Consider the following 53,124-nt stretch of genomic DNA (forward strand, 5'->3'; position numbering starts at 1 on the left):
GGAATCGACCACAACGTCTCCCCCCCTCTCTGCCGCGTTCCCCCCCCACGCTGGAACCTCGCACCTACCCGCTCAACCGCCCCACGCCGGCCAAGCTGGCGGCGCTGCGGCAGTCGGCCAGCCACCTGGACAAGCCTTTCCAGCGGGTGCCGATCAATGTCACGTTCGAAGATCGGGTCAACCCCTTTGGCGTGACCCAGCCCGCCTGCAACGATTGCGGCGACTGCACCAGCGGCTGCAACGTGGGGGCCAAGAACACGGTGCAGATGAATTACCTGCCCGACGCCGAACGCCACGGCGCCAGCCTGTTCACCGGTGTGAGCGTGAGCCATGTCAGCCGCGAGGGCTCCCGGTGGCGCGTGCACTACCGCGCCACCGCCCAGCCGGAGAGCCCGCTGTCCAGCGTGCTGGCCGACGTGGTGGTGCTGGGGGCCGGCAGCCTGGGCTCGACCGAGATCCTGCTGCGCTCGCGCGAACAGGGCCTGCCCCTGTCGGGCCGGTTGGGGGCCTCGTTTTCAGGCAACGGCGATGTGCTGGGCCTGGCCTATGACGCGGGCTGGTCGCCCCAGGCCGCCGAGGCGGCGCAGGCCAATGCCCTGGCAGACGGCCAGCCGAGCACCGACGAGGACACCCCGCCTGAACCTGCCGTGGCCGATGTGCCCGGCCTCCACGGCGTGGGCCTGGGCCTGCGCAAGCCGGTCGAAGGCGCGCTGCCCGGCCCCTGCATCACCGGCGTGATCGACCTGCGCCAGGAGCCCGATCCCAAAGACCGGCTGGTCATCGAAGAAGGTGTAATCCCCGGCGCCCTGGCCCTGGCGCTGGCGCCAGCACTGTTCTTTGCCTCGGCCCAACTCAATACTGCGTTTGAGTACGGGGCGGAGGATGGCAAACGCAAGCTGCTCGATGCCAAGGCCATCGGCGATGCCGTCCAGCAAGACCCCGGCCAACTCGCTGACATGGCCTACCGCGGCGCGGTGGACCGTACCCAGACCTTTCTGGTGATGAGCCTGGACGATGCCCAAGGCCAGCTGCAGCTCAGCAACGACCGGCTTCGCATCGACTGGCCCCATGCCGGGCGCTCGGCCGTGATCGAGCGCGACAACCAGTGGCTGCGCCGCGCCAGCGAAGGCATTCAGGGCCAATTCATCGCCAACCCCTTGTGGACCGAGGGCATGGGCCAGAAGCTGGTCACGGTGCACCCCCTGGGCGGCTGTGCCATGGGCGACGACGCAGCCCACGGCGTGGTCAACCACCAATGCCAGGTCTTTGCCGGGCCGCACGGTGACGCCGTGCACGAGGGGCTGTATGTGTGCGATGGCGCGGTGATCCCGGCCGCCGTGGGCGTCAACCCCCTGCTGACCATCACTGCCGTGGCCGAACGCGCCTGCCAACGCCTGGCCGATCAGCGGGGCTGGAGCATCCAGTGGGGAGAGCCCCCAGCCGCCTCTGCTCCAGCCAGCCCGACGGCCAGCCACACGGCAGCGACGCCCGACAGCCTCTGGGGGCGCCTGAAAGCCGCCTGGGAAGAAGAGCTCCAAGCCGCCGAGCACGCACTGCAGCAAGCCGGCCAGAGCCTGATCCACGAGCTGATCCAGCCGCTGGAAGACGGGGTGCTGGACTGGGCCAAGGCCGAAGGCGCGGCCGTGTTGAAAACCGCGATCGCGCGCTATCCGCAACTGCTGAGCCCCGCCTTCTCGTTCTCCGAACGCATGGCCGGATGGGTCAGCACCGAAGCCCTGACACAAAGCGCCCCGGGGGGCCAGCGTCACGACTTCGAAAATGCCCACGCCTGGGGGCGCCGCCGCGGACAGGCCCTGAGCCTGGATCTGCGGGTGCACACACAGGACTTGCATCGGCTCAACAGCCACCCAGATCACCCCGCCGACCTGGACGGCCTGGTGCATTGCGCCGCCCTCGACCCGGAGCCCATGGCGATCCGCCAGGGGCGCTTTGAACTGCTTCGCACCGATGCACAGCAGGTGGAGACCTGGCTCATGGTGTACGACATGACGCTGGAGCGCACGCAAGGACGCGGCCCACTCCACCTGCGCGGCCACAAGCGACTGCACCAGAGCGCCACCTCATCGAGCTGGCAAGACCTGACCACGCTGTATGTGGAGGTGCATGACCAGCAGGGTGGCCCCCTGTTGGCCCAGGGCATCGCCACGCTGGCGCTGGACGACCTGCTCAAACAGCTCACCACCTTGAAACTGGAGGCCGTCACGCCCCTGGCTCGACAGATGCAGGCCCACCAGCCGGGGCTGCTGGACACCATCCACCTGCTCTACCTGGAGCAGTTCGCGGGCTTCTTCGGCATGACCGTGTTCCAGGCCTATGGGGGCCTGCTGGCCTGCCTCAACGACTTTCCGGGCAAGGCCCTGCCTCAATGGGCCGGCCGGCCCCTCAAGGCACCGGCCCCGGTGACCCGCAGCGTGCCGCTGGACGACGGCTTTTCGATCCGGCTCACCCGTTACCCCGGCCGCAAGGGCCCGGTGATCCTGGCGCCGGGCTTCTCGATCCGGGCCTCGTCATTTGCCACCGACACGGTGGACGAGAACCTGGTCGAGGCCCTGTGCCGTGACGGATTTGACGTGTGGCTGCTCGACTACCGGGGCAGCATCGACTCGGGCAGCCCGCTCAAGCCCTACACCATCAGTGACATCGCCCGCCATGACTGGCCTGCCGCCGTGCGCCATGTATTGGCCCAGACAGGGCAGCCCGACCTGCAGGTGATCGCGCACTGCGTGGGCTCGATGACCTTGCTGATGGCCTTGCTGCAGGGCATGCCCGGGGTTCGGTCGGTGATCGCCTCGCAGCTCACGCTGCACCCGATCACCAACTGGCTCAACGACCTGAAAAGCGAGCTCGGCGTGTCGCGTCTACTGCAGCAAATGCCCGAGTTCAACGGCCATGTGGACTTCGTGCCGGGCGACAGCGACTTTGATCGGCAGCTGGACGCCGTGCTCTGGGGCGTGCCCGTGCCCGAAGGCGAGGCCTGCAAGAACCCGGTGTGCCGCCGTCTGTTTGCCATCATGGGCCCTTCGTACCGGCACGATCAGCTCAACCACGCCACCCACACCGCCATGGCCCGCATGGTGGGGCCGGTGTCGCTGCGGCCCTTTGACCAATTGAGCCTGATCATGCAAAAAGGCCACGTCGTGGACCCGCTGGGCCACGAGCACGACCTGAGCCCCGAGCGGGCCCGCCACCTCGCCCTGCCCATCCACTTCATCGCAGGGGCGCGCAACCAGTTGTTCCTGCCAGAGACCAGCCTGCGCACCCTGGCCTGGCTGAGGCAGCACAACGACCCAGGCCTTTACAGCCGCCAGCTCTTCAAGGACTACGCCCACATGGACCTGTTCATCGGCAAGAACGCCGCCACCGAGGTTTACCCGCAACTGATCGAGGTGCTGAACCGGCACGCCTGAAACCCGCTGAGAACATGTACGCCGGTCACTTCGCCATCGGCCTGGCCCTGCAAAGCCAAGCCCCGCGCCAGCCCGCCTGGCCCATTGTGCTGGGCGTGGGCCTGCTGGACCTGATCAACGGCCTGTTCATCGTGCTGGGTTGGGATCGGGTCAGCCCCAACCCGGGCGCCGGCCCTTACCTGTACTTTGACCTGCGCTTCATCGACTGGGACCATTCGCTGCTGGCCGCCGGACTCTGGTCCGCGGGCTGGGGCTTGCTGTGTTGGCGCCAAAGCCGGGCCCTGGCCGCCTGGGGCGTGCTGGCGGCGCTGTCGCACCTGGTGGCCGACTGGCCCGTGCACAACCACGACCTGGCCTGGTACCCATTCTCAGCCCAGCACGTGGGGGCATCGCTTTGGGCACGCCTGGGCACCGGGGCTTGGTGGCTTGAGGGCGCACTGGTGCTGGGCCTGCTGGGGCTGGCCTGGCAACAAGCCCGCCGGCGCGGCGCCGACTGGCGCTGGCCCTGTGCCGTGGTGGCCGCGCTGTGGCTGGGCTTGAACCCCTGGCTGTCCCCGATGCGATGGATGACCGCGTGGCCTGAGCCCTGGGCGCACATCGGCCATGGCACGCTGGTGGCGCTGGGCTTTCTGCTGCCCGGCCTGCTGACGATCCGCTTGCTGGCCCGCGCCCCTGGGCGGCCCGGCCAGCACCTGGAAAAATTCACTTGATTTGCATTTAATGACACTTTAGCCATGCTTCAATCGAGCGCTTTGGCTTTGTAGTTTCCGTGCATTTCATGTCTCCGATGGCGCCTTGGCTGCGCCGCTTTGTCGCTTGCGCCGCCGTCAGTACCGCGTTCCTTGCCCCTCATAGCCCCGCCTGGAGCGCCATTCCGGGTCAGGCCCTGCCCACTCGCTTTGCCGAGTGTCCCCAGTTTTTTGCCGGTGGCCACCCGCCACAGGTTCCTGCTGCCCCAGGCTTGAGAGAGCTTTGTTACGAGGCATTTGCCGTTCTGCACAGCGGCGAATCCCGCACCCCGGTGTTTGTGGCCGAGCGCCTGAACCGCAAGCGCATCGAAGATGCCGATGAAAAGCGGGCCGACAAGTTTTTTGCCGATGCCCGCCTGCCACGCAGCGAGCGTGCGGAACTGGAAGACTACAAAGGCTCGGGCTATTCGCGCGGGCACATGGCCCCGGCGGGTGACATGCCCACGCCCACCGCCATGGCACAGAGTTTTTCTCTGGCCAACATGGTGCCGCAGAACAGCCAGAACAACAGCGGCCCCTGGGCCAAGATCGAGAAAGACACCCGCCGCTACGCCTTGCGTGCCCAAGGCGATGTGTTCGTGATCACCGGCCCCGTGTTCGAACGTGGCAGTGAACGCATCGGCCCACATGGCGTGCGGGTCCCCACCTACCTGTACAAGCTGGTGTATGACGCCCATACCGGCAAGGCCTGGGCCCATTGGCAGCGCAACCAGGCAGGCGAACGCGTTTCGGCCCCCATCAGCTACGCTGAACTGGTGCGCCGCACCGGCATTGAGTTTCTGGGTTCGCCCCAGTAAAAAACAGGCAGCAAAGCACGCCCAGCGTCGTGCAACCGCTCGCCCTGCCCCAAATGACCTGCGCCGATCATGGCGCCGTCGCATCCAACCGCCCTTGCATGGCGCACTGAAAGTCGGGCTGCAGCACTCATTGCAGGTCTGCGAGCTGCACCCTGGCCCCGCCGATGGCGCAGGTCGGAGACGGGCTGGGCTGGCGGGGCACCTTCGACAGCGGCTTGCCCCCGGCCCCGCCACGCGCCGACTGCCACGGCAAATCCGCTCGGCAGACAAAATCGCCGCTCAGCGAGGTGTTCAGAATCAAGGCTTGGTCGTCCTTGAAAATCATTCACGCATGACCGCCGAACACCCAGATTGACTCATCAATATTCACATGCCTGCCTTCACAGGCACAGGCCCCTTTCCAGCCGAATTTCACAAAACCTCATGGAATAATTCAAATGAGCCCCCACGGACATGATTCAAACAATAGGTGATTGACATTCTGAATCAGGCGGTTTAATCAGGCTCGCCAACCCCAAAAACCGGTTCTGGTGCAGACAGTCAAACGTCTTTGTTCGTCTCAGAAAATTCTCTTCGATGGCCACACCGGTGGTGGCCCTTGTTCATATTTATTTCATGAAGCCAGGTGCAGCACAACGCACTGCGCAGCCCAACTTCTGGAGCCTGAATTGAAAAACAAGCCTGTGAAGCATTTGTTGATGATGACTTTTGTTCTTGTCACTTCAGTCGGTCATGTGAACGCTGGCGTCATGATGTCACCTCAAGCCAGCACGCGGACCCATGAACAAAACTACAAAGACATGGTGCTGGCAAACTGCATAGCAACCGCCTACACCAACGAAAATAATGCGGCAATGGATGCCGGGAGCACTGTCAGCGCATTGAAAGACTGGACCTCGTACGATTTGGGGAAAAGCCCAACCGCAGTCAGTTCTCTTATCAAGTCTTATTTGGCACGGGATTATCAAAACCCCCTGGCGGAATCAGAACTCAAGGGTGTCCGATTCGACCTGCTGAAATGCCTGGATCTGTACCACAGCAAAGAATTGGAATCACTGGTCAAGCGGGTGGTGATTGACCCATGGCGCAGCGATCGTCAAGCGGATCCAACGCCGCCAAAGGTCCGATGAGCGATGAAACGCGTCAAAAAACACCGTGCCGGACCTTGTCAGGCGCCCGAAGCTGACAACGACGTCCGCCAGCTCAAAGCGCAGCGCCACCGGCCACCAGGCGCTCGCGCAAGGCCTGCCGCACCTGCGGCCACTCGTCATCGATGATGCTGAAGCGCACCGAGTTGCGCTTGCGCCCGTCGGGCATGATGCGCTCGTGCCGCACGATGCCCTCCTGCACCGCGCCCAGCCGCAGGATGGCGGCGCGCGAGCGCTGGTTGATCTCGTCGGTGGTCAGTTGCACACGCACGCATTGCATCACCTCGAAGGCGTGGCGCAGCAGCAGGTACTTGGCCTCGGTGTTGGCGAAGCTGCGCTGCCAGCGTGCCGCCAGCCAGGTGGCGCCGATCTCCAGCTTGCGGTGGCGTCGGTGAATCTTCCAGAAGCGCGTGGTGCCGATCAGCTCGCCGGTGTCGACCAACTCAGTGGCAAACGGCATCACGGTGCCGGCCTCGCGTCCGGCCAGGGCCTCGCCCAGGTAGGTGTGCACTGTGCTGGCTGAAGGCACCACGGTGAAGGGCAATTGCCACAGCTCGCCATCGGCCGCGGCCTTCAGCAGTGCTGGGGCATCGTCAGCCTGCAAAGGCCGCAGGCGGATGCGTGGCCCCTGCAGGGTGGCCAGCAGGTCGAAGGGGTCGGGCGCCCGCAGCGGCGCTGCCGGACCTGTTGAAGTCGAAGTCGGCGTGGGGTTCATGGCCGCTGATTCTGCCCTGTCTGCCTTTGGTGCCGAGCCCCCGACGCCTGGCCCGCTAAGATGGGCGCCCTTCCGGGCCATGCCCCGGCCCCGTCTTTCCCTGGCCACGGCCAACCCCCATCCCATGCAAGCCCTGCTCGACACCATCGCCACCCTGGACATGCCCTCAGACGCCCAACGCCTGTTCCATGGCCGGGGTGGCCGCTACCCAGGCTGCGAGCAATGGACGCTGGATGCCTACCCGCCGGTGTGGGTGGTGACCAGCTTTCTGCCGGTGTCAGAGGATGAGCTGGACGCCTTGCAGGCCGCGTTGCAGGCGCGTTGGGAGCAGATTGCCCCTGGCCAAGCGCTGAACTGGGTGTTTCAGCAACGCCTGGAGGGCCGGGCCGAGACCCGATTGATGGCGGGCAGCGTGCCCGAACCGCATGTAGTGACCGAGAGCGGCGCGCAGTACCGGGTGCATGTGCTCAAGGGCCAAAACCACGGGCTGTTTCTGGACATGGCTGAAGGTCGGCGCTGGGTACGCGAACACCTGCTGGCCCACCCGCACCCCAATGGCTTGCGTGCGCCCAAGGTGTTGAACCTGTTTGCCTACACCTGCGCGTTTTCGGTGGTGGCCCTGCAGGCAGGCGCGCGCCAGGTGGTGAACGTGGACATGAGTGCCGGGGCGATCGCCATCGGCCAGCAAAACCACCGCCTCAACGGGCTGGACACCGGGGCCAGTTTTTTGGCCCACGACATCTTCAGCACCTGGGGCAAGATCAACCGGGCGGGGCCGTATGACCTGATCATCGTCGACCCGCCCACCCACCAGAAGGGCAGCTTCGTGGCCACCAAGGATTACGCCCGCTTGATGCGCCGGTTGCCCGATCTGCTGGCCCCCGAGGGCCGAGCCCTGCTGTGCCTGAACTCACCTACCCTGGGCTTGAGTTTTCTGCAGGACCCGATGCGCGAACTGGCACCCAGCCTGGTCTTTGAACAGCGGGTGCCGAACCCGGCCGTGTTTGCCGACTGCAATGAAGACCGCTCGCTGAAAGTGCTGGTGTACCGGGTCGCGGCGGCAGGAGCCCCTGAAGATGCCCCGGTCTCTACCGCGCCCGCAGCCGTCACGCAGCCGGGGTAAAGGCGCACCGAAAGTGGGTCGGAACGCGTCGAGCCCCTTGGAAAATGGAAAACCCCAGGCCAAACGAACTCAGGTGGTGCTAAATTGCAGACAAGGTCGTCGAAATTAGCGACTGCCGGTCTATCCAAAGCCCCTCATCCAGAGCTTCCATGCCGCATTCCCCGGAACTGCACACCGACACTCTGGACGCCCTGCCCACCCCCGCCGTGGTAGCGGTGTCAGGCCAGATTGTTCATGCCAACCCTGCCTGCCTGGCCTTGCTGGAGGCCGAACAGGCCGATCAGGTGCTGGGGCGTACCTACAGCGACTTCACCCACCCAGTGGATCGGGTACGGGCCAGGCGCCGCGTCCAGGCCTTGAGCCAGGGCCAACCCCTGGGCCAGCGCAACCTCAGCACCCACTACCGCATGCAAACCTGCTGCGGCAACACCCGCATGGTGTTGCTGGCCAGCGCCAAGGTGCTGTGGCAGGGCCAACCGGCACTGCTGGTCAGCGGCATCGATATGACCCACCTGGACCGCCTGCAGCACGAGATGCAGGAGAGCGAACGCAACTACCGGCGGTTGTTCGAGAAAATGCAAGACGTGTACTACCGCACCGATGCCCTGGGGGTGGTACAGCACGTGGGCCCGGGGGTGCGCCGCGTGCTGGGCTATGAACCGCATGAGATCGAAGGCCGCACCGCCGAGTCCTACTACCCCCAGAGCAAGGACCGGGACGCCTTCAAGGTCGCCATCCAGGCCCATGGCGAGGTGTCGGATTTTCCGGGCCAGATGGTGCGCCGCGATGGGCAGGTGATCGACATTTCGATCAGCAGCCACGCCCTTTACGACCAGCACGGGGCCTTTGCCGGTGTCGAGGGCATCTACCGCGACGTGACCCAACGCAAGAACCTGGAGCGCGAACTGCACCGGCTGGCCAGCACCGACATGCTGACCGGCCTGAGCAACCGCCGGGTGCTGCTGGAAGCCGCCGAATCGCTGTTCCTGGCCAGCGCCAGGCAGGACGGCCCAGGCGCCCCCCTGCCACCCGCTTTGCTGATCCTCGATCTGGATCACTTCAAGGCCATCAATGACCGGCATGGCCACCTGGAGGGCGACCGTGCACTGATCGAATTTGCCGCGGTGGTGCGCGCCGAATTGCGCAGCAGCGATGTCGTCGGACGCATGGGCGGCGAAGAATTTGCCGTGTTGCTGCCCGACACCCGGGGCGCCGAAGCCGAGGCCATCGCCCAACGCATTCTTCAGCAATTGCGCCGCCGGCAGCTCTGGAGCGACGGCGACCCGTCGCGGCGCGGCATGACCGCCAGCATCGGCGTGGCCACCCGCCTGCCCAGCGACCGCCACCTGCGCGACTGGCTGGACCGTGCCGACAAGGCGCTGTACCAGGCCAAGCACCAGGGGCGCGACCGGGTGGTGAGGGCCGCCTGAGGCGCAGGGGCTCGCCATCGGCAGGCCAGTGGGGCCGAAAAGGCCGGCACGCGCCCCCGTGCCCTCAAGAACTTGTTTTTTTGCTGGCCTGCATCCAAAAAGGAAGGGCTTGCGTATCAGCGTGGGAGCCTGGTGCTGCCTGCAGGCCAAAGACTCGGCTTGACAACATAAAGCTTGACCGGATGGTCCTATTTCAGGCACCTGGGCAAGCACCCTCGTGTGCCTGGGCAGCACACGGGTCAGAGAAAACGCGCCATGAAGACCCTGGGCGGGGGAAGCTTTAGCTGCAATGGAATTTCCTGAAAACGATCCGGAAGAGGACGATTCGGTGCTGGAGGTGCTGGACGAGGCGGTGAACCCCACGCGGGCACCGCAGGCAGACCCAGCCCGCACCGATGAGGCCCATGAATCAAACCTGATGGCCGCGCTGGTGACGCGGGTCATGCGGCAGGACGAAGCGGCCTTGGCCGAGCTTTACAAGCGCCTGGTGAGCCGCGTCTACTCCACTGCGCTTCACCTGACGCGCAACCCGGCCTTGGCCGAGGAGGTGACAGAAACCGCTTTCTGGCAGGTCTGGCGCCAGGCGCCGCGCTTCGACCCCGCGCGCGGCACTGTGACGGCCTGGGTGCTCAACATCACCCGATCACGCGCCCTGGATGCCTTGCGCGCCCTGCGCAGAACAGCCGGCCATGAAGGACATCAGGACCCGCAGGACGAGTCTCGCGCCCTGGCCAGCGACGCCCGGGACGATCCCCTGGACCTGCTGGCGCTGGCCCAGGACGGCACGCGCCTGCATGAAGCCTTGCTGCAACTCGACCCCATGCGACGCCAGTTGATCGCGCTCGCGTATTTCCGTGACATGACCCAGGAGCAGATCGCGGCCCATGTCCAGATGCCCCTGGGCACGGTCAAATCCCACATGAGACGCACCCTGTCCATCCTGAGAGTGGCGCTGGACCCAACACCAAAACGGAGGCCCCTGCGATGAAGCCGCGCGACAATCCAGCCTCTGAGAACCATCGCATCGACAGAACCATGCCCTCCAAGCCCTTGCCATGGCCCGGTGAGTTCGCCGCCCAACTGCGCGAACAGCCCCCCCCTCCAGCGTTGAGGGAGGCCATCGCGGCGCGCCTGAGCGCCCGAGCCCTGGCCAGTGCCCAGGCACACAAGGCATTCAAGGTGACGCGGCGCGAAGAGGGTTGCTGGCAGGCGCGGGGCCCGGGCGCCAAAGCACGCACCCTCTACGAAAGCACCCAGTTCTGCGTTGAGTTCGTGCAATTGGCCAGCGGCGCCGAGATGCCCTGGAACGACCATGACCACGGGCAGGAAATACTGCTGCTGCAAGGCGAGCTGCTGTGGCAAGGCACGCCCATGCCCCCCATGGCCTACGGTGTGCGAGGCCTGTCCGTCACGCCGGTCGTGGCCGGACCGGACGGCGCCCACGCCTATGTGCGCCGATTGCGGGTTGATCCCACAGCGCTGGCTCATGCCGAATCGCGCTGGTGGCAGCAAGCCATGGGCCAACGCGTCAACGATGCCCTGGCGGGCGCCTGGACGGGCCATGCCCAAGGCATGCAGGTGCGCCCCCTGGCACAGAGCGGGGACGTGGCGTCGATGCTGATCCGCCTGGCCCCCGGCGGCGTGGCCCCCGATCACGACCACCCCATTCCCGAAGACTGCATGATGATCGAAGGTGAGCTGTTCCTGGGCGACATCCTGCTGCGCGCCCTGGACTACCAACTGGCCCCCACCGAGGCACCCCATTGCAGCATCAGCAGTGACACGGGCGCCCTCTTCTTTGTGCACGGCACCCTGTCGGCCTGAAGCCCCCCTTCTCAGCCGGCGGGCTCAAGGGCGCGGCAGGCGCAACACAGGGTCCAGCGCGCCATGGAAGAAGAACAGGGCCCCAACATCGCTGAGCTCACCAAAATGACCGCCGCCGGCCGGAGCCAGTTGGTAGTCACCCGCACGCAACAGGATGTCCCCAAGGAACATCTCGCCCTCCAGCACCAGGCAGTCCTCATCCAACGCATGCAGATGGTCCTGGACGCCGGCACCCGGTTCAAAGCGAACCAGCATCGAGACCACCTGGGCATCCCCGCTGAGCAGGCAGACCGTCACCCCTGGGCCGCTGCTGATCCAGGCGCTCAAGCCGGGCTCCACCTGAGTCTGGGGCGCCAGCGCCCGCTGCCACCAACGGGCTTCCAGGGCCGGCAATTGCCCGACCGGCACACGCAAATGCCGCACATAGGCCAGCGTGTCCCCCTGGGCCAGCAAGGGCATGGCAGCCATGGAGGGCACGGCTGGCGCTGCCCCAGGCCACTGGCGGACCCGGTAGCTGTAATCGGTGCCAGCGCCGCTGCCCGATGCGCTGGCCCAGCCACCTTGCAGCAGCAAGACCTCCTGCGCCAGAACCCCGTCTGGCCATGCCAAGGCCTGGCCATGCCGCAGGCGCAACAACTCAACACGAAAAAGCCTGTCTTCGCGAAGCAGACTGACCCCGCTCGCCAGGTCACCGGCGTGCCAGGCCGTGACACCCCGGCGCACGGTCAAGTAATCGCTGTGGGCGGCCACGCTGCGCTGCACCCGCCCCATCAGGCGTTGCATGACCCGCTCGTACCGGATCGAAGACAGGCTCAGCCCATCGGCCCTCGCAGCCACGAACGGCCCATCGTCCATCGGTGCAGGATCTTTGTCTTTTTGGCTCATTGGGAAGCGCTCAGAGGATGCACCAACAGGGGCTTGGCGACGGGGTCCAGCGCAGCGCTGGCCCCCGGGGTTGTTCGCTCAGACAGCAGACGCCGCGTGCCCGAACGCGAAGGAAGGTGGAACGCCGCCACCCGCAGGGACAAATGCTCGGCCAGCGACTGCAACCGCCCCGCCGCGGTGGCCGTCCCCATCGATTGAGCCGAACCCTGCGCCGTGGCCGCGGTCAGTTGCTGCAACCTGGCATCCACATCGGCGGTGGCCTGGGCCTGGGTGGACGACTGGATCGTCAGGGCCTGCAAGGTCTCCTGCATGCGCTGGGCATTGGCGGCCAGGGCGTTCATCTTGAGGGCCGTCTGCTCGCCGATGGCCACACTCTGGGCCACCCGGGCCAGATTGCCTGAGAGCAATCGCTGGATGTTGTGCGCCGCCGCCGCAGATTGCACCGCCAGTTCCCGCACCTCACCCGCCACCACGGCAAAGCCCCGGCCGCTGGTCCCGGCCCGCGCGGCCTCGACGGCCGCATTGAGGGCCAACAAGTTGGTGCGGAACGCAATGTCGTTGATGAGGTCAGTGATGTCGCGCATGGTGCCGGAGGACACCCTCAGCTCGGCCATCACAGCCAACCACTGCTGCACCGAATCGAGCCCGGCCCGGGCGGCTTGGGCGTTCTCGCGGGTCAGCTCAGCGGCCTGCGCCAACCCGCGCCCTGCCTGCTGCACCGACACGCTGAGCGCGTGCGTGGATTCAGAGGCCTCGCCGATCTGCTGGTCCGCCTTCTCATTCAGGGCCCGCAGGGCTTGCGCATCACCGCTCAGTTGCACCGTGGCCCCCAGCACCTCTGCGCTGGCACCCCGGACCTCGCACACGATCGTCGCGATCGCCTGCTGCATCTGCCCCAGCTGCTTGACCAGATCGGCCACCTCGTCGCGGCCCCAGGCCTGGGGCGCCTGCGTGAGGTCGCCATCAGCCAGCCGTTGCATCTGCGCAGCCAGCAAGCCCATGCCCCCGGCACTGACCCGGCTGAATGAAACAAACAGGTAGGCCGCCAAGGCCAGGCTCAAGCCCAGCAACCACAAGACGGCGTCGCGCCGCATCGCCAGCGACAGCTCGCGCGCCGCCAGCGTGGCCTCCAGGGCATCCAGGCCCTTGACCAACAGGCGCTGTTGCCCCTGGTCCAGCGCCTGAGCCACCCGCTCAAACGCCGCTGCATCGCCCGACAAGGCCGGCCCCAGGAACTGGCGGCGTGCCATTCCGCGCAGTTCTGCAGCGGCAGGCCAGGCTGGCGCATCCGGCAGGGCGAGGGCCCCATCCTCCTGGGCCTGGGTGAAGGCATTGAGCAGAGCCTGGTCCAGGTACTCGATGACAGGCAATTGATCCGCCACGATGCGTTGTTGTGGCGCCTGGAGTTGCCCCGTGCGCAACACCCAGCCACCGAGCGTGCGCACTTGCTGGGCCTTTTCCTGCAAAGGGGGCAACACCTGCAGAGTGCCACGCACCAGACTCTGACCCGCCAGGCTGGGATCCTGCGCCAGACGGGAGGCATCCAGCGCCCCTTGCAACAGCAGCAGCCCATCCGCCGCCACCTGGGACAGTCGCTCAAACGCATCCATTGGGTCGGCTTGCTCGGGCGCGGGGGCGCGCCGGTCTGCAGCCTCCTCAGCCTGCACCACGGTAGGCCCTGCACCAGGCAAGGTGGTCGGCAATTCCGCCAGCAAGGGCGACAGTACCGCGGGCAAGGCCTGCCCTGCCAGCGCGGCTCGGGCGTCGGCATAACGGCGAGGGGCCTGTTGCACAGACACCTGGCGCGAGGGGTCGGGCAGCAGAATGCCCAGGCGCAGATCCTGCACGGCCTGGACCAGCGTCAGCGTGAGGCGCGCCTGATCGAGCCCAAGCCGCTCGGACCGGACGTGCCCCAGGCCCTGAACCACCGCGCTGAGATAGGCCACCGCCAACACGCCCAGTGGCAGCAAAAAGGCCAGGCTGATCAAGACCGCCCGGGCACGGAAACGCAGGCGCCGAAAGGCCCGCACGCCGGGGGCCCAGAGGCCATGGTGCGCAAAGAAGCCTGTGCTGCCTGGCCCAGAGTTCATGGTGCCACCACGATGCGCATTTTCATGTTGGGGTGAATGCCGCAGATGACATCGACCACCCCGGCCTGCTCAAAGGAGACGCTGCGCTGAGCCCCCTTGGGCAGGGTGCCCAGGTCAAAGCTCTTGGTCTCCGACGACGACAACACGCTGTGGCTGAAAGCGTCTTCGTTGCTGAAGCGCACACTGTCGCCCACGCGGATCTTGAGTTCGGTCGGTGCAAAAGCCCGGCCACGCTGCACGGCCAGGTACTCCTCGGCGTGGGCGGCACCCAGGCCAGACAGGATCAGGGCGGCAAAGAAGACAGATTTCATGTGAGGGCTCCGGAGATCAGAAAACAGGGTTGAACTGATCTGCCTACGCCCCACACCCCCACGCGGATGCACCAAGCCGGGGACGCTGGTGGGGTCTTTGCAGGCCGTCGGCCTGCGAGCCCGCCAGCGACACGCCAGGACGCCCGCCCCGGGCTTGTCGCGATAGCCCTTGGAGGGATGCCGTGATGGTGAGGGCGCCACCGTGCAGCAAAAAAGCCCCCAAGGCAGAACCGCCTTGGGGGCAACGGGGGCTGTGCCCATCCTCGGAGAAACGGCTGGTGGTGGTGGGCCCGCCAGGGATGGGACACGGTCTGGCGAAACCGCGCCCCGGACAAGGAGACGACTCAGGGCGAGCGGGTGGCGCCGGTTCGTGCACTCACCGCTTCCGAGCCCAGGTACTCGATGATCAGGCGCCGGTCCTCGGCCGATCGCACGCTGTAGTTCATGCGCTGACCGGGGATCAAGGCCTCTGGGTTGCTCAGCCACTGGTCCAGGGTTTTGGCGGACCACACCACGCTGCTGGCGCGCAGCGCCGGCGAGTACCCGAAGTCGGGCACCTGGCCGGCCTGCCGGCCGATCAAGTTGCGGTGCAGGGGCCCCACCCGGTTGGCATCGACAGCGTGGCAGCCACCGCAACGTGCCTCGTACAACGTGCGCCCCTGGATCAGCTCATTGGCCGGCACGGGCCCGGCATGGCTGGCCGCACACACGCCCAGCAAGGCCCAGGCGGCGCCGGCATGCAGCCGCCTGAGCCGGTTCAGGGCCGGGCTCATTGGGTGATGATGTCCCGGTGCATGGGGGCGAGCCGCGCCAGCATCTGGTTCTGCGCCGAGAAGGGGATGGCACGCGCATCCATGGCCTTTTGCAGGTCTTCGACCAGGGCATTGAAGTTGCCCTTGCTCACGCCCATGTCAGCATGAACCGCAGCCATGTCGGCCCCTTGGTACTGGCAGGGGCCCCCGGCCACCTGGCACAGCTGCTCGGTGAGCTGGTGCTTGAGGTGGTCAAGGTTCGTGTTCTTGAACTTGTCGGCAATGCGCGGGTCGGCCGCCAGCCGATTGACAAAATCGTCCATCAACTGGGTCAGCCCGGCTTTCTCGCCAAAGGCCTTGTACAGGGCGGCCGGGTCACTGGCCATCGAGGTGCCGGCGGCGGCGGGGGTGGAGGCCATTGTCTGGGCCATCAGGGGCGCGGCAACGGCGATGCACAAGGCAGCGGCCGTCAGGGCGATGCATTTTTTCATGGTGATACTCACAGGGATTGGGTTGGCTGGGGTTCAGGCAGGCAGCAAAGCCCGCCTCAGAACGCGATCTGGGTGGACAGGAACAGGCCGCTTTGACGCCGGTTGGCGGTCACGCCCGGGACCACCTGCCCCAGGTCGACATAGGCCGCCGTGATCGAGACGTTCTTGCTCGGGGCCCAGGCCACGAACAGGTCTTTCCAGTTGTCCTGGTGCAGGGCGTTGCCCAGGCCTGCGGCCCGTCCCAGCGCCTCCAGGTTGTTGGGCATGAAGCGGTACTCAGCCCCCACCACCACGTTCTTGCTCAGCAGGTAGGCCGCCGAGAACTCGGGCTGCAGGCTGCGGCTGTCACGACCGGGCGCCGCCGAGCCAAAGCCCAGCAGGCCGCCCTGGTTGGCATTGGTGTAACGCAGCGTGGCATTGAGCAAGATGCCTTGCGCCAGGAACAGCTTGGTGGCCGAGGCATACAGGTCGGTGCCGGTGGTCTTGGCATGCAGAAAATCGAGCACCGGGCGGATGGTGCCGGCATTGGTGCTTTTGTATTCCATGCCCACGGCGATCTGCGGCATCAGCGAATCGCTGTCGAGCACCGCATCGCCTGCCACCCGCACCTTGGCGCCTACAACGGTCATCTTGATGTGCTGGCCGTTGGCCACACTGAAGCCCAGGCCGTTGAGGGCCACCGCCGGGGAGGCATTGAAGTCCTGCTCGCCCACCGAAAGCTCCAGGCGCTCGTGAAAACCGAGGGCGGCGCCATAGCTGGTCAGCCCGTAGTCCTGGGTTTTCAGGCGACTGACACTGACAGTGCCCCCCACCTCACCCGCGGTGGCATTGCTGCCAATCACGGCCCAGGGTGTGATGCCGCCGCCTGCCGGCCCTTCGACCGTCGACACCCCGCCGGTCAACAACAGCTTGCCGGTATCGGCCCAGGCCTGCCCGGTGCCCAGCGCGCTCACAGCGAGCAGGGTCAGGGAACAGATCAATCCACTTTGCTTTTTCATCGATGCGATCTCCATCCAGGTTGAACACGGCGCATGCCCCATGCGCCCTTGCCCACCTAGTACGGACCACATCGCGGATTGGATTCAAACCCCAACAAAAAAAACGGCCAGCGGATCCGATCAGATCAGCTTGCGCACCAAAGGCCCCTTGAAGAGGATCGGGCCTTGCGGGCCGCCGGCTTCAGGCACGCCGCCAGCCACCTCCAGGCTGAGTGCCAGCAAAGCAGCCCCCTGCACCTGGGTGGCGGCCGCGGTCAGCACCTTGCCTGCGTCACCCGTACCCAGCACGCCCAGCGAGCGCGGTGCCCCCTGCGCCGGCACGGCCCAGAGTTGCAGTGAGCGCCCGACCGGCACCGGCTGGCCCGCCAGATCCTGCAGGCGCAGCTGCAGCGTGCCCTGCGAGCGCTCACCCTGCCACGAGGCCAGCCAGGCGGGCTGGTTGTCCGCATCCAGCAACAGGGCCAGGGTCTCTTGGGCCTGGCCTGCCGTGCCCGCCGGTGCCCGGGCCTGGGTGGAGGCGTCGGTGAGCGCTTGCCAAGGTTGCCACCAGGCCAGCAAGGCCAGCGACAGCGCCGCTGCGCTGGCGCCTTGCCAAACCCAAAGCTGGCGCCACCAAGGCAGTTGAAGCCTATCACGCCGCGGCCCCGCCTTGGCCTGGCTGCGCGCCGCCACCAGGCGGCTGGCCTCACGCTCCAGGTGCAGGGCGATCTCGATGCGTTTCCAGACGACGTCTGGCGCCGCCGCCGGGGGCTGCAACTCAGTGAGGCCCGCCAGGCGCTCCTGCCAGTCACGGATCGCCTGGCGCACGGGCGCCTGCTTGCGGGCCAGGGCCTCAAAGCGGCGCCGGGCCGCGGCGGGCATGGTGCCCAGGCCGTAGTCGGCAGCCAGGCGCTGCAACAGGATCTTGTTCTGGACAAGGTTCATGCCAGGCCCCTTTCAGTGGTCGGTGCGGCCCGCATCAATTGAAGGCCCCCATGCACAGCCGCAACTGCTCCAGGCCGCGGCGGATCCAGCTCTTGATGGTGCCCAGCGGCAACTTGAGTTGCTCGGCCAGATCACCGTGGCTGAGCTCGCGCAGATAGGCCAGGCTCAAGACCTCACGCTGCGGGCCCTTGAGTTGCGCCAGGCAACGGTGCAGCGCCTGTGCCTGTTGGCTGGCATCGGCGCATTGCACCGGATCAGGTGAGTCGCCCTCCAGCGTGTCCTCGGCCAGTTCATCGAGCGGGTCGGTCAGTGGCACGCGCTCGCTGGTTCGGCGACGCAGAAGATCCAAGCCCCGGCTGCGCACGATCAACCCCATCCAGGCCAGCGGCGGGCTGAGGCTGGCCCGGTAATCGACGGCCGATCGCCAGATGCTGAGGTAGCTCTCCTGCAGCACATCCTCAGCCAGTTCGCCAGCCCGCACGATGCGCAGGGCCAGGCCATAGAAGCGGCCTGAGGTCAGGTCGTACAGCTGCTTGAGCGCCGCCTCATCGCCCTGGGCCACACGGCCGAGCAGGTCGGTGAGCAAGGCTTGGTGGTTGTCGTCTGGGATCGTCATGTCGTGGGTTGGGATCAAGGCCGGTACGGCCATCTGTGCCGGCCTGGCTCAGGCATCTTAGCGAAGGGTGGCCAGGTAGGCGATCAGGTCTTGCCGGGCCTTCGGATCGGCCACCTGCTCATCCATGGCCTGCCCCGGCACCAGGGCTTCGGGGTCGCGCAGCCAGGCGTCCAGGGTTTGGCGGGTCCACACCAGGCCGCTGGCGCGCAAGGCGGGCGAGTATTCAAAGCCGGGCACCGTACCGGCACGTCGGCCCAGCACCCCGCGGTGCAGCGGGCCGGCGTCATTGGCATCGACCGTGTGGCAAGCCGCACAGCGCTCCTGGTACAGGGCCTGCCCCCGCAGGGCCGAGCCCGCCAGCGGCCCGCTGGGCGATTCGCCAGCCCGCGGGCCCGCAGCGCTGTCGGCCCTGGCGGTGGCCAGGCCCAAGGCCAAACTGACGCACCCGACCCCACACGCGAGCACCAGCGCGCACCGCGTGACGGCACCCAGCTTGTTCAGGGACTGCAGCCGCATGCCCTCAGGCGCCGAAACTCAGCGCCTGCGTTGGCAAGGCCTTGCCCAGCGCCTGCACCAGCACGGTGTAGTGCATGGTTTCGTCGGCGGCCAGGCGCGCCGCCACCTTGGCCAGATCGCGGTTGCCCAGCGAGGGCAGCACGCCCAGGTAGGCATTGGTGGCACCCAGCTCCAGGCGGGCGGCCAGTTCCAGCACGTCGGCCTGGGTCTTCAATGTGTTGGCCTTGAGGGCCATGGCGTAGTCGTCCATCTTCTTTTCAGCCACCGGGCTGCCACCCAGCTTCTGGATGGTGGCCGCCAGGGCATCGCGGTGGGCCTTATGGTGGCTCTGGAACAGCACGGCCACATCGAGCACCGGCTTTTGCAACAGGCCGCTGCCGGCACCCAGTTGGTAGGCGTTGATGGCCTCGTGCTCCAGGCCCAGGGCCACGTTGAGGATCTGCACGTCCTTCGAGGTATCGCCCATGGCGCCTTGGGCCAGGGCTTCGCGGCCGCCCAGCAGGGCCACGGCCACAGCGGACAAGGTGGCGCCCGTGCCTAGGAATTGACGGCGCGCAGTGGTTTGACGGATGAGGTTCATGGGGGTGTCCTGTTGAAATGAGTTGGCTGAGGCAACAGACATCGTTGGCCTCTGCTCTGGGTACGCAGGCCCTGAAGCCAGTGGATGCATGTCCCGGATCCGCGCTCGGGTATTGCACGAACTGCCTGGGCCGCGCACCGACGCCATTGGCAGCGCCATCAGCGACGTTTGGCCACCACGCTGAGTTGCCGCGCGAGCATCAAGGGCTGGGCGCCAAGCACCACGGAGGCCGGCGCCAGTTCGGCCACTTCGTCGGCCTGCCAGAGCTTCACGACAGCCGGCCCGGCCGGCAGGTCATCGAGCACGGCCACGCCATCCGCCCCAGTCACCGCCACCCAAGGGGTTTCGGCCACCACCACGTAGCCGCGCATGGACGAGTGCAGAAAGCACCCAAGCAAGGTCACACCGGGCTTGTCAAACACCACCTCGCTGCTGGCCACAGGCTTGTTGTCCACCCAGCCCGCCAGGCGAAACTGAAAGCCCACCGCATCGAGCATCTGGGCGAGGCCCCCCAGCGTGCCCCGCACGTGGTGGTCCCAGCGGTCCTGGTTGGTGAACACCACCCGGGTTCCGGGCTGAACCACCGTGACACGGGGCACAAACTTCATCTTGCTCTGGTGGATCGTGACCTGGCCCGGCGCCGCCACACGGGGCACCGCGCCCGCTGCGGTCTGCACCTCGACCACCGCATCGGGCACCGGCTGGCCGTCGCGATCGGTCACTTTGAATTGCAAGGAGGCGGCGCAGACCAAGGCGGGCAGTGCGGCCGCCGACAGGGCGACCAGAGAAAAGCGGAGCAGTTTCATGGGGCAAGGCTTCAGGTGTCAAAGGCGTTCGATCCGGCTCGGCCGCAGGCCGAGACAGGGCTTGTCAGACGCCTGTACGCAGCGGGATGCAGCTTGGATGCAGCCGGCTGTGAAAAAAAGCCAAAAAATTTCAAAGCCCAGGCGACAGCGACACGATCTCGACCCCGCCCTGCATCAGCGGTCGCACCAGGATCTGGTAGCCATCGGCATCAAAGCCCGCGGCCTGCCGGGTGAAGCGGGCCACCTCGGCCGCCGTGGCGGCACTGCCCAGGTAGCACCAGTTGTTCACCCCATGCACCTGGGTGAAATCCCCGCTGCGCTCAACCAGGCCCACCGGCCCCGGATAGGGCCAGCAGACCACCTGGACCTGGCGCAGCGCGTCCAGCAGGCGGGCATCGTGCGCCTCGGCCGGTTCGTCACCCCCGCACACGCCGGCGCACTGCTTGAGCGCGGCCCTGAAGCAAGCCCGGCCTGGCGGCAACTTCTCCAAGCCCAGGTGGGCATAGCACAGTCGGTGCTCATCGGCCACCTGCCGCAGGCGCTCGATGGCGGCATGCCGGCTGCCAAACAAGCCGAACAGATCCCGGGCCTGAGCAAAGTCCACGTCTTTGGAATACACCAGCTGCAACTGGCCGCCCTGCCACTGCCAGGCGCACAACTGCCGGTTGCGCCGCAGCTTCTGGTTGAGCAGCGGGTGCAGCGTCTTGATCATCTGCGCCTCCAGCAACTGGGCCCCGATGTCGCCCGCCGTGCAGATGTGGCTGATGCGCCGGGTCTGGCGCAGCAAGCGGTCCTCGTCGGGGTTGCGCAGGTGCGAGAGCACGCGCTGGCGCAAGTTGACGCTCTTGCCGATGTACAGCGGCATGGCCGGGTCATCGCCATGGAACACATACACCCCGGGCGCGGCGGGCAGGTCGGCGATGCCGGCCTTCAGGTGGGCGGGGTAGACGAACTCGGTCGTGGGGGCGAAGTCGGCACGGCGGCGGCGAGGGAGTTGCATGGCGCGTCAGCACTGAATCAGGACACAGCTCAACCCGGAAACCACGCACTGGGCTTGGCCACGCCGGGCACCGAGGGTGGCCGGCGGCTGCCGGCCAGCGCGTAAGAGAGCTGATTGGCGGCCTGGATGATGGTCTGGGCCAGTTCCAGCAGGCGGGCTTCGCTGAGGCGTGAGGTGGGCCCCGAGATGCAGACCGAACCCAGCAGCTTCCAGTGCATGCCGAACACCGGTGCCGACACGCTGGACACCTCGGGCTCGCGCTCGCCCAGGGACAGGTGATAGCCGCGCTGGCGGATCGATTCATAGGGCTCGCCCGGCTCGCCCGAGAACGCCAGGATGACACGCCCGGGGGCCCCCAGATCCAGCGGCAGGCCCAGGCCCACGCGCACGTGGTGGCGGATGGTGCGCGGCCCATCGACACGGGCCAGGCAGGTGCGCAGGTTGCCTTCGCGCACATAGAACGAGGCGCTCTCGCCCGTCTGCACGGTCAGCTCGCGCAGCACGGGCTCGACCAGGTCGTGCACATCGAAGGTGGCCTGGTAGCAGGCGCCCAGCCAACCCGCCGCACGCCCCAGGCGCCACGCGCCGTCTTCGCGTTGCACCAGGTAGTGGTCGGCCGCCAGGGTGCGGGCCAGCCGCAGGGCCGTGGTCTTGTGCATGCCGGTGCGCCGGCTCAGTTCGGCCAGGCTGAGGTAGGCCTCGTCCATGCCGAAGGCCTCCAGCAGGCGCAGGGCACGGGTCACGGCCACCACGCCGCCAGGGGCGGCTGCACTCTCTTCAGGGGCTGCTTCAGGGCCCGCTTCCGGGGCTTCTGGCGGGGTTGAATCCGGTTTTGATGAGTTTCGCATGGTGGCACATGGTTCACAGGATGGAACGCCATTGTACTTGTTGAAACGCTCTTCTACAGTCCGATCCCAACAAGAGGGCGGTGCCAACACCAGCCCCCGCTGCCCAAAGTCCACTCTGGAGACAACATGAACGTGAACCTGCAAGGCCTGCATCAGGCCACCCGCCGCCCCTGGCTGGGCGCCGCCCTGTTGGGCGCCGTGATCCTGGTGACTGCCCCGGCCCATGCCGCCGAGGCCTACCCCAGCAAACCGATCCGGCTGGTGGTACCGTTTCCGGCCGGCGGCGGCACCGACATCATTGCCCGAGCCATCGGCCAGCAACTGACCGAAAGCCGCCACTGGACCGTGGTGGTCGACAACAAGCCCGGCGCCGGCGGCAACCTGGGCGTAGACGCGGCGGCCAAGGCCGCGCCCGACGGCTACACCCTGGTGCTGGGCCAGACCAGCAACCTGGCCATCAACCCGGCGCTCTACGCCAAGCTGCCCTATGACCCGGTCAAGGACCTGAAGCCGGTGGCCCTGGCCGCCACAGCCCCCTTGGTCATCGTGGTGCCCAACCAGTCCAAGTACAAAAGCCTGGCCGAAGTGCTGGCGGCCGCCCGCCAGACCCCGGGGGCCCTGGTGTTCGGCACGCCGGGCAACGGCACGGTGGCGCACCTGGCCATGGAGCAACTGCAGAAAACCGCCCGGGTGCGCCTGCAGCACGTGCCCTACAAGGGCTCGGCCCAAGCCCTGACCGATCTGATGGGCGGGCAGATGGACCTGTACGTGTCGTCCATCCCCACCGCCATCAGCCACCTCAAGGGCGGGCGCATGAGAGCGCTCGCCGTGACCTCGGACAAGCGTTCGCCCCAACTGCCCCAGGTGCCCACCGTGGCCGAATCCGGCGTCAAGGGCTTCGAGGCCAACACCTGGTTCGGCTTCATGGCCCCGGCAGCCACCCCCGCGCCTGTGCTGAACACCCTGAACAGCGCCATCAACGAGGCCCTGCAATCGCCCACGGTGCGCAACCGGCTGATGGGCGAAGGCGGCGAAGTGCTCAGCGGCAGCCAGGCCGACTTCGCGGCCTTGCTCAAGGCCGATCTGGTGCGCTGGGGCCGCATCGTGCAAGAGGCCGACGCGCGCATCGACTGAGCCCGACCCCATTCCGTTTCTGTTTTCACCCCCCCCGACAACACCGCCAAGGAACCACCATGAGCACCCCCGACATCGTCAAAGACTTTCCCCGCGTCAGCCCCGAGGACGTGGCCCAGGCCAGCCAGTACCAGCCGGCCATCTTCTCGGACATCGCGGGCCGCCGCGGCGCCCTGCATGGCCGCATCCAGGCCCTGCGCCCGCGCATGAAGGTGGCCGGGCCGGCCTTCACCGTGGAAGTGCGCCCCGGTGACAACCTGATGATCCACGCCGCCCTGTCGCTGGCCAAGCCCGGCGATGTGCTGGTGGTGGATGGCAAGGGCGACCAGACCTCAGCCCTGATGGGCACCATCATGATGACCGCCGCCCGCCAGTTGGGCCTGGCCGGCGTGATCCTGGACGGCGCGGTGCGCGACAGCCTGGAGATCGACGAGATGGACTACCCGGTGTTCTCGGTGGGCACCAACCCCAACGGCCCCACCAAGAACAACGGGGGCCGCATCGGCCACCCGATCTCCTGCGGCGGCGTGACCGTGTGCCCCGGCGACCTGGTCATTGGCGATGCAGACGGCGTGGTGGTGGTCGAGCGCGAACAACTGCCAGCCCTGCTGCCGCTGGCCGCCCACAAGGTGCAGGCCGAGGCCAAGCGCATCGCCGCCATCAAGACCGGCGACACCGCCGCCAAGTGGCTGACCAGCGCCCTGGTGACCGCCGGCGTGCTCAAGGAAGGCGAGGTGCTGTGATGAGCCGCCCCGTCATCCTCATCACCGCCGCCGATCTCGCCCCGGCCGCCCTGGCCCTGTTGACCGACTTCGACATTGTCTACGCCGGCAAGACCCCGCAACTGTCTGACATCGAGGCATTGGCGCGCCAGCACAACCCGGTGGGCATCATCGTGCGCTACAGCGGGGTGAACGCCGCCGTCATGGACGCGGCCCCGGCCCTCCAAGTGATCTCCAAGCATGGCAGCGGCACCGACACCATCGACAAGGCTGCCGCGGCCGAACGCGGCATTGCCGTGACCGCCGCCGTGGGCGCCAATGCCGCCGCCGTGGCCGAACAGGCCCTGACCCTGATGCTGGCCGGCGCCAAATCGGTGGTCACCCTGAACCAGCGCATGCACGCTGGCCACTGGGACAAGGCCACGCACAAGAGCCTGGAGCTGGGTGGCCGTACCGTCGGCCTGGTGGGCCTGGGGGCCATCGGGCGCCGCTTTGCCCGCATGTGCCTGGCGATGGACATGCGTGTCATCGGCTTCGACCCCTTCGCTCGCGACCTGCCTGACGACATCACCCCGGTCACCCTGGACACCCTGTGGGCCGAGTCGGATGTGATCTCTCTGCACTGCCCTCTGACACCCGAGAACCGCCACCTGCTCAATGCCGACACCCTGGCACGCTGCAAGCGCGGCGTACTGGTGGTGAACACGGCCCGCGGCGGCCTGATCGACGAGCCGGCTCTGCTGGCCGCTGTGCAGTCGGGCCAGGTGGCCTCGGCCGGGCTGGACAGCTTTGCCGTCGAGCCGATGACGGCGCCCCACCCCTTCCACGGCCAGCCTGGCTTCACGCTGAGCCCGCACATCGGCGGGGTGACCAGCGACGCCTACATCAACATGGGGGTGGCCGCCGCCCGCAACACCTTGGCCGTGCTGCAGGCCAGCACTCAGGCCGCCTGAGCCCGGAGGCCCGCCATGAACCCAAGCCCCCGCCGATGGAAGCAGGCCCCGCCGGACAGCAGCTGGGGCGAGTTCGGCCCCGACGACCAGCGCGGCCGCATGAACCTGGTGGACGCGCGCAAGGTCTTGCAAGGGGTGGCCGAGGTGAAGGTGGGCCGCACCTTCTGCCTGTCGCTGCCGCTGGACGTGCCCGGCGGCCAGCGCATGAACCCGCGCCGCATGCCGCCACGCCGCTACAGCGTGCTGCGCGATGGCCAAAGCCAAGGGCAGCAGGGCTTTTGCTGGTCCTACCAGGGTGAAGACCCCGACCTGACCGACGTGGTGAATGATGACGTGCTGCTGATGAGCCTGCAGTACAGCACCCAGTGGGACAGCCTGGCCCATGTGGGCAGCCGCTTCGATGCCGATGGCGACGGCGTAGCCGAGGCCGTGTTCTACAACGGCTTTCGCGCCGGCACCGACATCCGCCCAGGTGTTGAAGACCCGCAGGCCGTGGCCGACTGGGCGCGCTACCCGGCGCCCGAGGCCGCCGCGCTGGGCATCGAACGCCTGGCCGAACACGGCGTGCAGGGCCGGGGTGTGATGATCGACCTCGCGCACCACCTGGGTCGCGAACGCCGCGCCGTGGGCTACGACCCCCTGATGCGCCTGCTGGAGGCCGACCGCATCGAGATCGACGCCGGCGACATGGTGTGCCTGCACACCGGCTTTGCCGACACCCTGCTGGCCATGAACCGCCAGCCCGATCTGGACCGCCTGCACGCCAGCGGCAGCGGGCTGGACGGGCACGACAAGCGCCTGCTGAACTGGATCACCGACAGCCGCCTGGCTTGCCTGCTGGCCGACAACCCGGCGGTGGAGCTGGTGGTGCCCAAGCTGACCAGCCCCAGCCCGCTGCGCCAGCCCCGGCTGCCACTGCACGAGCACTGCCTGTTCAAGCACGGCATCCACCTGGGGGAGCTGTGGTACTTCACCGAGCTGGCCACCTGGCTGCGCCAGCACGGGCGGCAGCACTTCCTGCTGACGGCCCCGCCGCTGCGCCTGCCGGGGGCGGTGGGCTCGCCAGCCACCCCGATCGCGACGGTGTAGCGCTGTGCGGACCCCGGTGTAAACCCGCTGCCCCCCGCGGCCCCGATTCAAAACAATGAGACAAGAGCCATGCCCATCGATCACCACCGCCGCGCCCTGCTGGGCGCCGGCCTCGCCAGCCTGATCCCGGCCGCGCCTGCGCACGCGGCCAACAGCGACTGGCCCACACGCCCCATCCGCCTGATCGTGCCCTACCCGGCCGGCGGCGCGGCCGACCAGACCGCACGCGGCCTGTCCACGGTGCTGGGCGAACGCCTCAAGACACCCATCATCATCGACAACCGACCTGGCGCCGGGGGCTCGATCGGCGCCGCCGCCGTGGCCCAGGCGCCGGCCGACGGCTACACCCTGCTGCTCGACGCCACCGGCTTCACGGTCAACCCGCATCTGATGCCCAGCCTGCCGTTTGACCCTGTGAAAGACCTGGCGCCGGTCTCACTGCTGATGCAGGTGCCCATGTTGTTGGTGGTGCCCACCCAGGCGCCCTGGCGCAATCTGAACGAGCTGATTCAGGCCGCCCGAGCCAAGCCGGGCAGCCTGTCGTTTGCCTCGGCCGGCAATGGCAGTGCCCAGCACCTCGCTGGCGAGCTGTTCAAGCAGCGCCAGCAGCTGTTCATCACCCACATCCCCTACCGGGGCGGTGCCCCGGCCCTGAACGATCTGATGGCGGGCCAGGTGGACATGATGTTCTCGGCCATGTCCGCCAGCGGGCCCCTGGTCAAGGGCGGCAAGCTGCGCGCCCTGGCCGTGACCGCCGGTACCCGCGTGCCCAGCCTGCCGGCCCTGCCCACGGTGGCCGAATCCGGCAGCCCCGGCTTTGTAGCCCAGGAATGGAATGGCCTGTGGGTACCCGCCAAAACCCCACCCGACATCCTGGCCCGCCTGGAGACCGAAGTGCGCGCCGCCATGGCCAGCCCCGAACTGCAACAACGCCTCGCCGCCCAGGGCGCGCAGGCCGTGGGCAGCAGCCACGCTGATTTCAACCGTTTTCTGCAAGCCGAATCGCGGCAATGGGCCCAGGTGATCCGCACCGCGGGCATCACCCTGAACTGAGCTCCCCCTTCCGATTTCAAAAGAGACACACCATGCAAGAACACTTTGAACGGCCCTCCCCGATCGCCCGTCGCAGCGCGCTGGCTCTCGGCACCGCCTTGCTGGCCGGCACCGCCTGCCAGGCCTGGGCCCAAACCCCCTGGCCCGCCAAGCCCGTGAAGATCGTGGTGCCCTACGGCCCTGGCGGCGCCGTGGACGTGGTCACGCGCAAAATCGCCCAGAAGCTCACCGAGCAGACCGGCCAGAGCTTCTACATCGAGAACAAGGCCGGCGGCACCGGCACCATCGGCGCCACCCAGGTGGCCAAGGCCGAGGGCGACGGCTACACCCTGATGGCCAACGACACCACCTTCTCGCTGCTGCCCCACATCTTCAAGAAGCTGCCCTTTGACCCGGCGCAGGACCTGCAGCCCGTCAGTGCCTTTGTGTTTGCGCCCATGGCCCTGGCCGTCAACGCCGGTTCGCGCTTCCACAGCCTGCAAGAGCTGTTGGCAGTGGCCCGCAAAGAGCCCAACCAGATCACCTATGGCACCGGTGGCCCCGGCACCACGCCCCACTTTGCCAGCGAGGCCCTGGGCATTGCCGCGGGCGTCAATTTCATGCACGTGCCCTTCAAGGGCGCGGGCGAAGCCACCCAGGCGGTGCTGTCCAACACCGTGGACTTCCAGATCGCCTCACCAGCCGGGGTGATGGGCAATGTCAAGGGGGGCAAGATGCGCGTGCTGGCTGTGAGCGGTGACAAACGCCTGCCCGCCCTGCCCGACGCCCCCACGTTTGCCGAGGCCGGCGTGCGCTGGAGCGGCGTGGTCAACTGGACCGGCCTGTGGGCCCCCAAGAGCACCCCGGCACCGGTGTTGCAAAAGCTGCAGGCCGAAATCGCCCGGGCCATGGCCAGCGCCGACCTGCAGGCCTTTGCCGCCAACATGGGCGCCGAGCCGCGCCAGATCGGCGGCACTGAGATGGCCAAGATGCTGAAGGAAAGCACCGATTCGTGGGGCAAGGTGGTGGCCAACACCGCTTTTGAAAAGCAATGAAGGCCCTGTGCACCGCCACCGTGCTGGGCATCGGCCTGCTGGCCGCCGCCTCGGCCCAGGCCCAGAGCCCCGCCCCCTGGCCCACCCAGCCGGTCAGGCTGCTGGTCGGCTTCACCGCCGGCGGGCCCACCGACATCGTGGCACGAGCCCTGGCCGACCCCCTGGGCAAGGCCCTGGGCCAGCCCGTGATCGTGGACAACCGGCCCGGCGCCAACACCATCATCGCCGCCCAGGCGGTGGCCCAGGCCAAGGACGGCCATACCCTGCTGATGGCGGCGACCAACCACACCATGATCAGCGCGCTGTACAGCCGCCAGATCCAGTTCGACCCGGTGAAATCCTTCAAAGCCGTGTGCCGCATCGGGGCCTCGCCCACCGTGCTGGTGGTGGGCCCTCAAGCCGGTCTGAGCCGACTGGCCGACTTTCTGGCCAAGGCCAGAAGCCAGCCCGGCGCGATCACCTACGCCTCGCCCGGCCTGGGCAGTTCGGTTCACTTTGCCGGCGAAGACTTTGCCCAGCGGGCAGGCGTGAAGCTCACTCACGTGCCCTACAAGGGCGCAGCACCGGCCATCGCCGATGTGATGGCGGGCCAGGTGATGGCCTCCTTCGCCTCGCTGGGTTCGGTGCTGCCCTCGATCAAGTCGGGCAAGCTGCTGGCCCTGGCGGTGGCCGCCCCCCAACGCGTGGGCGCCCTGCCCCAGGTGCCCACCTTCGAGGAGTCCGGCATCAGGGGCTATCGGGCCGACGCCTGGTACGGCGTGCTGGCCCCGGCCCAGACCCCCGAGCCGGTACTGCACAAGCTGCAGACCGAGGTCAGCCGCTTTGCCACCTCGAGCGCCGGGGCCGACCGGCTGCAGCAGTTGGGCATGGACCCGATGCTGGCCTGCGGCGATGAGTTCGACCGCCAAATCGCCGCCGAGACCAACCACTGGAGCCAGTTAGCCCGCCTGCTGAAGATCAACGATGACTGAGCCCACCGCCACCATGACCACCACTACACCGGCCGCAACCTCCCGCCGCCAATGGCTGACCCTGGGCGCCGGGGCCCTGCTGAGTGCCTGCGCTCAGACAGCGGCCCGCCCGGGCGCGCCCCGGCCCGAGGCCCTGAACGTGCCGCATTCGGCGGGTCAGGGCACCCCGAACTTCGTGGTGCCGGCCGGGGCTTGCGACTGCCACCACCACATCTACGATCGACGCTACCCGGCCCACCCCAGCGCCACCTTGCTGCCGGCCGACGCCAGCCTGGCCGATTACCGCCTGCTGCAGCGCCGCCTGGGCCTGCAGCGCCATGTGATCGTGCAGCCTTCGACCTACGGCACCGACAACCGCCTGTTGCTCGACACCTTGCGCGCCGCCGGCCCCCAGGCCCGCGGCGTGGCTGTGCTGGGCACCGAGGCCAGCGAGGCCGAGCTGCAGACCCTGCACGAGGCCGGCGTGCGCGGTGTGCGCTTCAACCTGAGCTTTCTGGTCGGCGTCAGTGCCGACATGATGGTGCCCTTGTCAAAGCGCCTGGCCGAACGGGGCTGGCACCTGCAGGTCAACGGCACGGCCGCGCTGCTGCAGGCGCACGAGATGGCCCTGAGCCAACTGGCCTGCCCGCTGGTGATCGACCACATGGGCCAGTTGCCCCAGCCGGCCGGCCTGCAGCACCCGGCCTGGCGGCTGTACCAGCGCTGGCTGGACGGCGGGCGCACCTGGTTCAAGCTGTCGGGGGCCTACATCACGGCCCAGCGTGCCGATCTGAGCGATGTCGGCACCGTGGCCCAGGCCCTGCTGCGCCAAGCCCCCGAGCGCCTGGTCTGGGGCAGCGACTGGCCCCACCCGACCAAGAAGGCCGACGCCAAACCCGACGATGCGGCCTACTTCAACCTGATCGCACAATGGGCCCCGGATGCCGCCCAGCGCCATCGCATCCTCGTCGACAACCCCGCCGTGCTGTACGGCTTTGCCAGCCTCTGAGGACACCCTGACATGTTTTTGCTGAACCCGCCCACGGTCCGCACCCTCGACACCTTCAGCGCCCTGCCGGGCAAGTACCGGCAGGCAAGGCGCACCGTCTGGGGCGATGCCAACCAAGGCGGCCGCGCTGCCGACTCGTTTCTGGAAGGCCCGGTGTTCGATGCCCAGGGCAACCTGTATGTCACCGACATCCCCTTCGGTCGGGTGTTCCGCATCGACCCGAAAGGCGAATGGGAGCTGGTGGCCCAGTGGGACGGCGAGCCCAACGGCATGAAGTTCATGAGCCCGACCGAGCTGCTGATCACCGACTACCTGAACGGCCTGATGGTGCTGGACGTGACCCGGGGCAGCCTGCGGCCGCTGCTGGCGAGGCGCAACACCGAAAGCTTCAAGGGCGTGAACGACCTGTGCTTTGACCGGCTGGGCAATCTGTACTTCACCGACCAGGGCCAGACCGGCCTGCACGACCCGACGGGCCGGGTCTACCGACTCTCGCCCGAAGGCCGGCTGGACCTGCTGCTGAACAACGTGCCCAGCCCGAATGGCATCGTGCTGTCACCCGACGAGCGCTTTCTGTTCGTGGCCGCCACCCGCGGCAACTGCGTGTGGCGCATGCCGCTGCTGGCCGATGGCTCGGTGGCCAAGGCCGGGCAGTTCTTTACCTCCTACGGGCCCAGCGGCCCCGACGGCCTGGCCATGGACGAGGCCGGCCGCCTGATCGTGGCCAACCCCGGCCTGGCCTATGTGTGGGTGCTCAATGGCCGCGCCGAGCCGGCCGAGGTGCTGCGCGGCCCTGCCGGCCACTCGCTGACCAATGTGGCTTTTGGCGGGGCAGACCGGCGCACGCTGTTCGTCACCGACTCGACCGCGGGCGAGATCCTGTGGGCGCCGATGAGCGAGCCCGGCCAGCCGGTGCAGGGCCCTCGGCCTGCATGAACAAGGCCGCACACACACCCCGCAACCACCGGTTGGCCGGGTCGTGGTGAAAGCGCGCATGCCAGTGCTGCTTGACCGTGAAGCTCGCGATCGGGATCGGGCAGTCCAGCACCTGCAGCCCGCTGCCCTGCGCCAGGGTCTCGCCGATCTGCCTGGGCAGCGTGCCGATCAGGTCGGTGGTCGCCAGAATGGTTGACAGGCCCAGAAAGCCCGGCACCTTGAGCCGCACCTGACGCTGCACCCGGGCGCGTTTCAGGGCGTCCTCCAGCAACATCTGCCCCGTGCCGGCCACCACACCGGCATGGGCCTCCTTGGCATAGGTGGCCCGGCTCAAGCGCCCCTGGATGCGCGGGTGGCGGGCATTGGCCAGACACACCCAGTCCTGCTCGAACAAAGCCTGCTGGAAGAAGCCGGTCTCCAGCTCAGGCAACAGCCCCAGGGCCAGATCGGCCTCGCCGTTTTCCATGGCCTGCAACAGGCCGGGTCGGATCGGCGCAGCCTCCAGCCGCACGCCGGGTGCCAGGGCATGCACGTGCGTGAACAGGCGCGGCAGCAGCGTGATGTGGCTGGCATCGGTCATGAAGATGCGGAACTCGCGCTCGCTGCGGGCAGGCTCGAAGGCGGCCGCGGGCTCACTCAGGCGGCGCAGCCCTTCGAGCACGCTGCGCACCGTGTCCATCATGGCCTCGGCCCGAGGGGTGGGCAGCATGCCCTCGCTGGTGCGCACGAACAGCGGATCGCCCAGGGATTCACGCAGCTGGGCCAGCCAGACGCTGACGGTGGGCTGGCTCAGGCCCAGTTGCTCGGCCGCCCGCGTCACGCTGCGGCTGCGGTGCAGACGATCCAGAAAAGCCAGGTGCCGGGGGTCGATCAGGTGCAGATCGGTGCTCATGAAATCGCTCACAGGTGTATTGCCAAACGCAATGAAGTGTATTGCGGCTACTGCCTGGATCAAATCAGGCCTGCTGCCCAGAATCACCCCCATCCAACACGGGAGACGATTTTGAAGATTGCGGTATTAGGCGCAGGCGCCCTGGGCTGTGCCATCGGAGGCACCCTGGCCGAGGCCGGCCATGAGCTGGTGCTGATCAACCGCAACGCGGCCCAGGTGGCCGCCATCGCGCAGCACGGCCTGAGGATGCGCCGCGGCGACGTTGAAACCAGCGTGCGCGTGAAGGCTGCGCCAAGCGCCGCAGGCCTGGCGCCCGTGGACCTGGTGATCGTGCTGGTCAAATCCTTCCACACCCGCCAGGCCATGGCCGCGGCCACCTCGCTGGTGGGACCGCAGACCGTGGTGCTGTCACTGCAGAACGGCCTGGGCCATGAGGACATCCTGGCCGACATCGTGGGGCGGGAGCACGTGTTGGCCGGCAAGACCTATGTGGGCGGGGTGATGCTGGCCCCGGGCCAGATCATCGCCGGCACGGCGGGCAAGGAGACCCTGATCGGCGAACTCGATGGCCGGATCAGCCCGCGCGCCCTGGCCATCGCCGAGGCCTTCAACGGTGCCGGTCTGCTCACCACGGTGAGCGACAACATCTTCGGCGTGATGTGGGACAAGCTGCTGATCAATGTGGCCACCGGCGCCGTCAGCAGCATCACCCGATTGCCCTATGGGCCGCTGTACCGCATCCCCGAGGTCGAGGCCACCGCCGTGGCCGCAGTGCAGGAAGCCATGCAGGTGGCCGCCGCCGCCGGCGTGCGCCTGAGCCACACCGAACCCCGCTCGGCCTGGCTCAAGGCGGCGGCCGGCCTGCCGGACGACTTCAAGACCTCGATGCTGCAAAGCCTGGAGAAGGGCTCGGTGACCGAGATCGACTTCATCAACGGCGCCGTGCTGCGCTGGGGCCAGCGCCACGGCGTGGCCACACCCGTCAACCAGACCCTGGTGGCCTGCATCAAGGGCCTCGAAGCCGCCCTGCCCCATTGAAACCCTTCGCTTGAGCCAGTCCATGAACACCCCATTTCAGCCCCCTACCCGCGCCTATGTCGAGCATGTGGCCGTGCGCGTCAAAGACATCCACTGGCACATCCGTTTCTTCTACGAGGTGCTGGGCATGGACGTGCGCGAGATCGACGGCCCCACCGAGGATCCACGCCAGTACTGGACCCTGGGCGGCCTGCAACTGATGGCCACACCCGGCTTTGAAGCGCCCCCAAGCAACGACAGCGGCTGGTTGGCCCACCTGGGCGTGATGGTCGATGACCTGGAGGCCGCCTTGGTCGCCGCCGAGCCCTGGGGCGTGACCCGCCTGCCCCAGGGCCGCAACTGGCTGCAATTGCCCGACGGCCTGGCCTTGGAGTTGATCCAGGCCGCCCCCGGCAGCGTGGCCCAGGCCCTGGCCGTGAAGCCCCGGGCCTGAAGCGCCTACCCCTCCAGAAAGCCGCCGATGAAACTCACCCCCCCCACGATCCACTTCGAGACCCCCGAAAAATACTGGGACGATGCCCGCGAGGGCGATGTCTGCCTCAGCCCGAGCTACGCGGTGACCGAGGCGCGCATCAACGCCTACGCTGAACTGACGGGCGACTACACGCCCGTGCACATCGACGAGGACTACGCCAGGACGACGCCCTTCGGCACCCGGGTGGCCCACGGGCTGTTCGGCCTGTCGATCGCCGATGGCCTCAAGACACGCAGCGAGTACCGTTTTCTGCCCGGCATGTCGCTGGGCTGGACCTGGGACTTTCTCCTGCCCATCAAGATCAACGACAGCCTGCAGGTGCGCTTCAGCGTGAGCGGCCTGCGCGCCTCCAAAAGCCGCCCCGGCTGGGGCATCGTGGTGCTGCCCTCGGAGTTGATCAACCAGCATGGCCAGGTGGTCCAGCAGGGCGAACATCGCCTGATGATCCCGCGCCGCCCAGGCTGTTTCTGAGCCGACAGCCCCCACACCGAAAGCCTTTCATGAGCCCCACAACCCAAGCCCTGCCGCTGGCCGGCCTGCGCGTGATCGATTACAGCCACTTTCTGGCCGGCCCCTATGTGGGCCGCTGCCTGGCCGCCCTGGGCGCCGAAGTGATCAAGGTGGAGCGCCCCGGTGGCGGCGACGCCGGCCGCCAGCACAGCCACATCATCGACGAGCAGCAAAGCGGCTACTTTCTGCAACTGAACATGGGCAAACAAGGCGTGAGCGTGAACATGCGCGACCCGCGGGGCAAGGATTTCATGCACCGCCTGTGCGACTCGGCCGATGTGTTCATCGAGAACTACCGCCCCGGCGCGCTCGACAAGCTGGGCCTGGGCTACGCCGAACTGGCCGCGCGCAACCCGCGCCTGGTGTACTGCTCGATCTCGGCCTACGGTCACACCGGCCCTGACTCGCACCGGGCCGGCTTCGGCCTGATCGCCGAGGCCAAGAGCGGCATCATGCAGATGGTGGGCAGCCCCGGCGAGGCGCCGCCCTTGCTGCGCATTTCGCTGGGCGACATGTACACCGGCATCCACGCGGTGGCCGCCATCAATGCAGCCCTGCTGGGGCGGGAGCGCAGTGGCCGGGGCCAGCACATCGACATGGCCCTGTACGACACCCTGGTCTCGATGCACGAGTACGCGGTGCAGTGCTACACCCTGTCGGGCGGGCAGGTGCTGCCCCAGCAGACCGGACACGACATGCCCACCTCCACCCTGTATGGCGTGTTCCGCGCCCAGGACGGCGACCTGGTGCTGGCCGCCCAGGTAGACGACGCCTGGCGACGCTTTGCCGCCCTGGTCGAGCAACACGGCGGCCCTTCGGGTTTTGGCGCCGACACCCGCTTTCACGACGCCAACGGCCGCAACGCCGGGCGCGAAGAGATCCTGGCCGTGGTCAAGCCCTGGATCGCGCAACGCACCGTGGCCCAGGTGCTGGCCCTGTTGGACGGCATCGATGTGCCGGCCGCCAAGGTGCAGCGCATCGACGAGGTCATCGACGACCCGCAGATCCAGGCCCGCGGCATGCTCCTGGAGCAGCAACACCCGCGCTATGGCACGCTGCGCCTGCCCAATCTGCCCTTCCGGTTTTCAGAGTGCGACACCACGGTGCACCAGGTGGCCCCTGACCTGGGCCAACACAACGCCGAGGTGGCCGCCGCCCTGGGCTACAGCGCCGACGAGATCGCCGCCCTGCAGGCCGAAGGCGTGCTGTTCAGCCGCTGACCTCCCACCTTGTACCGGAGCCTCTCCCCATGACCGACCGCTATGCCGTCATCGGCAACCCGATTGCCTTCAGCAAATCCCCCCTGATCCACGGCAGCTTTGCCCAAGCCACCGGCCAGGACATCGACTACACCCGCATCGAGGGCCCGCTGGGCCGATTTGCCGCCACGGTCGACGCCTTTCGCGCCCAGGGCGGGCGGGGCCTCAACATCACCGCGCCCTTCAAGCTTGATGCCTTTGCCTACGCCACCGAGCACTCGCCCGCGGCCCGGCTGGCCGGGGCCGCCAATGCAATGAAGTTCGACGGCGAGCGCGTGCTGGCCGAGAACTTCGATGGCGTGGGCCTGGTACGCGACGTGGTGCACAACCTGGGCCAGCCTTTGCGCGGCAAACGCGTGCTGATGTTGGGCGCGGGCGGGGCCGCGCGCGGCGCGCTGCTGCCCTTTCTGGCCGAACAGCCGGCCGAACTGGTGATTGCCAACCGCAGCTTCGACAAGGCCCAGGCCCTGGCGCAAATCGGCGCCCAACAAGGGGCGGTGCGCGCCAGCAGCCTGCCGGCGCTGCAGGGCCAGAATTTCGATCTGGTGTTCAATGCCACCTCGGCCAGCCTGCACGCCGAGTTGCCCCCGGTCCCGGTCTCGGTGTTTGCCAGTTGTACGCTGGCCTACGAGCTGGCCTACGGCAAAGGGCTGACACCCTTTTTGCGACTGGCTCAAGGTGCCGGCGTGGCCCAATGGGCCGATGGCGTCGGCATGCTGGCCGAGCAGGCCGCCGAGGCCTTCGCCTGGTGGCGTGGTGTCCGACCTGAGACCCGCACCGTGATCGAACAGCTGACTGTGCCTCTGGTGTGAACACCGGCTGCGCGCGAGGCACGGCCGGGCATCAAGCCACCGGGGTGGTCGCCAATTGCTCCAGCATCCAGCGCACGCCGGCCTGCACGCTGTCGATCAGCGGCCCATCAAAGTCGGGCTGCAGGCGAGCCGCCATGCCGGCCAGACCTGCGCCACCGATGATGAGGGCATCTGGCGCCCACTGCGCCTGGGCGGCCTGGCAGGCCTGGGCCAGCACACGCTGAGCGCCCTCCGGGTCGGCGGCCATCTCGGCACCGCTGGGTGCCACCGTCCACACCCCGGCCAGTTGCGGTGCAAAGCCCAGTTGCAGTGCCAGGCGCTGCAGCATCGGACCCCAGCGCTCGCCACCGGTGACCACGGCAAACCGCCCCAGGCGGCCTGCCTCGGTGAAGGCTGCCTCGGCCAGGCCGGTGACGGGCACGGGCGAACACTCCCGCAGGGCCCACAGGCCGGGGTCGCCAAAACACCCGATCAGCACAGCTTCAGGCGGTGCCATGGCGCGCGCCTGCTCGGCGTCCCAGGCATCGAGCACCGCGTGGCCGGCCACCTGGTAGCTGACCTCGTCTGCGATGTAGGGGGCGCCGAATCGCGCCGTCACGGTTTGCGCCGCCAGGGCGGGCGCCCGGGCCGCCAAGGCCTGGCTGATGTGCTGTTGCAGCAGCGCACTCACCGACTCGGAGGTGTTGGGATTGATGACCAGAAGGCGTTTCATGAGCGTTTCATGAGCGCTTCAGCTCGCACCGCCCAGCAGGGCAAGCAGGTCAGGCGGCGCCGCCACATCGGGCCCAAAATGCAGCTGCGACTCCAGTCGGGCCAAATGGTCGCGCATGCGGCGGGCCGCTTCGGCCGGGTCGCGCAGGCGGATGGCGTCAATCAGCGCCCGGTGCTCTCGGCAACCGCAGGCGGTGGCCTCTTCACGCTCGCGGGCATGGGCCGCGCTGTAGGTCATGAGGATCAGCGAGGTGCGCGACACCAGCTCGCGCAGGATGCGGCCCAGGGTCTGGTGGCCCGAGCCTTCGGCAATGCGCAGGTGAAAGTCGCCCGACAACCGGATGGCGCGGCGCATGTCACCCTGGGCCCGGGCGGCCTCCTCCTGCTCGATGCTGTCGCGCAGTTGCTGCACCTCGCCCATGCTGGCACGCTGGATGAACAGCTCCACCAGCATGGGTTCGATCAGGCGGCGGGCGCCAAACACCTCGCGGGCCTCCTGCTCGGTGGGTTGGGCGATGGTGGCGCCGCGGTTGGGGGTGAGGGTGACGATCTGCTCGTTGGCCAGGCGCACCAGCACCGGCCGGATGCGGGTGCGCGACACCCCGAAGGCCGTGGCCAGCTTGTCTTCGACCAGCTTGGTGCCGGGCGGCAGGTGGTGGTCCAGCACCGCCGAGACGATGCGCTCGTACATCTCGCTGTCACTCAGGGGGGGCACAGGGGTTTCGGCGGTCAAAGTCATCGAGCTTCCTTGCGGCGGCGCCGCTTCATACCGGCGGCCGCGGTCACGGCCAGTCCCATCACCGCGAATGACACCACCGTGGTCACCGTGCCCAGCGCATAGATGGCCGGGGTGGTGACGGTGGCGGTCAGGCCCTGCAACTCCAGCGGCAGCGTGTTCACGTCGCCGATGGCCTGCGAGGTGCGGGCGATCTCGTCCCAGCTCAAGGTGAAACCGAACATGCCCACGCCCACCACCGAGGGGCCGATCAGGGGCAGCACCACATGGCGGAAGGTCTGCCAGGGCGTGGCCCCCAGATCGCGGGCCGCCTCTTCATAGGCCGGGTTGAAACGGTTGAACACCGCGAACATGATCAGCAGCCCGAAGGGCAGCGACCAGGTCAGGTGAGCACCGAGCGCCGAGGTCATCAGCCCGAGTGAACTGCCATAGCCTTCGAGCAGCGAATCTGCCCCGGCCCAGGCCAGCAAAGCCTTGAGCCCGTCGTCGAGCAGGCGAAACTGCAGCCCGATGCCCAGCGACACCACGATGGAGGGCATGATCAGGCTGGCCACTGTGACGAAGAACAGCACCTGCCCGCCACGCAGCCGCTTGCGAAAAGCCAGCCCCGCCAGCACCGACAGGACCACGGTCAGCAGCATCACCATGGCCCCCAGGCCGAGCGAGCGCAAAAAGGCGGCACCGATGTCCACCGTGCCCAGGCCCTGGGCCAGTTGGGCAAACCAGTGCAGCGACACCCCACGCAACGGAAAGGTCAGCCCGCCCTCGGGCCCCTGGAAGCTCAGCACCACGATGGTGAGCATGGGGCCGTACAGAAAGGCCACGAACAGGGCAAAGACCAGGGCCAGCGGCCAGAAGCCGGGGGCGCGTCGACGGGTCATGGAACTGGACATGCTCACCTCCTCACAACTCACGGCGGATGTCGACCCACCGGGTCAGGCCCCAGATGATCATCAACACCACCGCCAGCAAAATCACGGCATTGGCCGCCGCCAGCGGAAACTGCAGGTACGAGGTCTGCACCTGGATGATCTTGCCCACCGAGGCGATTTGCTGCCCGCCCATCACGCCGATGGTGACGAAATCGCCCATGACGATGGTGATCACGAAGATCGAGCCAATCAGCACCCCGGTGCGCGACAGCGGCACGATCACATGCCACAGCGTCTGCCAGGCCGAGGCCCCTGCATCGCTGGCAGCCTCCAGCAGGCTGCGGTCGATGCGCATCATGCTGTTGAAGATGGGCACGATCATGAACAGGGTGTACAGGTGCACAAAGGCCAGCACCACCGAGAAATCCGAATACAGCAGGCCATCGATGGGCGTCTGGATCAGGCCCAGGCCCTGCAGGGTCTGGTTGACCAGGCCGTTGCGGCCCAACAGGGGCACCCAGGAGATCATGCGGATCACGTTCGAGGTCCAGAACGGCACGGTACACAGCACGAACAGACCGGTCTGCAGGCCCGCCGACGGCACGTGGAAGGCCAGAAAGTAAGCCACCGCAAAACCCAGCACCAAGGTGATGCCCCACACCAGAGCGCAAAACTTGAGCGTGGACAGGTAGGTGCTCAGGGTCACGCACAGATCGCCTTGCTCGGTGCGCTGGCTGCAGCCCTCGAAGATGGCGGCATAGTTGTGCCAGGTGAACCCAGGGATCAGCTCGTACTCGTTGAAGTGCCAGAAGCTGACCATCAGCACCAGCAACAGGGGCAGTACGAAGAACAGTGCGAACACCGCACTGAAAGGGGCCGCCTGCCACCAGGCAGGCAGCCCGCGCGCCGCGGCGCCGGCCGGCGCCTGGGTGGGGGCAGCGACCGGGCTCATGGGGTCAGGCCGCGACAAACTCGTTCCACTTGCGCACCATGTACTCGTTCTCGTCCATGACCGCGTTCCAGCAGGCGATGCCGCCCATGCGCTGCTCGTAGCTGCCGCCATCGCGCACGCTGCCCGCCTTGGCAATCACCTCGCCGTGGGGGTTCTTGATGTCCTGGGTGGCAGCCTTGCCCTCCATCCAGTAGGCCCATTCGTAGGCCTCCATCTTGGCCTTGGCGGTGTCGAGCACGGCGCTGTAGTAGCCCTGGCGGTTCAGGTAGGCACCGGCCCAGCCATCGAGGAACCAGTTGATGAACTCGTAGGCCGCATCCAGCTTGGCCCCCGACAGCGTGGCCGGCAGGCCAAAGCCCGAGGCCCAGGCACGGTAGCCCTCCTTGAGCGGCTGGAACACGCAGTCGATGCCTTTGCCGCGCACGGCGGTCACGGCGGGTGACCACATCGACTGGATCACCACCTCGCCCGAGGCCATCAGGTTGACCGACTCGTTGAAGTCTTTCCAGAGGGCGCGGAACTGCCCCGCCTTCTTGGCCTCGATCAGGGTCTTGATCGTGAGGTCGATCTCGGCCTTGCTCATGTTGCCCTTGTCGGCGTACTTGTGGATGCCCTTGGCCTCGACCACCATGGCGGCGTCCATGATGCCGATCGAGGGGATGTTCAGGATCGCGGCCTTGCCCTTGAACTCGGGGTTCAGCAGTTCGGCCCAAGAGCTGATCGGGCGCTTGATCAGGTCGGGGCGGATGCCCAGGGTGTCGGCGTTGTAGGTGGTGGGGATCAGCGACATCCACTCGGTGGGGGCCTTGGCAAAGGCTTTGCTCTTCTCGCCCTCCAGGAAGATCACCTTCTTGGGCGCCGTGCCCTGATCACCCACCAGCTTGCCGGCCACGGTGCCGCTGGTGAACAGCGAAGTGATCTTGTCAGCGTTCTTCACGCGCTTGGTGCTGATGCCCTTGAGGTTGCCGGTCGGCACGATCTTCTTGAGCGAGAAGTACTCGGTGTCGATCAGGTCGAAGCTGTTGGGCGCAGTCACGGCGCGCTTGGTCACGTCATCGGTGGTCACCGCCACGTACTGCAGGGTGATGCCGGTGTCGGCCTTGAACTTCTCGGCGATGGCCTTGTCCTGGTTGACCGCCGTGCCCAGGTAGCGCAGCACGGGTTTCTCCTGCGCATGCACGGCCGGGAACACGCCCGCGGCCAGGATGCCCGCCGTGCCCTTGAGCAAAGCGCGGCGCTGCACGGCGGTCTGGGACACATCGGTCGTGAAAGAGGACTGGGAATCAGACATGGTCAAAGCTCCAGAAGTGAAAGGAAGTTGAAGAGAAAGACGTCACGCGGGGAAAGACAAGAAATCGTTTGGGACACATCACGCTGCCAGGGCGTGGGCCTGCTGGGGCTGCCACCACAGGCTCACTGCCTGGCCCAGTTGCACCGGCTGCTCCGCAAAGCGGGCCTCGGGCACCATCACGGTGACGCCGGTGGGGCCTTGCTGGTCAATGGCCTCGACGCCCAGCAGCACATGGCTGCCCTGGTACTCGACATCGGTCACCGTGCCGCCCAGGCTGGGGCAGGCCTCGGCCGGGGTGCCCAGTTGCAGGTGGTCGTTGCGCACGGCGGTCAGGCCCTGCGGCAGGCGCAACACGTTGTGCCCGCCCATGAAACGGGCCACAAACTCGTTGACCGGGCGGTTGTAGATCTGGTGTGGCGAGCCCACCTGCTCGATCACGCCGTGATTCATCACCACCATGGTGTCGGCCAGGGCCATGGCCTCTTCCTGCGAGTGGGTGACATGGACGAAGGTCAGGCCCAGCTCCTGCTGCCAGCGCCGCAGCTCGGCCCGCATCTGGATGCGCAAGAACGGATCAAGCGCCGACAGCGGCTCGTCCAGCAGCAAGACCTTGGGGTGATTCATCAGCGCCCGCGCCAGCGCCACGCGCTGTTGCTGGCCACCCGACAGCTCGGCCGGCAAGCGCTGCGCCAGGTGGCCCATGGCCACCCGCTCCAGCAGGGCCTGGGCCTGCTGCCGGCGCTCGGCCTGGGGCACGCCCTTCATCTTCAGGCTGAAGGCCACGTTGTCGAGCGCCGTCAGATGCGGAAACAACGCAAAACTCTGAAACATCATGGCCGTGCCCCGGGCCGCCGCTGGCAGGTCGGTGATGTTGCGTGAGCCCATCAGGATGTCGCCGCTGCTGACCGATTCATGCCCCGCAATCATGCGCAAGGTGGTGCTCTTGCCACAGCCCGAAGGGCCCAGCAGGCAGCAGTAGCTGCCCTCGGCAATGCGCAGATCGATGGCGTTCACCGCCACACTGCCCCCCTCGTAGCGCTTGCTCAGTGCAATCAGTTCAATGCCGGTAGCCCGCGAGGCCAACGGGCCGGATGAGGTCTTTGATGCGTCCATGCCCAAGACTGAGCACAGTCCGTGCCAACTTTGTACACAATATTTTTTATAGATTGCACACAATTTTCACCAGGAGGGTGCACAGGGTTCAACCTAGCGGCTTGGGCTGCGCTGCAGGTTGGTGCTCTGTGCACCCGGAGAAGGCGGGCTTTATGAGCCCAGGGGCAGGACAGCGGCCGTTAAACCCCGCCCTGCCACCGCCAGGCATCGATGCACATGTCAGCCAGGCCCAGCTCCGCCTGCCAACCGAGGTGCTGGCGCGCGGCCGTCACATCAGCCATCCAGCAGGCCGCATCGCCCTCACGCCGCGGTGCCCACTGGTGAGGCACGGGGTGGCCGGTGTGCTGCTCAAAGGCTTGCAGCAGTTGCAGCACCGAGAGGCCCTGGCCACGGCCCAGGTTGAGGATGCGGTGACGTTCCTGCGTGGGCGGCCCCTCTTGCAGCACCTGTCGCACGGCGGCCAGGTGGCCCAGGGCGAGGTCCATCACGTGGATGTAGTCGCGCACCCCGGTGCCATCGGGCGTGGGGTAGTCGTTGCCGAAGATGCTCAAGGGTGGGCGCTGGCCGGCGGCGGCCTGGGCCATCACCGTGAGCAGGTTCAGCGTCTGGCCGCGAGGCGCCTCGCCCAGCAGGCCGCTGGGGTGCGCCCCGACCGGGTTGAAGCAGCGCAGGCTGAGCATGCGCCAGTCAGGGTGGCTGGCGGCCACGTCGTGCAGCATCTGCTCGACCATGACCTTGCTGCGGGCCTCGGGGTTCAACGGGGCCAGGGGAGCGCTCTCGGCCAGTTGCTGCGCTGCGGGATTGCCGTAGACCGTGGATGACGAAGAGAACACCAGCCGCCGCACCCCGGCGCGCTCCATGGCCCGGATCAGCGTGACCGTGCCGCCCACGTTGTTGTCATGGTAGAGCGCGGGCTGGGCCAAGCCCTCGCCCACGGCCTTGAGGCTGGCGCCATGCACCACGGCCTGGATGGGGTAGCGCGCCAACAAGGTGTCGAGCAAGGCCGCATCGCGCACATCGCCCTGAACAAACAAGGGCGCCTGGCCCGTGATGCGGGCCAGGCCCTGCAGGGTGGACTCCGGGCTGTTGGCCAGGTTGTCGAGCAGCACACAGGGCAGCCCGGCCTGGGCCAGGGCCACCGCGGTGTGGCTGCAGATGAAGCCGGTGCCGCCGGTCAGAAGAATCATGGTGGTGAGAGCTGGGACGCAAGAGGCCCTATTGTGGCGAACGCCAGCCCCATTCAAGCCGTGCCCGGGCGCTATCGCTGATAGCGGAAGGTGCCCATGGCCCGCGCGACCAGGCGCTGCGCGCCGTCACGCAGCTCGGCCTCGCAAAAGCACACCGAGCGCCCACCGCCTGTGACCTGGCCGTGGGCCTGCAACGGCCCCTCGGGGGCGGCGCTGAACACCTGGCTCAGGTCGGTGATCGCCAGCAGGCGGGCCCCATCGGCGAGGCGGCTGCGGGCCGCCTGCCGCAGGGCCTGATGCAGTAAAAGGCATTGCGCCAACTCGGCGTCGGCCTGCAGGTCTGCCTGGCGGGCAGCCTCTGCGCCCATCAGCGCGGGCCTCGCGCCGTGGCTTCGGCAGCGGCCGAGAAATCGCGCGGGCCGCTCAAGGACAGCCCCCCGTCCACCGGGATGATGGCCCCGGTGATGAAGCTGCCCCAGTCGCTGGCCAGCCATTGGGCCATGCGGGCGATGTCGCTCACCTGGCCCAGGCGACGCAGGGGCACGCGCTGGGCCATCTGGGCCAGGGTGTCGGCGGTGGGGGCCAGGCGCTTGAGGCCCTCAGTGTCGGCAATCGGTCCCGGCACGATGGAATTGACGCGGATGCCCTGCGGCCCCCACTCCATGGCCAGCACCTGGGTCAGCATGTCCACCCCCGCCTTGGCGGCGCAGACATGGGCCTGGTAGGGCGTGGGCGTGAACGCCTGGCTGGCCGAGATCTGGATCACGCAGGCCCCGGGCTGGCGCAAGTGCTCGTGGGCCAGGCGGGCGACGTGAAAGCTGCCCATCAGGTCGATGTCGACCACAGTCTTGAAGGCATTGGGCGACATGTCGAGCACCCGCGCCAGAAAGTTGCCCGCAGCACCCGACACCAGCACATCGATGGGGCCAAAGCGCCCGGCCGCCGCGGCCAGGGCGGCCGCCACCGCCTCGGGCTGGCGCACGTCGGCAGCCTGGCCAAAGGCCTCGGCGTCGGTGGCCTGCAAGGCCGCCACGGCGCTGCCGACCTTGTCGGCCGAGCGGCTGATCAGGCTGATGCGGGCACCGGACTCGGCAAAGGCCTGGGCAATGCCGAAGTTGATGCCGGACGAACCGCCGGCCACAAACACGTGGCGGCCTTGAAAATCGAAGGGGTTGTTGCTCATGGGGATCAATCCAGTTTGAAGCCGATCTCGGCCAGCATCTTCTGATCGCGCTCGTACTGGGCGCGGGCGTAATCGGTGTATTCCTGCGGGCTGCTCAGTTGCGCCAGCATGTCGAAGGCGTCCAGCTGCTTCAGGTAGGCCGGGTCGCTGGCGGCCTTGCGGAAGGCAACGTGCAGCCGCTGCAGCACCTCGGGCGGCAGGCGCTTGGGTGCCACCAGGCCCACCGGTGAATCGATCGAGACCGGGTAGCCCAGCTCTTTGAGGGTGGGCACGTCGGGGTAGCTTTTGTGTCGCTGATCCAGAAACACGGCCAGCAGCCGGGCCCGACCGCCTTGCACCTGGGGGCCAAAGCCGGGGTCGGCGTACACATCCAGATGGCGCCCGATCAAGGCCTGAAAGGCTTCGGCCCCGCCCTTGAACGACACCATGTTGAACGAGGTGCCGGCGCCACGGGCCATGCGCTCGGCGGTGATGCGGTTGATGCTGATGGCGCCCACATTGCCCCAGCTGATCGCGCCCGGCCGGGCCTTGGCATCGGCCATCAGGTCGTCGAAGGTTTTCCAGGGCGCATCGCGCGCCACGCACACCCCGGTGACCAGGCCGAGAAAGCCCCCGATGTAGGTGAAATCCTTGATCGGATCCCAGTTCACTCGTTGCACCAACGGGGCGCGGATGACCGAGTTGTGCATGACGGCGATCGTGTAGCCATCGCCTTCGGCGATGCGCGCCAGGTTGGCCGTGCCCGCCACGCCGCCCGCGCCGGGCTGGTGCATCAGCACCACCGACTGGCCCAGCTCACGCGAGGCGGCTTCGGCCAGCGAGCGGAACACCGGGTCGAACGAGCCCCCGGGCGGAAAAGGCAGCACCAGTTGGACGGGCTTGCTCGGAAAGCGCTCGCTGGCCCGCCCCGGCGTCGCCGTGCCCGCCAAGCCGAGCGCCGACAGGCCCGCCAGCAGGTTCACCACCCAATGGCGCCGATTGGGCCGCTGAAAATTGAGGTTCATAGATGTCTCCTGGTCTTTTGGGGGTCGAACGAAAAACGGCTCAGCGCGACGGCGCCAACTGCCACCAACACCCCGCCGTGCACCGCACCGATGACATTGCCCAGTTCTGCGCGGGCGTCGATGCTCAGCCGGGCCCGCCCGCCCTCCGAAAACTCGCGCCGCATCTGCAGCCAGGCCATGAAGGGCACCTGGCTGAAGACCTGCCGCGGGTTGGTGCCGGCCACCGCCTGGAGCCCGCTCATGCCGCCAACTGCTGACGCAGCACGGTCTTCAGCACCTTGCCGGCCGCCGACAAGGGCAGCGCCGGCACATGGCTCAGGCCGCGCGGGCATTTGTAGCCCGCCAGGCGCTCATGGCACCACTCGCGCAAAGCGGGCAGCGGCAGTTGCTCGGCACCCGCCCCCTCGACCAGCACCAGCACGGCATGCACCACCTCGCCCCAATGCGGGTCGGGTCGCCCGATGACGGCCGCCTGCGACACCAGCGGGTGGGTGCGCAGCACGCTCTCCACCTCGGCGCAGTAGATGTTCTCGCCCCCGGAGATGATCATGTCCTTGAGGCGGTCCACGATGAACAGGTAGCCCTGCGCATCCATGCGCCCGGCATCGCCCGTGTGCAGCCAACCGTCGCGCAAGGCCTCGGCGCTGGTCTCGGGCAGACGCCAGTAGCCGCGGGTGACCATGGGGCCACGCACAACGATCTGCCCCACTTGGCCCGCCGGCAGCTCGCGCCCGCCTTCATCCACGATCTGGATCTCGGCCCCCAGCCCGGCCCGGCCCACCGAATTCAAACGCCCCTGGGCCAGGGCCGCCGGGTTGCGGTGGTTGTCGGGCAGGTTGATGCAGACCGCACCCGCGGTCTCGGTCAGCCCGTAGGCCTGAAAGAACTCGGCATGGGGCCAGGCCTGCAAAGCCCGCTCCAGCAGATCGGGCGGCATGGGCGCGGCGCCAAAGGCAATCCGGTTGAGGCTGCGCACCCGCTCGGGCGCAAAGCCTGGGTCATCGAGCAGCGATTGCAGCATGGTGGGCACCACGATCACATCGCTGATGCCATGGCGCTCGACGGCCTCCAGCACCGCGCCTGGCTTGAAATGCGCCAGGGTCACGCAGGTTCCCCCCACCAGGGTCTGGCCCACCAGGCGCCCCAGCCCGGCCACATGGAACAGCGGTGCCACCAGCAGCGAGACCGACCCGGGGGCGTTGTTCAGCTCAGCGCCCCGGGTCATCGAGGCCGTCCAGAAATTGGCGTGGCTGAGCATCACACCCTTGGATCGGCCCGTGGTGCCCCCGGTGTAAAGAATGGCGGCCAGGGTGTCGCCGCCCGCGCGCACGTCGGGCAGCGCCTGCACGTGTTGGGCCTCATGGGCCAGTTGCTCAAAATCGATCATGGGCAGGGCCAGATCACGCACCCCACCCGCCAAGGCCTCGTCCACCACCAACAGGCTGGCGCCGCTGTCACTGACGGCATAGGCCAGCTCGGGCGCACTCCAGCGCACGTTCAGGGGGCAGGCCACGGCGCCCAGCCACCAGCAAGCGAACAGCGCCCGCACCAAGCGGTCGTGGTTGGGGGCCAGCAAGGCCACGCGGTCGCCGGGCCCCACGCCACGGGCCTGCAGCGCCGCCGCATGCCGGGCAATGTCGCCCAGCAACTCAGCAAAGGAATGGTCTCGAACATCGCCGTCGCCGACGTGGCGCAAAGCGGGCTTGTCGGGGTGTCGCTGCAGTGAACGGTGCAGGCCTTGGGTCAGGTACACGGGGGTCGCTACTCAGGTGAAAGGTCGATCGGAGGGTTCGAGCGCCAAGCGTAGGGCGCCCGGCCCGCCCCCGCCAATGGCTGGATTGACCAATGCACTTGGCGAAAAACGACACGCCCCCCATTTGCTCCTGCGGCTCGTGCGGCCCCTGCAACCCTTGACCCGAGACTGGCGCAGCTAGCGCCCCTGGAGACGCCTCAGCCCGACACCCAGCGCAGCACCACCGGGATCAGCGTGGCGCCAAGAATGCCGTGCAGGCCCATGCCCAGGCTGGCGTAGGTGCCGGCGGCCGGGTGCACGCTGAAGGCCCGTGAGGTACCGATGCCATGGGCGGCCACGCCCAGTGCAAAACCGCGCTGCCACCACGCCGTGACACGGCAGGCATTGAGCACATAGCGCCCAAGCACCGCGCCCAGGATGCCGGTGCTGACCGCAAACACCGCCGTCAAGGTGGGCGAGGCCCCGATGCGCTCGGCCATGCCCATCGCAATCGGGGCGGTGACCGATTTGGCGAACATGGCGCGCACCAGGGTGGCATCGGCATGGAACAGGGTGAGCACGCCTACCGCGACCACGATCGAACACACTCCGCCAGCGGCCAGCGCCAGCAGCAGCACCCCGAAGCGCCCACGCAAGGACGCCCAGCTTTTGTAGATCGGGATCGCCAGCGACACCGTGGCCGTGCCCAGCAGAAAGTGAACGAACTGGGCCCCCTCGAAGTAGCGTGCGTAGGGCATGTCGGCCAGGTACAGGCCCAGGGCCACCACCAGCAGGGCCAGCAGCACCGGATTGGCCAAGGGGTTGCGCCGGCTGCGCTCGTAGCAGAACAACCCCAAGGCATAGGCCCCCAGGGTGAGCAGCAGCGCAAACAACGGGCTGCCCGCCAGGTACACCCAGATTTCGTGGATGGGGGGCAGATCAGGGCGCATGCTCGTCCTCCGGGCTGGGGCGGGCCGCCCGCTTGAGGACCAGCGCCGTCACCGCGATGGTGGCCGACACACTCAAGACCAGGGCCAGGCCCAGGGCCAGCGCGTTGGCCCCCAGCAAGGGCAGGTACATGATCACGCCCACCGAGGCCGGGATGAACAGCAGGCCCAGGTGTTGCAGGATGCCGCTGCCCACCAGGTCGATGCTGGCAGGCACCGTGCCGCGCACCCCCAGGTACGCCAGCAGCAGCACCAGGCCCAGCACCGGCCCGGGAATGAAGGGCAGTGCAAAGCGACTGCACAACTCGCCCAAGGCCTGAAAGGCCAGCAATTGCAGAAAACCATGGATCACGGGGGCTCCTTGTCGGATGGGCTGACAACGCCTTTATAACGCCGCAACCCCGTGGGCCGACACCCGCACCCCGAGGCTGGTCAAACCCCGACCCGGTGCTTGCGGCCAGGCCCCCTGCCCTGTGCTCAATCCTCCGCCACGGCCACCATCACTGAATAGGCCTTGAACACCGCGGTGGCGGCCTGGCCCACCTCCAGGGCCAGGGCGTCCACCGCGTCGTTGGTGACGCTGGCGGTCAGGTGCATGCCACCGGGCAGGGTCACCACCACCAGCGAGGACACGGCGCCGCGCTCTACCCGCGACAGGGTGCCAGCAAACTGATTGCGGGCCGACAGAGCGTAGCCGCCAAAGTCGGTCACCAGCACCAGGGCCGACGACTTGATCATCACGATGGCGGCCTTGCCCAGCGCCAGCTTGAGGCGCTCGGCCGCCTTGCTGGTCAGGGTGGCCACCACCTCATGGCCGCCAGCGATCTGCACACAGACCTGGGTGGTGACGGGGCCGCTCTCAATGGCCGTGATGCTGCCGGCGAACTGGTTGCGTGCGGTGGTCTTCATGGAAACGCTCCTTAAAAGCCCGGCGAGTGCCGGTTGCTGGGTGAGCCAGGCCTCTTGCTGGCGCAAGAAGGCGGCTTGTTGGGTTTGCAGATGGCGCCAGGCGGCCAGCAGGCCCAGCGAGGCCGGTGTGAGCCGGGTGCCGCCGCCGCCGCGCCCGCCCACCACGCGCTCCACCAGGGGTTCGTGCGCCAGCTTGGCCGCACTCTCCAGAATCAGCCAGGCGCCTTTGTAGGTGTAGCCCGCGGCGCGGGCCGCGCGGTTGATCGAGCCGGTGGCGTGCAGGGCCTCGAGCAACTCGAAAAAGCGCCCGTCAAGGCGCCCAGCCAGCCTCAGGTCGCCACTGAGCAGGGTCGAGTCAGCCATGCGCTCTTTCGGTTGCCGCGCAGGCCCAGGGCGCCAGGTGTGGCAAGCAAGCAAGGGCAGCAAGGGTCAGGGGCATGGGGTGGCAGGCAAGGCCCGCGAGGGCGCATTGCAAAATCGGCTGGTGTGGCAAAGCAATCACTGGGCCAGGCCTTGTTGTCGCATTTCCGACATGAACAGGCCCAACGCCGCGCGTGCCTGGGCAGGCTCATGCGCGGCGGGCTTGAGCAGCAACAGATGCGGGCCCAGCAAGGCCTGCAGGCGCTGAACCTGGGCCAGGCAATGGGCCGGGTCACCGATCACGGCATTGGCCAGGATCACCTCGTCAGGCGCATCGGGCTCGAACATGGGCGGGCGCTTGCCCGGCGCAAACTGCACGCCCATCTCCAGCGGATAGGCGCGCACCCCGGCCAGGCCGTGCGCCAGGGCCTGGCCATGGTCGGGCTCACAATGAAAGAAGCGCGCGATCGCAAAACGCAAGCCTCCCTGCCGGGCCCGCTGTGCCTGCACCACCTGGGCCACCTGCGCCAGATCGGACGAAGGCGTGGCCATCAGGCCGTCGCCGTTCGCGGCGGCCAGCGCACACGAGTCGGGGCTGAGGCTGGCCAGCCACACTGGCACCGTGCGCTGCAGCGGTTTGGGCTCGAGCCGCAGGTTGCTGACCTGGTAGAAGCGGCCCGCAAAATCAACGCCCCCATCGCTGTCGCCATCGCCCTGAACCGGGGCCCACAGGCGCCGGATCAGCGCCAGCGCCTCATGCAGATGGGCCCGTGCCTCATCGGCCGAGGCCAGGCCCACCTGGCGGTACTGCTCCGGAAACGGCCCCCCTCGCCCCACGCCGAACTCGATGCGGCCCTGGCTCAGCAAATCCAGCGTGGCCACCTGCTCGGCGATGCGCACCGGGTCGTTCAGGGGCAACAGGGCCGCCCCGGTGCCCAGGCGAATCCGCGTGGTCAGCGCCGCGACGTGGCCCAGCAACACCGTGAGAGCGCTGCCAATCGCAAATCCGTTGTGGTGGTGCTCGGCCAGCCACACCGATTCGTAGCCCTGAGCCTCGGCCGCCACGGCCGTGCGCACCAGCTCGAGCAAGGCGCCGGCCGGGTCGTGGTGCGGGTCTTCCACGTTGAGGAACACGCCCAGGCGGGTGAGCCCCGGCGCGGGCGACAAAGACGACATTTGCGACAAAGACGACACAGGCGGGCTTTCTGACAAAGGCCTCGGCACAGCGGGCCCCTGCAGGGCGCGGCGCGAAGAGGAATCAAGACCAGGGTTGAAGGGCGCAGCGCAAGAACCGCGCCGCTCAGCCCCCCCGAGGCGAGGCGTTGAGAAACCAACTGCGCACCGTGTCGTAGGGGTAGCGGCTGAGGCCTGCGTACCGGGCCTGGGGCGCCAGCAAATGCACCGACAGGGGCTCGGCCCAATTCCAATAGTCGGCCTGCAGGGCGGGCGCCAGGCCCGCATCGTCCATGGCGTGCCAAAGCTGCACCAGCCACAGCTCGCGGCCCGGTGGGTCCAGCAACAAGGGCAGGCCATAGCCGGCTTGCAGCCGACTGTGGCGCTGGCTGTAATACAGCGGCCCGCCGCAAGACTCGACCACAAAATCGGCCACACGCTGCGCCACGCAATCAAAACAGGGCCCAGCCTGGGCAAACAGCGGGGTGCTGCGCAGGCGCGCCATGTGCAAGGCCACCAGCCTGCGCAGCCCCTCTTCGTTGCACAAGGCCAACAGCCGGTGCGGCGGCTGGGGCAGTTGCGGCAGGCGCTGGTGCAACGAGCCTGCCGGCTGGACCGGCTCGCCCTGCCAGCCACCACCACCGCCACCGCCGCCGGCAGTGCCTCCCGCCCCCCGTGGCCAGACCAGGGTCTGGTAGCAGGCCCGCGAGCACGGGATGTAGCGCGCGCTGGGCCCCTCGGCAGCCCTGCCGGGGGCTGCTGGCAGACCGGTGCGTTGATGTTGCGTGGGGCCGGGTCGAGGTGCAGTGGTGTTCATGGCGTGTCGGCTTTGTCAGGGTTGGCACAGGGCTTGTCGTGTTTATGTAGCGAGCTACATAGGTCGACAAAGCATTGCAAGCTGCGTGCCCGGCTCCAGCGACTGGGGTGCCAACACAGCCTCACGGCGCAACCCCGTGGCCGTCGCCGTGACCTCGATAGTGAGGGCCTGATAGCATGGCCAAGACCTATCAGGAGTGACCTTGAAATGGGCAACCGTTCCAGGCCTGCAGGGCGTGCGGACAGGTGTGGAGCCAGGTTTCAGCGGAGCAACTCAAGAGGCTTTTGGAGCGGAGTGGGAAGTGCCGTGCTGAGTGATCGGAATGGGCTCGCACTTGGGCGGATTGCCTCCCGAAAACCTTGGCTGGGGGGCGGAATCCGGCCAGAAACGAGACTTCGTAATCAGCCGATAAATCTCGGAAGCAGTTATTCGTGATTTCCGTGAAAGTAGACAGGTATGAATATTCAGGTACGTCCGTTGGATGCTTCAGATGCAGAGGATTTTTCAGCACTGCGTCGGGTTGTTACCGCAGACAATCCCTTGCCGATGGGCTTGACCCTAGAAGAGGAGTTGACTCGCCCCCTTCAAGGATTTCGGGATCAACTGTCGGCTCCCGCACCGAACGCCGCATTCGGAGTTCTCGTAGATGGGCGACTGCGCGCTTGTGCCGCTCTTGCTTGGACAAGCAAATTTTCTTCCTCAACACACAAAGCGGTTCTATGGGGATGTTTCGTTGACCCTGCTTTCCGTGGCTATGGGCTCGGCAGGCAGGTCGTCAACCGGGCTCTTGATCATGCCCGCCAGAACTTACTACGGCGGGTCAACTTGTCCGTATTCGTGCCCAACCAAGCCGCCGTGACTCTTTACGAGTCTCTCGGCTTTCAGCGCTATGGGCTCGAACCAGAGGCAGTTTTTCTTGACGGTAACTACTATGACAGTCAACACATGACGCTTGTGGTCTCAGTCTGAAGACGGCCAGAAATTGCCACTCAAAGTTTCCCCAAGGACCTAGATGGACAGTTTGATTTTGAGGCGCTTGCTCACCCCTGAAGACCTGGCGCAACATATTTCTCGGCACGTACAACTGGACGGCGCCGTACTGCTGTCAGCTACTGCCAGAGAAGTCGATGCCCCTGGTTACCTCTCGGACTTGGTTGGAGTGACGCTGAAGTGGAATCGCAGTGTTGATGCGCCGACTCATGCTGTATTAAAGGTGTCTCATGCGGGATTCGGGCAACCGGAGTTGCCGTTTTACGAGAATGTGGCGAAACGCTTGAACTCCACCGCCGTGCCCCATTTTTATGGCGGTGGAATTGACGAACAGACGGGACGAACGTGGCTGCTGTTGGAGGATCTGTCTATTTCGCATGAGCGTCCCAGTGACGCCCCATTGCCTCCGCGCTTCGCACGGAGCGTTCAAATAGTGGAAGCATTGGCGCGGTTTCACGCTGCCGGATGGCACAAGAATGACTGGCACGACATCGGCCCCACCATGTGGACCCGGCTTCGATCGTCAGATTGGCTTGAGGGCGGATGCAATCATTTGTTCGCCCAAGTTGGCGACGCAGCAGACCAGCGAACGCGGGACGCATATGCCCGATTTCAACTCGGCTTTTCTACTCTCATAGAGAGAGCGGAGCGCCTTAGCAGGCTGAAGAAATACCTCGCCGACCAGAGCAGTTGATGAGATCGCCGGCGGTAAGCTCCTGGCACCCTGGAATTTCTGACCTCATGCGCGGCACCGACACCTTTACCGAGAGCCTGTTTTCCTTTCGCAAGCTCGACGAGTTCGTGCCGGCCTCGCACCCACTGCGCCCCCTGCGCAAGATGGTCAACCAAGCCCTGGCCAAGATGGACGCCTTGTTCTCGCGCATGTACGAGGCCGACTCCCGGGGTGGGCGCCCCAGTGTGCCGCCAGAGAAACTGCTGCGTGCCATGCTGCTGCAGGTGCTCTACAGCGTGCGCTCAGAACGCCAGTTGATGGAGCAGGTCCAATACAACATGCTCTTTCGCTGGTTCATCGGCCTGTCCATGGACGACGAGGTCTGGGTGCCCAGCGTCTTCGCCAAGAACCGTGAGCGGTTGATTGAGCACGACGCGGTCGTCGAATTCTTCAACGAAGTGCTCAAGATTGCCGAGAAGAAGCGCTGGCGGTGCGTGTCAAGACAGTTGTCGCCTAATTCATGCGCGCCGAGCCGCTTTATCCAGTGCTGATTCCGTCGTCTTGATAGGTTCTGAGT

Annotated in this window: 57 protein-coding genes and 1 pseudogene; 25 read left to right on the top strand and 33 right to left on the bottom strand. The window is 67.2% G+C overall.

Features of this window, described 5'->3' with window-relative positions; genetic code table 11:
- The first annotated feature begins 146 nt into the window (after positions 1 to 146).
- From AC07PT_RS18505 to AC07PT_RS18515, 3 genes are all read left to right on the top strand, one after another.
- Complete coding sequence (locus AC07PT_RS18505; RefSeq protein ID WP_494657655.1) at positions 147 to 3,428, top strand: alpha/beta fold hydrolase; 3,282 nt, start codon at positions 147 to 149, stop codon at positions 3,426 to 3,428.
- A 14-nt stretch (positions 3,429 to 3,442) separates the two neighbouring features.
- Positions 3,443 to 4,138: a hypothetical protein gene (locus AC07PT_RS18510; protein ID WP_494657656.1), complete on the top strand. Its 696-nt coding sequence runs from the start codon at positions 3,443 to 3,445 to the stop codon at positions 4,136 to 4,138.
- Between the two features lie 77 nt (positions 4,139 to 4,215).
- Positions 4,216 to 4,974, top strand: coding sequence for a DNA/RNA non-specific endonuclease (locus tag AC07PT_RS18515; RefSeq protein WP_494657700.1), 759 nt, complete (start codon positions 4,216 to 4,218; stop codon positions 4,972 to 4,974).
- Positions 4,975 to 5,101: 127 nt separating this feature from the next.
- Here the strand turns inward: AC07PT_RS18515 and AC07PT_RS18520 are convergent, their stop codons facing one another.
- Positions 5,102 to 5,299 (bottom strand): hypothetical protein, encoded by a 198-nt coding sequence (locus AC07PT_RS18520; RefSeq protein ID WP_494657657.1) that lies wholly within the window; start codon positions 5,297 to 5,299, stop codon positions 5,102 to 5,104.
- A gap of 343 nt (positions 5,300 to 5,642) precedes the next feature.
- Here AC07PT_RS18520 and AC07PT_RS18525 point away from each other — a divergent pair, with 343 nt between their 5' ends.
- Complete coding sequence (locus AC07PT_RS18525; protein ID WP_494657658.1) at positions 5,643 to 6,104, top strand: type VI secretion system amidase immunity protein Tai4; 462 nt, start codon at positions 5,643 to 5,645, stop codon at positions 6,102 to 6,104.
- Between the two features lie 73 nt (positions 6,105 to 6,177).
- On the opposite strand, the gene AC07PT_RS18530 is transcribed toward AC07PT_RS18525, so the two are convergent.
- Positions 6,178 to 6,837, bottom strand: coding sequence for a GNAT family N-acetyltransferase (locus tag AC07PT_RS18530; RefSeq protein ID WP_492345797.1), 660 nt, complete (start codon positions 6,835 to 6,837; stop codon positions 6,178 to 6,180).
- A gap of 124 nt (positions 6,838 to 6,961) precedes the next feature.
- On the opposite strand from AC07PT_RS18530, the gene AC07PT_RS18535 reads away from it, so the two are divergent.
- The 4 genes from AC07PT_RS18535 (at position 6,962) to AC07PT_RS18550 (ending at position 11,214) form a co-directional block, all read left to right on the top strand.
- A complete protein-coding gene (locus AC07PT_RS18535) occupies positions 6,962 to 7,960 on the top strand; it encodes a class I SAM-dependent methyltransferase (RefSeq protein ID WP_492346160.1) in 999 nt (332 codons plus the stop codon).
- 149 nt (positions 7,961 to 8,109) lie between these two features.
- The gene (locus AC07PT_RS18540; RefSeq protein ID WP_492345798.1) at positions 8,110 to 9,390 is read left to right on the top strand and encodes a diguanylate cyclase; all 1,281 of its coding nucleotides are present in this window, start codon (positions 8,110 to 8,112) and stop codon (positions 9,388 to 9,390) included.
- 289 nt (positions 9,391 to 9,679) lie between these two features.
- A complete protein-coding gene (locus AC07PT_RS18545; protein ID WP_494657659.1) occupies positions 9,680 to 10,378 on the top strand; it encodes an RNA polymerase sigma factor in 699 nt (232 codons plus the stop codon).
- 47 nt (positions 10,379 to 10,425) lie between these two features.
- Positions 10,426 to 11,214 (top strand): cupin domain-containing protein, encoded by a 789-nt coding sequence (locus AC07PT_RS18550; protein WP_494657660.1) that lies wholly within the window; start codon positions 10,426 to 10,428, stop codon positions 11,212 to 11,214.
- Between the two features lie 24 nt (positions 11,215 to 11,238).
- On the opposite strand, the gene AC07PT_RS18555 is transcribed toward AC07PT_RS18550, so the two are convergent.
- The 13 genes from AC07PT_RS18555 to AC07PT_RS18615 all read right to left on the bottom strand — a co-directional run bounded on the left by AC07PT_RS18555 (position 11,239) and on the right by AC07PT_RS18615 (position 22,031).
- Positions 11,239 to 12,099 carry a cupin domain-containing protein gene (locus AC07PT_RS18555; protein WP_494657661.1) on the bottom strand — a complete coding sequence of 287 codons (861 nt, stop codon included), beginning with the start codon at positions 12,097 to 12,099 and terminating at the stop codon, positions 11,239 to 11,241.
- The gene (locus tag AC07PT_RS18560; RefSeq protein ID WP_494657662.1) at positions 12,096 to 14,189 is read right to left on the bottom strand and encodes a methyl-accepting chemotaxis protein; all 2,094 of its coding nucleotides are present in this window, start codon (positions 14,187 to 14,189) and stop codon (positions 12,096 to 12,098) included. The genes AC07PT_RS18555 and AC07PT_RS18560 overlap by 4 nt, the downstream gene beginning before the upstream one ends.
- On the bottom strand, positions 14,186 to 14,500 hold the full coding sequence (locus AC07PT_RS18565; RefSeq protein WP_494657663.1) for a cupredoxin domain-containing protein: 315 nt from the start codon (positions 14,498 to 14,500) through the stop codon (positions 14,186 to 14,188). Before AC07PT_RS18565 ends, AC07PT_RS18560 begins: the two co-directional genes overlap by 4 nt.
- Before the next feature lie 344 nt (positions 14,501 to 14,844).
- Positions 14,845 to 15,273 carry a c-type cytochrome gene (locus AC07PT_RS18570; RefSeq protein ID WP_492345804.1) on the bottom strand — a complete coding sequence of 143 codons (429 nt, stop codon included), beginning with the start codon at positions 15,271 to 15,273 and terminating at the stop codon, positions 14,845 to 14,847.
- Complete coding sequence (locus AC07PT_RS18575) at positions 15,270 to 15,743, bottom strand: group I truncated hemoglobin (RefSeq protein ID WP_492345805.1); 474 nt, start codon at positions 15,741 to 15,743, stop codon at positions 15,270 to 15,272. Before AC07PT_RS18575 ends, AC07PT_RS18570 begins: the two co-directional genes overlap by 4 nt.
- 56 nt (positions 15,744 to 15,799) lie before the next feature.
- The gene (locus AC07PT_RS18580; RefSeq protein WP_492345806.1) at positions 15,800 to 16,741 is read right to left on the bottom strand and encodes a DUF3034 family protein; all 942 of its coding nucleotides are present in this window, start codon (positions 16,739 to 16,741) and stop codon (positions 15,800 to 15,802) included.
- A gap of 120 nt (positions 16,742 to 16,861) precedes the next feature.
- Positions 16,862 to 17,665 carry an anti-sigma factor gene (locus tag AC07PT_RS18585; RefSeq protein ID WP_494657664.1) on the bottom strand — a complete coding sequence of 268 codons (804 nt, stop codon included), beginning with the start codon at positions 17,663 to 17,665 and terminating at the stop codon, positions 16,862 to 16,864.
- Between the two features lie 34 nt (positions 17,666 to 17,699).
- Positions 17,700 to 18,281, bottom strand: coding sequence for an RNA polymerase sigma factor (locus tag AC07PT_RS18590; RefSeq protein WP_494657665.1), 582 nt, complete (start codon positions 18,279 to 18,281; stop codon positions 17,700 to 17,702).
- Positions 18,282 to 18,338: 57 nt separating this feature from the next.
- Entirely contained in the window at positions 18,339 to 18,797 is a 459-nt protein-coding gene (locus tag AC07PT_RS18595; protein WP_494657666.1) for a c-type cytochrome, read from the bottom strand.
- Between the two features lie 4 nt (positions 18,798 to 18,801).
- On the bottom strand, positions 18,802 to 19,377 hold the full coding sequence (locus tag AC07PT_RS18600; RefSeq protein ID WP_492345810.1) for a ferritin-like domain-containing protein: 576 nt from the start codon (positions 19,375 to 19,377) through the stop codon (positions 18,802 to 18,804).
- A 158-nt stretch (positions 19,378 to 19,535) separates the two neighbouring features.
- Positions 19,536 to 20,183, bottom strand: coding sequence for a cupredoxin domain-containing protein (locus AC07PT_RS18605; protein WP_494657667.1), 648 nt, complete (start codon positions 20,181 to 20,183; stop codon positions 19,536 to 19,538).
- Positions 20,184 to 20,313: 130 nt separating this feature from the next.
- Complete coding sequence (gene cho, locus AC07PT_RS18610; RefSeq protein WP_494657668.1) at positions 20,314 to 21,183, bottom strand: excinuclease Cho; 870 nt, start codon at positions 21,181 to 21,183, stop codon at positions 20,314 to 20,316.
- Between the two features lie 29 nt (positions 21,184 to 21,212).
- A complete protein-coding gene (locus AC07PT_RS18615) occupies positions 21,213 to 22,031 on the bottom strand; it encodes an IclR family transcriptional regulator (RefSeq protein WP_492345813.1) in 819 nt (272 codons plus the stop codon).
- Positions 22,032 to 22,157: 126 nt separating this feature from the next.
- Between AC07PT_RS18615 and AC07PT_RS18620 the strand changes: the two genes are divergently transcribed.
- The 9 genes from AC07PT_RS18620 to AC07PT_RS18660 all read left to right on the top strand — a co-directional run bounded on the left by AC07PT_RS18620 (position 22,158) and on the right by AC07PT_RS18660 (position 30,911).
- Positions 22,158 to 23,165, top strand: coding sequence for a Bug family tripartite tricarboxylate transporter substrate binding protein (locus AC07PT_RS18620; protein WP_494657669.1), 1,008 nt, complete (start codon positions 22,158 to 22,160; stop codon positions 23,163 to 23,165).
- A 59-nt stretch (positions 23,166 to 23,224) separates the two neighbouring features.
- A complete protein-coding gene (locus tag AC07PT_RS18625) occupies positions 23,225 to 23,908 on the top strand; it encodes an RraA family protein (RefSeq protein ID WP_492345815.1) in 684 nt (227 codons plus the stop codon).
- Positions 23,908 to 24,840, top strand: coding sequence for an NAD(P)-dependent oxidoreductase (locus AC07PT_RS18630; RefSeq protein WP_494657670.1), 933 nt, complete (start codon positions 23,908 to 23,910; stop codon positions 24,838 to 24,840). Before AC07PT_RS18625 ends, AC07PT_RS18630 begins: the two co-directional genes overlap by 1 nt.
- A 15-nt stretch (positions 24,841 to 24,855) precedes the next feature.
- The gene (locus tag AC07PT_RS18635; RefSeq protein WP_492345817.1) at positions 24,856 to 25,929 is read left to right on the top strand and encodes a cyclase family protein; all 1,074 of its coding nucleotides are present in this window, start codon (positions 24,856 to 24,858) and stop codon (positions 25,927 to 25,929) included.
- Positions 25,930 to 25,998: 69 nt separating this feature from the next.
- A complete protein-coding gene (locus tag AC07PT_RS18640) occupies positions 25,999 to 26,982 on the top strand; it encodes a Bug family tripartite tricarboxylate transporter substrate binding protein (RefSeq protein ID WP_494657671.1) in 984 nt (327 codons plus the stop codon).
- Positions 26,983 to 27,014: 32 nt separating this feature from the next.
- Positions 27,015 to 28,016 carry a Bug family tripartite tricarboxylate transporter substrate binding protein gene (locus AC07PT_RS18645; RefSeq protein WP_494657672.1) on the top strand — a complete coding sequence of 334 codons (1,002 nt, stop codon included), beginning with the start codon at positions 27,015 to 27,017 and terminating at the stop codon, positions 28,014 to 28,016.
- Positions 28,013 to 28,987, top strand: a complete 975-nt coding sequence (locus AC07PT_RS18650) for a tripartite tricarboxylate transporter substrate-binding protein (protein WP_494657673.1) — start codon at positions 28,013 to 28,015, stop codon at positions 28,985 to 28,987. The genes AC07PT_RS18645 and AC07PT_RS18650 overlap by 4 nt, the downstream gene beginning before the upstream one ends.
- Positions 28,980 to 29,975: an amidohydrolase family protein gene (locus AC07PT_RS18655; RefSeq protein WP_494657674.1), complete on the top strand. Its 996-nt coding sequence runs from the start codon at positions 28,980 to 28,982 to the stop codon at positions 29,973 to 29,975. Before AC07PT_RS18650 ends, AC07PT_RS18655 begins: the two co-directional genes overlap by 8 nt.
- Before the next feature lie 12 nt (positions 29,976 to 29,987).
- Positions 29,988 to 30,911, top strand: a complete 924-nt coding sequence (locus tag AC07PT_RS18660; RefSeq protein WP_494657675.1) for an SMP-30/gluconolactonase/LRE family protein — start codon at positions 29,988 to 29,990, stop codon at positions 30,909 to 30,911.
- On the opposite strand, the gene AC07PT_RS18665 is transcribed toward AC07PT_RS18660, so the two are convergent.
- Positions 30,829 to 31,803, bottom strand: a complete 975-nt coding sequence (locus tag AC07PT_RS18665; RefSeq protein ID WP_494657676.1) for a LysR family transcriptional regulator — start codon at positions 31,801 to 31,803, stop codon at positions 30,829 to 30,831. The genes AC07PT_RS18660 and AC07PT_RS18665 overlap by 83 nt on opposite strands.
- 111 nt (positions 31,804 to 31,914) lie before the next feature.
- On the opposite strand from AC07PT_RS18665, the gene AC07PT_RS18670 reads away from it, so the two are divergent.
- From AC07PT_RS18670 to aroE, 5 genes are read left to right on the top strand one after another with little or no spacing between them, the layout of a single operon-like run.
- A complete protein-coding gene (locus tag AC07PT_RS18670) occupies positions 31,915 to 32,841 on the top strand; it encodes a ketopantoate reductase family protein (protein WP_494657677.1) in 927 nt (308 codons plus the stop codon).
- Between the two features lie 22 nt (positions 32,842 to 32,863).
- Positions 32,864 to 33,274: a VOC family protein gene (locus AC07PT_RS18675; protein WP_494657678.1), complete on the top strand. Its 411-nt coding sequence runs from the start codon at positions 32,864 to 32,866 to the stop codon at positions 33,272 to 33,274.
- A gap of 27 nt (positions 33,275 to 33,301) precedes the next feature.
- Entirely contained in the window at positions 33,302 to 33,787 is a 486-nt protein-coding gene (locus AC07PT_RS18680; RefSeq protein ID WP_494657679.1) for a MaoC family dehydratase, read from the top strand.
- Between the two features lie 29 nt (positions 33,788 to 33,816).
- Positions 33,817 to 35,046, top strand: coding sequence for a CaiB/BaiF CoA transferase family protein (locus tag AC07PT_RS18685; protein ID WP_494657680.1), 1,230 nt, complete (start codon positions 33,817 to 33,819; stop codon positions 35,044 to 35,046).
- 29 nt (positions 35,047 to 35,075) lie between these two features.
- Entirely contained in the window at positions 35,076 to 35,897 is an 822-nt protein-coding gene (aroE, locus tag AC07PT_RS18690) for a shikimate dehydrogenase (RefSeq protein ID WP_494657681.1), read from the top strand.
- Positions 35,898 to 35,928: 31 nt separating this feature from the next.
- Here aroE and AC07PT_RS18695 read toward each other — a convergent pair whose 3' ends face one another.
- The 17 genes from AC07PT_RS18695 to AC07PT_RS18775 all read right to left on the bottom strand — a co-directional run bounded on the left by AC07PT_RS18695 (position 35,929) and on the right by AC07PT_RS18775 (position 50,884).
- Positions 35,929 to 36,609: an aspartate/glutamate racemase family protein gene (locus AC07PT_RS18695; RefSeq protein WP_494657682.1), complete on the bottom strand. Its 681-nt coding sequence runs from the start codon at positions 36,607 to 36,609 to the stop codon at positions 35,929 to 35,931.
- Between the two features lie 18 nt (positions 36,610 to 36,627).
- Positions 36,628 to 37,347 (bottom strand): GntR family transcriptional regulator, encoded by a 720-nt coding sequence (locus AC07PT_RS18700; RefSeq protein WP_492345824.1) that lies wholly within the window; start codon positions 37,345 to 37,347, stop codon positions 36,628 to 36,630.
- Positions 37,344 to 38,237: an ABC transporter permease gene (locus AC07PT_RS18705; RefSeq protein ID WP_494657683.1), complete on the bottom strand. Its 894-nt coding sequence runs from the start codon at positions 38,235 to 38,237 to the stop codon at positions 37,344 to 37,346. The genes AC07PT_RS18700 and AC07PT_RS18705 overlap by 4 nt, the downstream gene beginning before the upstream one ends.
- 10 nt (positions 38,238 to 38,247) lie before the next feature.
- Complete coding sequence (locus tag AC07PT_RS18710) at positions 38,248 to 39,168, bottom strand: ABC transporter permease (RefSeq protein WP_494657684.1); 921 nt, start codon at positions 39,166 to 39,168, stop codon at positions 38,248 to 38,250.
- Positions 39,169 to 39,172: 4 nt separating this feature from the next.
- Positions 39,173 to 40,459 carry an ABC transporter substrate-binding protein gene (locus AC07PT_RS18715; protein ID WP_494657685.1) on the bottom strand — a complete coding sequence of 429 codons (1,287 nt, stop codon included), beginning with the start codon at positions 40,457 to 40,459 and terminating at the stop codon, positions 39,173 to 39,175.
- A gap of 78 nt (positions 40,460 to 40,537) precedes the next feature.
- Positions 40,538 to 41,572, bottom strand: coding sequence for an ABC transporter ATP-binding protein (locus tag AC07PT_RS18720; RefSeq protein ID WP_494657686.1), 1,035 nt, complete (start codon positions 41,570 to 41,572; stop codon positions 40,538 to 40,540).
- Between the two features lie 179 nt (positions 41,573 to 41,751).
- Positions 41,752 to 42,759 carry a UDP-glucose 4-epimerase GalE gene (gene galE / locus AC07PT_RS18725; RefSeq protein ID WP_494657687.1) on the bottom strand — a complete coding sequence of 336 codons (1,008 nt, stop codon included), beginning with the start codon at positions 42,757 to 42,759 and terminating at the stop codon, positions 41,752 to 41,754.
- Positions 42,760 to 42,830: 71 nt separating this feature from the next.
- Entirely contained in the window at positions 42,831 to 43,127 is a 297-nt protein-coding gene (locus AC07PT_RS18730; protein WP_494657688.1) for a PaaI family thioesterase, read from the bottom strand.
- On the bottom strand, positions 43,127 to 43,942 hold the full coding sequence (locus AC07PT_RS18735; RefSeq protein ID WP_494657689.1) for an SDR family oxidoreductase: 816 nt from the start codon (positions 43,940 to 43,942) through the stop codon (positions 43,127 to 43,129). Before AC07PT_RS18735 ends, AC07PT_RS18730 begins: the two co-directional genes overlap by 1 nt.
- Before the next feature lie 5 nt (positions 43,943 to 43,947).
- Positions 43,948 to 44,946 (bottom strand): tripartite tricarboxylate transporter substrate binding protein, encoded by a 999-nt coding sequence (locus AC07PT_RS18740; RefSeq protein ID WP_494657690.1) that lies wholly within the window; start codon positions 44,944 to 44,946, stop codon positions 43,948 to 43,950.
- The gene (locus tag AC07PT_RS18745; RefSeq protein WP_494657691.1) at positions 44,943 to 45,188 is read right to left on the bottom strand and encodes a PaaI family thioesterase; all 246 of its coding nucleotides are present in this window, start codon (positions 45,186 to 45,188) and stop codon (positions 44,943 to 44,945) included. Before AC07PT_RS18745 ends, AC07PT_RS18740 begins: the two co-directional genes overlap by 4 nt.
- Positions 45,185 to 46,699, bottom strand: a complete 1,515-nt coding sequence (locus tag AC07PT_RS18750) for a class I adenylate-forming enzyme family protein (protein WP_494657692.1) — start codon at positions 46,697 to 46,699, stop codon at positions 45,185 to 45,187. Before AC07PT_RS18750 ends, AC07PT_RS18745 begins: the two co-directional genes overlap by 4 nt.
- Positions 46,700 to 46,896: 197 nt before the next feature.
- Positions 46,897 to 47,628, bottom strand: coding sequence for an LrgB family protein (locus AC07PT_RS18755; protein ID WP_492345845.1), 732 nt, complete (start codon positions 47,626 to 47,628; stop codon positions 46,897 to 46,899).
- Positions 47,618 to 47,977, bottom strand: coding sequence for a CidA/LrgA family protein (locus tag AC07PT_RS18760; RefSeq protein WP_494657693.1), 360 nt, complete (start codon positions 47,975 to 47,977; stop codon positions 47,618 to 47,620). Before AC07PT_RS18760 ends, AC07PT_RS18755 begins: the two co-directional genes overlap by 11 nt.
- A 125-nt stretch (positions 47,978 to 48,102) precedes the next feature.
- Positions 48,103 to 48,897 (bottom strand): TOBE domain-containing protein, encoded by a 795-nt coding sequence (locus AC07PT_RS18765; protein WP_492345847.1) that lies wholly within the window; start codon positions 48,895 to 48,897, stop codon positions 48,103 to 48,105.
- Positions 48,898 to 49,032: 135 nt separating this feature from the next.
- Entirely contained in the window at positions 49,033 to 50,070 is a 1,038-nt protein-coding gene (locus tag AC07PT_RS18770) for an LLM class flavin-dependent oxidoreductase (RefSeq protein WP_494657694.1), read from the bottom strand.
- Positions 50,071 to 50,194: 124 nt separating this feature from the next.
- Positions 50,195 to 50,884: a globin family protein gene (locus tag AC07PT_RS18775; protein WP_494657695.1), complete on the bottom strand. Its 690-nt coding sequence runs from the start codon at positions 50,882 to 50,884 to the stop codon at positions 50,195 to 50,197.
- Between the two features lie 456 nt (positions 50,885 to 51,340).
- On the opposite strand from AC07PT_RS18775, the gene AC07PT_RS18780 reads away from it, so the two are divergent.
- The 3 genes and pseudogenes from AC07PT_RS18780 to AC07PT_RS18790 form a co-directional block, all read left to right on the top strand.
- Positions 51,341 to 51,853 carry a GNAT family N-acetyltransferase gene (locus AC07PT_RS18780; RefSeq protein ID WP_494657696.1) on the top strand — a complete coding sequence of 171 codons (513 nt, stop codon included), beginning with the start codon at positions 51,341 to 51,343 and terminating at the stop codon, positions 51,851 to 51,853.
- 43 nt (positions 51,854 to 51,896) lie between these two features.
- Positions 51,897 to 52,568, top strand: coding sequence for a hypothetical protein (locus AC07PT_RS18785; RefSeq protein ID WP_494657697.1), 672 nt, complete (start codon positions 51,897 to 51,899; stop codon positions 52,566 to 52,568).
- A 47-nt stretch (positions 52,569 to 52,615) separates the two neighbouring features.
- Positions 52,616 to 53,035, top strand: a pseudogene (locus AC07PT_RS18790) (transposase); the annotation flags it as partial.
- Positions 53,036 to 53,124 lie beyond the last annotated feature (89 nt).

Source organism: Curvibacter sp. GW821-FHT09D12 (assembly GCF_059416245.1).

What these genes read in the sequence shown, in the direction of transcription:
- AC07PT_RS18510 (WP_494657656.1), top strand. Translation starts at nt 3,443, where the DNA reads ATGTACGCCGGTCACTTCGCCATCGGCCTGGCCCTGCAAAGCCAAGCC.
- AC07PT_RS18515 (WP_494657700.1), top strand. Translation starts at nt 4,216, where the DNA reads ATGGCGCCTTGGCTGCGCCGCTTTGTCGCTTGCGCCGCCGTCAGTACC.
- AC07PT_RS18520 (WP_494657657.1), bottom strand. Translation starts at nt 5,299, where the DNA reads ATGATTTTCAAGGACGACCAAGCCTTGATTCTGAACACCTCGCTGAGC.
- AC07PT_RS18530 (WP_492345797.1), bottom strand. Translation starts at nt 6,837, where the DNA reads ATGAACCCCACGCCGACTTCGACTTCAACAGGTCCGGCAGCGCCGCTG.
- AC07PT_RS18535 (WP_492346160.1), top strand. Translation starts at nt 6,962, where the DNA reads ATGCAAGCCCTGCTCGACACCATCGCCACCCTGGACATGCCCTCAGAC.
- AC07PT_RS18540 (WP_492345798.1), top strand. Translation starts at nt 8,110, where the DNA reads ATGCCGCATTCCCCGGAACTGCACACCGACACTCTGGACGCCCTGCCC.
- AC07PT_RS18545 (WP_494657659.1), top strand. Translation starts at nt 9,680, where the DNA reads ATGGAATTTCCTGAAAACGATCCGGAAGAGGACGATTCGGTGCTGGAG.
- AC07PT_RS18550 (WP_494657660.1), top strand. Translation starts at nt 10,426, where the DNA reads ATGCCCTCCAAGCCCTTGCCATGGCCCGGTGAGTTCGCCGCCCAACTG.
- AC07PT_RS18555 (WP_494657661.1), bottom strand. Translation starts at nt 12,099, where the DNA reads ATGAGCCAAAAAGACAAAGATCCTGCACCGATGGACGATGGGCCGTTC.
- AC07PT_RS18560 (WP_494657662.1), bottom strand. Translation starts at nt 14,189, where the DNA reads ATGAACTCTGGGCCAGGCAGCACAGGCTTCTTTGCGCACCATGGCCTC.
- AC07PT_RS18565 (WP_494657663.1), bottom strand. Translation starts at nt 14,500, where the DNA reads ATGAAATCTGTCTTCTTTGCCGCCCTGATCCTGTCTGGCCTGGGTGCC.
- AC07PT_RS18570 (WP_492345804.1), bottom strand. Translation starts at nt 15,273, where the DNA reads ATGAGCCCGGCCCTGAACCGGCTCAGGCGGCTGCATGCCGGCGCCGCC.
- AC07PT_RS18575 (WP_492345805.1), bottom strand. Translation starts at nt 15,743, where the DNA reads ATGAAAAAATGCATCGCCCTGACGGCCGCTGCCTTGTGCATCGCCGTT.
- AC07PT_RS18580 (WP_492345806.1), bottom strand. Translation starts at nt 16,741, where the DNA reads ATGAAAAAGCAAAGTGGATTGATCTGTTCCCTGACCCTGCTCGCTGTG.
- AC07PT_RS18585 (WP_494657664.1), bottom strand. Translation starts at nt 17,665, where the DNA reads ATGAACCTTGTCCAGAACAAGATCCTGTTGCAGCGCCTGGCTGCCGAC.
- AC07PT_RS18590 (WP_494657665.1), bottom strand. Translation starts at nt 18,281, where the DNA reads ATGACGATCCCAGACGACAACCACCAAGCCTTGCTCACCGACCTGCTC.
- AC07PT_RS18595 (WP_494657666.1), bottom strand. Translation starts at nt 18,797, where the DNA reads ATGCGGCTGCAGTCCCTGAACAAGCTGGGTGCCGTCACGCGGTGCGCG.
- AC07PT_RS18600 (WP_492345810.1), bottom strand. Translation starts at nt 19,377, where the DNA reads ATGAACCTCATCCGTCAAACCACTGCGCGCCGTCAATTCCTAGGCACG.
- AC07PT_RS18605 (WP_494657667.1), bottom strand. Translation starts at nt 20,183, where the DNA reads ATGAAACTGCTCCGCTTTTCTCTGGTCGCCCTGTCGGCGGCCGCACTG.
- cho (WP_494657668.1), bottom strand. Translation starts at nt 21,183, where the DNA reads ATGCAACTCCCTCGCCGCCGCCGTGCCGACTTCGCCCCCACGACCGAG.
- AC07PT_RS18615 (WP_492345813.1), bottom strand. Translation starts at nt 22,031, where the DNA reads ATGCGAAACTCATCAAAACCGGATTCAACCCCGCCAGAAGCCCCGGAA.
- AC07PT_RS18620 (WP_494657669.1), top strand. Translation starts at nt 22,158, where the DNA reads ATGAACGTGAACCTGCAAGGCCTGCATCAGGCCACCCGCCGCCCCTGG.
- AC07PT_RS18625 (WP_492345815.1), top strand. Translation starts at nt 23,225, where the DNA reads ATGAGCACCCCCGACATCGTCAAAGACTTTCCCCGCGTCAGCCCCGAG.
- AC07PT_RS18630 (WP_494657670.1), top strand. Translation starts at nt 23,908, where the DNA reads ATGAGCCGCCCCGTCATCCTCATCACCGCCGCCGATCTCGCCCCGGCC.
- AC07PT_RS18635 (WP_492345817.1), top strand. Translation starts at nt 24,856, where the DNA reads ATGAACCCAAGCCCCCGCCGATGGAAGCAGGCCCCGCCGGACAGCAGC.
- AC07PT_RS18640 (WP_494657671.1), top strand. Translation starts at nt 25,999, where the DNA reads ATGCCCATCGATCACCACCGCCGCGCCCTGCTGGGCGCCGGCCTCGCC.
- AC07PT_RS18645 (WP_494657672.1), top strand. Translation starts at nt 27,015, where the DNA reads ATGCAAGAACACTTTGAACGGCCCTCCCCGATCGCCCGTCGCAGCGCG.
- AC07PT_RS18650 (WP_494657673.1), top strand. Translation starts at nt 28,013, where the DNA reads ATGAAGGCCCTGTGCACCGCCACCGTGCTGGGCATCGGCCTGCTGGCC.
- AC07PT_RS18655 (WP_494657674.1), top strand. Translation starts at nt 28,980, where the DNA reads ATGACTGAGCCCACCGCCACCATGACCACCACTACACCGGCCGCAACC.
- AC07PT_RS18660 (WP_494657675.1), top strand. Translation starts at nt 29,988, where the DNA reads ATGTTTTTGCTGAACCCGCCCACGGTCCGCACCCTCGACACCTTCAGC.
- AC07PT_RS18665 (WP_494657676.1), bottom strand. Translation starts at nt 31,803, where the DNA reads ATGAGCACCGATCTGCACCTGATCGACCCCCGGCACCTGGCTTTTCTG.
- AC07PT_RS18675 (WP_494657678.1), top strand. Translation starts at nt 32,864, where the DNA reads ATGAACACCCCATTTCAGCCCCCTACCCGCGCCTATGTCGAGCATGTG.
- AC07PT_RS18680 (WP_494657679.1), top strand. Translation starts at nt 33,302, where the DNA reads ATGAAACTCACCCCCCCCACGATCCACTTCGAGACCCCCGAAAAATAC.
- AC07PT_RS18685 (WP_494657680.1), top strand. Translation starts at nt 33,817, where the DNA reads ATGAGCCCCACAACCCAAGCCCTGCCGCTGGCCGGCCTGCGCGTGATC.
- aroE (WP_494657681.1), top strand. Translation starts at nt 35,076, where the DNA reads ATGACCGACCGCTATGCCGTCATCGGCAACCCGATTGCCTTCAGCAAA.
- AC07PT_RS18695 (WP_494657682.1), bottom strand. Translation starts at nt 36,609, where the DNA reads ATGAAACGCCTTCTGGTCATCAATCCCAACACCTCCGAGTCGGTGAGT.
- AC07PT_RS18700 (WP_492345824.1), bottom strand. Translation starts at nt 37,347, where the DNA reads ATGACTTTGACCGCCGAAACCCCTGTGCCCCCCCTGAGTGACAGCGAG.
- AC07PT_RS18705 (WP_494657683.1), bottom strand. Translation starts at nt 38,237, where the DNA reads ATGTCCAGTTCCATGACCCGTCGACGCGCCCCCGGCTTCTGGCCGCTG.
- AC07PT_RS18710 (WP_494657684.1), bottom strand. Translation starts at nt 39,168, where the DNA reads ATGAGCCCGGTCGCTGCCCCCACCCAGGCGCCGGCCGGCGCCGCGGCG.
- AC07PT_RS18715 (WP_494657685.1), bottom strand. Translation starts at nt 40,459, where the DNA reads ATGTCTGATTCCCAGTCCTCTTTCACGACCGATGTGTCCCAGACCGCC.
- AC07PT_RS18720 (WP_494657686.1), bottom strand. Translation starts at nt 41,572, where the DNA reads ATGGACGCATCAAAGACCTCATCCGGCCCGTTGGCCTCGCGGGCTACC.
- galE (WP_494657687.1), bottom strand. Translation starts at nt 42,759, where the DNA reads ATGATTCTTCTGACCGGCGGCACCGGCTTCATCTGCAGCCACACCGCG.
- AC07PT_RS18730 (WP_494657688.1), bottom strand. Translation starts at nt 43,127, where the DNA reads ATGGGCGCAGAGGCTGCCCGCCAGGCAGACCTGCAGGCCGACGCCGAG.
- AC07PT_RS18735 (WP_494657689.1), bottom strand. Translation starts at nt 43,942, where the DNA reads ATGAGCAACAACCCCTTCGATTTTCAAGGCCGCCACGTGTTTGTGGCC.
- AC07PT_RS18740 (WP_494657690.1), bottom strand. Translation starts at nt 44,946, where the DNA reads ATGAACCTCAATTTTCAGCGGCCCAATCGGCGCCATTGGGTGGTGAAC.
- AC07PT_RS18745 (WP_494657691.1), bottom strand. Translation starts at nt 45,188, where the DNA reads ATGAGCGGGCTCCAGGCGGTGGCCGGCACCAACCCGCGGCAGGTCTTC.
- AC07PT_RS18755 (WP_492345845.1), bottom strand. Translation starts at nt 47,628, where the DNA reads ATGCGCCCTGATCTGCCCCCCATCCACGAAATCTGGGTGTACCTGGCG.
- AC07PT_RS18765 (WP_492345847.1), bottom strand. Translation starts at nt 48,897, where the DNA reads ATGGCTGACTCGACCCTGCTCAGTGGCGACCTGAGGCTGGCTGGGCGC.
- AC07PT_RS18770 (WP_494657694.1), bottom strand. Translation starts at nt 50,070, where the DNA reads ATGTCGTCTTTGTCGCCCGCGCCGGGGCTCACCCGCCTGGGCGTGTTC.
- AC07PT_RS18775 (WP_494657695.1), bottom strand. Translation starts at nt 50,884, where the DNA reads ATGAACACCACTGCACCTCGACCCGGCCCCACGCAACATCAACGCACC.
- AC07PT_RS18780 (WP_494657696.1), top strand. Translation starts at nt 51,341, where the DNA reads ATGAATATTCAGGTACGTCCGTTGGATGCTTCAGATGCAGAGGATTTT.
- AC07PT_RS18785 (WP_494657697.1), top strand. Translation starts at nt 51,897, where the DNA reads ATGGACAGTTTGATTTTGAGGCGCTTGCTCACCCCTGAAGACCTGGCG.